Annotated in this window: 53 protein-coding genes, 1 rRNA gene and 1 pseudogene; 42 read left to right on the top strand and 13 right to left on the bottom strand. The window is 60.0% G+C overall.

Features of this window, described 5'->3' with window-relative positions:
• Both rrf and J1G33_RS26975 read left to right on the top strand, forming a co-directional pair.
• Window positions 1-102: ribosomal RNA gene (rrf, locus tag J1G33_RS26980) — 5S ribosomal RNA — on the top strand; the annotation flags it as partial.
• A 317-nt stretch (window positions 103-419) separates the two neighbouring features.
• Window positions 420-1,799 (top strand): MFS transporter, encoded by a 1,380-nt coding sequence (locus J1G33_RS26975; protein WP_148854156.1) that lies wholly within the window; start codon window positions 420-422, stop codon window positions 1,797-1,799.
• Between the two features lie 57 nt (window positions 1,800-1,856).
• On the opposite strand, the gene J1G33_RS26970 is transcribed toward J1G33_RS26975, so the two are convergent.
• The 4 genes from J1G33_RS26970 to flgA form a co-directional block, all read right to left on the bottom strand.
• Complete coding sequence (locus tag J1G33_RS26970; protein WP_005790597.1) at window positions 1,857-2,606, bottom strand: flagellar brake protein; 750 nt, start codon at window positions 2,604-2,606, stop codon at window positions 1,857-1,859.
• 96 nt (window positions 2,607-2,702) lie between these two features.
• Window positions 2,703-3,173: a flagellar protein FlgN gene (locus J1G33_RS26965; protein ID WP_005790595.1), complete on the bottom strand. Its 471-nt coding sequence runs from the start codon at window positions 3,171-3,173 to the stop codon at window positions 2,703-2,705.
• Between the two features lie 48 nt (window positions 3,174-3,221).
• Window positions 3,222-3,545, bottom strand: coding sequence for a flagellar biosynthesis anti-sigma factor FlgM (flgM, locus tag J1G33_RS26960; protein ID WP_032879838.1), 324 nt, complete (start codon window positions 3,543-3,545; stop codon window positions 3,222-3,224).
• Between the two features lie 143 nt (window positions 3,546-3,688).
• Entirely contained in the window at window positions 3,689-4,444 is a 756-nt protein-coding gene (flgA, locus tag J1G33_RS26955; RefSeq protein WP_032879840.1) for a flagellar basal body P-ring formation chaperone FlgA, read from the bottom strand.
• Window positions 4,445-4,518: 74 nt separating this feature from the next.
• Here flgA and J1G33_RS26950 point away from each other — a divergent pair, with 74 nt between their 5' ends.
• The 6 genes from J1G33_RS26950 to flgE all read left to right on the top strand — a co-directional run bounded on the left by J1G33_RS26950 (window position 4,519) and on the right by flgE (window position 9,568).
• Window positions 4,519-5,451 carry a chemotaxis protein CheV gene (locus J1G33_RS26950; protein WP_005790590.1) on the top strand — a complete coding sequence of 311 codons (933 nt, stop codon included), beginning with the start codon at window positions 4,519-4,521 and terminating at the stop codon, window positions 5,449-5,451.
• Window positions 5,452-5,493: 42 nt separating this feature from the next.
• Window positions 5,494-6,321, top strand: coding sequence for a protein-glutamate O-methyltransferase CheR (cheR, locus tag J1G33_RS26945; RefSeq protein WP_005790588.1), 828 nt, complete (start codon window positions 5,494-5,496; stop codon window positions 6,319-6,321).
• Window positions 6,322-6,629: 308 nt separating this feature from the next.
• Complete coding sequence (gene flgB, locus J1G33_RS26940; protein WP_003193573.1) at window positions 6,630-7,037, top strand: flagellar basal body rod protein FlgB; 408 nt, start codon at window positions 6,630-6,632, stop codon at window positions 7,035-7,037.
• Between the two features lie 3 nt (window positions 7,038-7,040).
• Window positions 7,041-7,484 carry a flagellar basal body rod protein FlgC gene (gene flgC / locus J1G33_RS26935; protein WP_005790586.1) on the top strand — a complete coding sequence of 148 codons (444 nt, stop codon included), beginning with the start codon at window positions 7,041-7,043 and terminating at the stop codon, window positions 7,482-7,484.
• A 16-nt stretch (window positions 7,485-7,500) separates the two neighbouring features.
• A complete protein-coding gene (gene flgD, locus J1G33_RS26930; RefSeq protein ID WP_032879841.1) occupies window positions 7,501-8,220 on the top strand; it encodes a flagellar hook assembly protein FlgD in 720 nt (239 codons plus the stop codon).
• 31 nt (window positions 8,221-8,251) lie between these two features.
• Window positions 8,252-9,568, top strand: a complete 1,317-nt coding sequence (gene flgE / locus J1G33_RS26925; RefSeq protein ID WP_032879842.1) for a flagellar hook protein FlgE — start codon at window positions 8,252-8,254, stop codon at window positions 9,566-9,568.
• Between the two features lie 260 nt (window positions 9,569-9,828).
• Here flgE and J1G33_RS26920 read toward each other — a convergent pair whose 3' ends face one another.
• Window positions 9,829-12,723: a ribonucleoside-diphosphate reductase subunit alpha gene (locus tag J1G33_RS26920; RefSeq protein WP_032879843.1), complete on the bottom strand. Its 2,895-nt coding sequence runs from the start codon at window positions 12,721-12,723 to the stop codon at window positions 9,829-9,831.
• Window positions 12,724-13,465: 742 nt separating this feature from the next.
• Here J1G33_RS26920 and J1G33_RS26915 point away from each other — a divergent pair.
• Together J1G33_RS26915 and J1G33_RS26910 are read left to right on the top strand one after the other, a co-directional pair.
• On the top strand, window positions 13,466-14,191 hold the full coding sequence (locus tag J1G33_RS26915) for a response regulator (protein WP_032879844.1): 726 nt from the start codon (window positions 13,466-13,468) through the stop codon (window positions 14,189-14,191).
• A complete protein-coding gene (locus tag J1G33_RS26910; RefSeq protein ID WP_032879845.1) occupies window positions 14,188-15,798 on the top strand; it encodes an ATP-binding protein in 1,611 nt (536 codons plus the stop codon). The genes J1G33_RS26915 and J1G33_RS26910 overlap by 4 nt, the downstream gene beginning before the upstream one ends.
• 20 nt (window positions 15,799-15,818) lie before the next feature.
• On the opposite strand, the gene J1G33_RS26905 is transcribed toward J1G33_RS26910, so the two are convergent.
• The gene (locus J1G33_RS26905) at window positions 15,819-16,538 is read right to left on the bottom strand and encodes a 4'-phosphopantetheinyl transferase superfamily protein (RefSeq protein ID WP_078822101.1); all 720 of its coding nucleotides are present in this window, start codon (window positions 16,536-16,538) and stop codon (window positions 15,819-15,821) included.
• Between the two features lie 138 nt (window positions 16,539-16,676).
• On the opposite strand from J1G33_RS26905, the gene J1G33_RS26900 reads away from it, so the two are divergent.
• From J1G33_RS26900 to J1G33_RS26890, 3 genes are read left to right on the top strand one after another with little or no spacing between them, the layout of a single operon-like run.
• A complete protein-coding gene (locus J1G33_RS26900; protein WP_005790571.1) occupies window positions 16,677-16,985 on the top strand; it encodes a hypothetical protein in 309 nt (102 codons plus the stop codon).
• 18 nt (window positions 16,986-17,003) lie between these two features.
• Complete coding sequence (locus J1G33_RS26895) at window positions 17,004-17,681, top strand: response regulator (protein WP_005790569.1); 678 nt, start codon at window positions 17,004-17,006, stop codon at window positions 17,679-17,681.
• The gene (locus J1G33_RS26890; RefSeq protein WP_005790567.1) at window positions 17,678-19,024 is read left to right on the top strand and encodes an ATP-binding protein; all 1,347 of its coding nucleotides are present in this window, start codon (window positions 17,678-17,680) and stop codon (window positions 19,022-19,024) included. The genes J1G33_RS26895 and J1G33_RS26890 overlap by 4 nt, the downstream gene beginning before the upstream one ends.
• 102 nt (window positions 19,025-19,126) lie before the next feature.
• Here J1G33_RS26890 and J1G33_RS26885 read toward each other — a convergent pair whose 3' ends face one another.
• Window positions 19,127-20,125: an AraC family transcriptional regulator gene (locus J1G33_RS26885; RefSeq protein WP_032879850.1), complete on the bottom strand. Its 999-nt coding sequence runs from the start codon at window positions 20,123-20,125 to the stop codon at window positions 19,127-19,129.
• Window positions 20,126-20,463: 338 nt separating this feature from the next.
• On the opposite strand from J1G33_RS26885, the gene J1G33_RS26880 reads away from it, so the two are divergent.
• The 3 genes from J1G33_RS26880 (at window position 20,464) to J1G33_RS26870 (ending at window position 23,504) form a co-directional block, all read left to right on the top strand.
• Entirely contained in the window at window positions 20,464-21,795 is a 1,332-nt protein-coding gene (locus J1G33_RS26880; protein WP_003189258.1) for a dicarboxylate/amino acid:cation symporter, read from the top strand.
• Between the two features lie 141 nt (window positions 21,796-21,936).
• Window positions 21,937-22,923 (top strand): XdhC family protein, encoded by a 987-nt coding sequence (locus tag J1G33_RS26875; protein WP_223019109.1) that lies wholly within the window; start codon window positions 21,937-21,939, stop codon window positions 22,921-22,923.
• Window positions 22,920-23,504, top strand: coding sequence for a nucleotidyltransferase family protein (locus J1G33_RS26870; protein ID WP_223019108.1), 585 nt, complete (start codon window positions 22,920-22,922; stop codon window positions 23,502-23,504). The genes J1G33_RS26875 and J1G33_RS26870 overlap by 4 nt, the downstream gene beginning before the upstream one ends.
• 80 nt (window positions 23,505-23,584) lie before the next feature.
• On the opposite strand, the gene rne is transcribed toward J1G33_RS26870, so the two are convergent.
• Window positions 23,585-26,731, bottom strand: a complete 3,147-nt coding sequence (rne, locus tag J1G33_RS26865; RefSeq protein WP_223019107.1) for a ribonuclease E — start codon at window positions 26,729-26,731, stop codon at window positions 23,585-23,587.
• Window positions 26,732-27,497: 766 nt separating this feature from the next.
• On the opposite strand from rne, the gene rluC reads away from it, so the two are divergent.
• From rluC to J1G33_RS26850, 3 genes are read left to right on the top strand one after another with little or no spacing between them, the layout of a single operon-like run.
• Window positions 27,498-28,457 (top strand): 23S rRNA pseudouridine(955/2504/2580) synthase RluC, encoded by a 960-nt coding sequence (gene rluC / locus J1G33_RS26860; protein ID WP_005790558.1) that lies wholly within the window; start codon window positions 27,498-27,500, stop codon window positions 28,455-28,457.
• Entirely contained in the window at window positions 28,444-29,106 is a 663-nt protein-coding gene (locus tag J1G33_RS26855) for an HAD-IA family hydrolase (protein ID WP_223019106.1), read from the top strand. Before rluC ends, J1G33_RS26855 begins: the two co-directional genes overlap by 14 nt.
• A 21-nt stretch (window positions 29,107-29,127) precedes the next feature.
• Window positions 29,128-30,111: a S49 family peptidase gene (locus J1G33_RS26850; RefSeq protein ID WP_078822095.1), complete on the top strand. Its 984-nt coding sequence runs from the start codon at window positions 29,128-29,130 to the stop codon at window positions 30,109-30,111.
• Window positions 30,112-30,183: 72 nt separating this feature from the next.
• On the opposite strand, the gene J1G33_RS26845 is transcribed toward J1G33_RS26850, so the two are convergent.
• Window positions 30,184-30,762, bottom strand: coding sequence for a nucleoside triphosphate pyrophosphatase (locus J1G33_RS26845; RefSeq protein ID WP_032879859.1), 579 nt, complete (start codon window positions 30,760-30,762; stop codon window positions 30,184-30,186).
• Between the two features lie 105 nt (window positions 30,763-30,867).
• Here J1G33_RS26845 and J1G33_RS26840 point away from each other — a divergent pair, with 105 nt between their 5' ends.
• The 20 genes from J1G33_RS26840 (at window position 30,868) to J1G33_RS26745 (ending at window position 48,512) form a co-directional block, all read left to right on the top strand.
• The gene (locus J1G33_RS26840) at window positions 30,868-31,398 is read left to right on the top strand and encodes a YceD family protein (protein ID WP_005790551.1); all 531 of its coding nucleotides are present in this window, start codon (window positions 30,868-30,870) and stop codon (window positions 31,396-31,398) included.
• A gap of 13 nt (window positions 31,399-31,411) precedes the next feature.
• Window positions 31,412-31,594 carry a 50S ribosomal protein L32 gene (gene rpmF, locus J1G33_RS26835; protein WP_003179396.1) on the top strand — a complete coding sequence of 61 codons (183 nt, stop codon included), beginning with the start codon at window positions 31,412-31,414 and terminating at the stop codon, window positions 31,592-31,594.
• A gap of 4 nt (window positions 31,595-31,598) precedes the next feature.
• A complete protein-coding gene (gene plsX, locus J1G33_RS26830) occupies window positions 31,599-32,609 on the top strand; it encodes a phosphate acyltransferase PlsX (RefSeq protein ID WP_032879860.1) in 1,011 nt (336 codons plus the stop codon).
• Window positions 32,610-32,735: 126 nt separating this feature from the next.
• On the top strand, window positions 32,736-33,674 hold the full coding sequence (fabD, locus tag J1G33_RS26825; RefSeq protein WP_032879861.1) for an ACP S-malonyltransferase: 939 nt from the start codon (window positions 32,736-32,738) through the stop codon (window positions 33,672-33,674).
• A gap of 24 nt (window positions 33,675-33,698) precedes the next feature.
• The gene (gene fabG / locus J1G33_RS26820) at window positions 33,699-34,442 is read left to right on the top strand and encodes a 3-oxoacyl-ACP reductase FabG (RefSeq protein WP_005790544.1); all 744 of its coding nucleotides are present in this window, start codon (window positions 33,699-33,701) and stop codon (window positions 34,440-34,442) included.
• A gap of 191 nt (window positions 34,443-34,633) precedes the next feature.
• Window positions 34,634-34,870, top strand: coding sequence for an acyl carrier protein (gene acpP, locus J1G33_RS26815; protein ID WP_003175607.1), 237 nt, complete (start codon window positions 34,634-34,636; stop codon window positions 34,868-34,870).
• 128 nt (window positions 34,871-34,998) lie between these two features.
• Window positions 34,999-36,243, top strand: a complete 1,245-nt coding sequence (gene fabF / locus J1G33_RS26810) for a beta-ketoacyl-ACP synthase II (RefSeq protein ID WP_223019105.1) — start codon at window positions 34,999-35,001, stop codon at window positions 36,241-36,243.
• Complete coding sequence (gene pabC / locus J1G33_RS26805; RefSeq protein WP_032879862.1) at window positions 36,243-37,058, top strand: aminodeoxychorismate lyase; 816 nt, start codon at window positions 36,243-36,245, stop codon at window positions 37,056-37,058. Before fabF ends, pabC begins: the two co-directional genes overlap by 1 nt.
• A gap of 1 nt (window position 37,059) precedes the next feature.
• Complete coding sequence (gene mltG / locus J1G33_RS26800; RefSeq protein WP_032879863.1) at window positions 37,060-38,181, top strand: endolytic transglycosylase MltG; 1,122 nt, start codon at window positions 37,060-37,062, stop codon at window positions 38,179-38,181.
• A gap of 19 nt (window positions 38,182-38,200) precedes the next feature.
• A complete protein-coding gene (tmk, locus tag J1G33_RS26795) occupies window positions 38,201-38,833 on the top strand; it encodes a dTMP kinase (RefSeq protein ID WP_032879864.1) in 633 nt (210 codons plus the stop codon).
• The gene (locus tag J1G33_RS26790; protein ID WP_032879865.1) at window positions 38,826-39,815 is read left to right on the top strand and encodes a DNA polymerase III subunit delta'; all 990 of its coding nucleotides are present in this window, start codon (window positions 38,826-38,828) and stop codon (window positions 39,813-39,815) included. Before tmk ends, J1G33_RS26790 begins: the two co-directional genes overlap by 8 nt.
• Before the next feature lie 63 nt (window positions 39,816-39,878).
• Window positions 39,879-40,664 carry a TatD family hydrolase gene (locus J1G33_RS26785; protein WP_148854160.1) on the top strand — a complete coding sequence of 262 codons (786 nt, stop codon included), beginning with the start codon at window positions 39,879-39,881 and terminating at the stop codon, window positions 40,662-40,664.
• Window positions 40,665-41,108: 444 nt separating this feature from the next.
• Complete coding sequence (locus tag J1G33_RS26780; protein WP_032879867.1) at window positions 41,109-41,774, top strand: TetR/AcrR family transcriptional regulator; 666 nt, start codon at window positions 41,109-41,111, stop codon at window positions 41,772-41,774.
• Window positions 41,775-41,913: 139 nt separating this feature from the next.
• Window positions 41,914-42,882 carry a radical SAM protein gene (locus J1G33_RS26775; RefSeq protein ID WP_005790516.1) on the top strand — a complete coding sequence of 323 codons (969 nt, stop codon included), beginning with the start codon at window positions 41,914-41,916 and terminating at the stop codon, window positions 42,880-42,882.
• A 99-nt stretch (window positions 42,883-42,981) separates the two neighbouring features.
• A complete protein-coding gene (locus J1G33_RS26770; protein WP_005790515.1) occupies window positions 42,982-43,587 on the top strand; it encodes a DUF4823 domain-containing protein in 606 nt (201 codons plus the stop codon).
• 17 nt (window positions 43,588-43,604) lie between these two features.
• Window positions 43,605-44,165: a DUF1285 domain-containing protein gene (locus J1G33_RS26765; RefSeq protein ID WP_103735501.1), complete on the top strand. Its 561-nt coding sequence runs from the start codon at window positions 43,605-43,607 to the stop codon at window positions 44,163-44,165.
• A 70-nt stretch (window positions 44,166-44,235) separates the two neighbouring features.
• Window positions 44,236-44,949: a GntR family transcriptional regulator gene (locus J1G33_RS26760; RefSeq protein ID WP_005790512.1), complete on the top strand. Its 714-nt coding sequence runs from the start codon at window positions 44,236-44,238 to the stop codon at window positions 44,947-44,949.
• Window positions 44,946-45,947 carry an ADP-ribosylglycohydrolase family protein gene (locus tag J1G33_RS26755; protein ID WP_005790510.1) on the top strand — a complete coding sequence of 334 codons (1,002 nt, stop codon included), beginning with the start codon at window positions 44,946-44,948 and terminating at the stop codon, window positions 45,945-45,947. Before J1G33_RS26760 ends, J1G33_RS26755 begins: the two co-directional genes overlap by 4 nt.
• 188 nt (window positions 45,948-46,135) lie before the next feature.
• The gene (locus J1G33_RS26750) at window positions 46,136-47,602 is read left to right on the top strand and encodes a cytosine permease (protein ID WP_223019104.1); all 1,467 of its coding nucleotides are present in this window, start codon (window positions 46,136-46,138) and stop codon (window positions 47,600-47,602) included.
• On the top strand, window positions 47,595-48,512 hold the full coding sequence (locus tag J1G33_RS26745; RefSeq protein ID WP_032879871.1) for a PfkB family carbohydrate kinase: 918 nt from the start codon (window positions 47,595-47,597) through the stop codon (window positions 48,510-48,512). Before J1G33_RS26750 ends, J1G33_RS26745 begins: the two co-directional genes overlap by 8 nt.
• Before the next feature lie 116 nt (window positions 48,513-48,628).
• Here the strand turns inward: J1G33_RS26745 and J1G33_RS26740 are convergent, their stop codons facing one another.
• The 4 genes from J1G33_RS26740 to J1G33_RS26725 form a co-directional block, all read right to left on the bottom strand.
• Window positions 48,629-49,009, bottom strand: a complete 381-nt coding sequence (locus J1G33_RS26740; RefSeq protein WP_032879873.1) for a hypothetical protein — start codon at window positions 49,007-49,009, stop codon at window positions 48,629-48,631.
• Between the two features lie 48 nt (window positions 49,010-49,057).
• Window positions 49,058-49,324 (bottom strand): hypothetical protein, encoded by a 267-nt coding sequence (locus J1G33_RS26735; protein WP_005790502.1) that lies wholly within the window; start codon window positions 49,322-49,324, stop codon window positions 49,058-49,060.
• A 51-nt stretch (window positions 49,325-49,375) separates the two neighbouring features.
• Window positions 49,376-49,714, bottom strand: a complete 339-nt coding sequence (locus tag J1G33_RS26730; protein WP_005790501.1) for a hypothetical protein — start codon at window positions 49,712-49,714, stop codon at window positions 49,376-49,378.
• An 85-nt stretch (window positions 49,715-49,799) separates the two neighbouring features.
• Window positions 49,800-50,996 carry an MFS transporter gene (locus J1G33_RS26725; RefSeq protein WP_223019103.1) on the bottom strand — a complete coding sequence of 399 codons (1,197 nt, stop codon included), beginning with the start codon at window positions 50,994-50,996 and terminating at the stop codon, window positions 49,800-49,802.
• 189 nt (window positions 50,997-51,185) lie between these two features.
• Between J1G33_RS26725 and J1G33_RS26720 the strand changes: the two genes are divergently transcribed.
• The 3 genes and pseudogenes from J1G33_RS26720 to J1G33_RS26710 form a co-directional block, all read left to right on the top strand.
• Window positions 51,186-51,665, top strand: coding sequence for a GNAT family N-acetyltransferase (locus tag J1G33_RS26720; RefSeq protein WP_005790497.1), 480 nt, complete (start codon window positions 51,186-51,188; stop codon window positions 51,663-51,665).
• Window positions 51,666-51,813: 148 nt separating this feature from the next.
• Window positions 51,814-52,635: an SDR family oxidoreductase gene (locus J1G33_RS26715; protein ID WP_223019102.1), complete on the top strand. Its 822-nt coding sequence runs from the start codon at window positions 51,814-51,816 to the stop codon at window positions 52,633-52,635.
• Between the two features lie 32 nt (window positions 52,636-52,667).
• A pseudogene (locus tag J1G33_RS26710) lies at window positions 52,668-52,838 on the top strand (arabinose ABC transporter substrate-binding protein); the annotation flags it as partial.

The following is a 52,838-nucleotide window of genomic DNA, read 5'->3' as shown; positions in this document are numbered from 1 at the left end:
AGCATTGGAACCACCTGATCCCATCCCGAACTCAGCAGTGAAACGATGCATCGCCGATGGTAGTGTGGGGTTTCCCCATGTGAGAGTAGGTCATCGTCAAGATTAAATTCCGAAACCCCTGTTTGCTAACGCAAACAGGGGTTTTGTTTTGGGCGGTCGAAAAGTACCGAGCTATTCAATACCCACAGCTTTTTGCAAAGCCTCAAAGATCAGTCGAACCTTGCAGCGCTTCAGGGTTCACAGCAGGGGCGTCATGTATTTATCTCTATCGTTGTGTACCTACAGACACAGGTGCAACGTCTGAGCTCTTATGCAAAATAATCCCCGGAAACAGGCCGCACCGCCTGTCCGGACCCGACCACCCGGACTATCATGCCGATAGCCCAATCCCTTACCGCAAGGAGCCGCTCGGAACGCCGATGCGCCAGATCTGGAAATCTTTTCGAGCCCTTTATTTCGCCTCTTTGATGATGCTGATTGGCTCCGGCCTGCTCAGTACTTACCTGGCCTTGCGCCTGGCGGCAGACAATGTCGACAGTTTGTGGGTCGGTGCGCTGATGGCCGCCAACTATTTTGGCTTGGTACTGGGCGGCAAGATCGGGCATCGCCTGATTGCCCGCGTTGGACATATTCGTGCCTACGCGACTTGCGCCGGAATCGTCGGCGCGGCAGTGCTGGGTCATGGCTTGATTGATTGGCTACCTGCCTGGATCGTGCTGCGGATAATCGTCGGCCTGGGGATGATGTGCCAGTACATGGTTATCGAAAGCTGGCTCAATGAACAGGCGGATGCCAAGCAGCGTGGCGTAGTGTTCAGCGGCTACATGATCGCGTCCTACCTCGGGTTGGTACTGGGGCAGTTGATCCTGGTTATGCATCCTCACCTTGGGCTTGAACTGCTGATGTTGGTCGCGCTGTGTTTTGCGTTGTGCCTGGTGCCTGTGGCCATGACCCGACGCATTCACCCCGCGCCCCTGCACCCGGCCCCGATGGAGCCCCGTTTTTTTATAAAGCGTGTGCCACAGTCTCTTAGTACGGTGCTGGGCGCGGGCTTGATCGTTGGGTCGTTCTACGGTTTGGCGCCGCTCTACGCGTCTCAGCAGGGGCTGACGACTGAGCAAGTCGGCTTGTTCATGGGGAGCTGCATTTTTGCCGGCTTGGTCGTTCAGTGGCCGCTGGGATGGCTATCGGACCGCTATGACCGCGCGCTGTTGATTCGCTGCTTTGCGTTGTGCCTGGCCGTAACAGCGTTGCCGCTGGCGATCATGACTCAAGTACCGCTGGAAGTGCTGTTTGTGGCAGGCTTCTTCTGTTCGCTGGTGCAATTCTGCCTTTACCCATTGGCAGTGGCTTTTTCCAACGATCATGTAGAAGGTGATCGTCGGGTTTCGCTGACGGCCATGTTGTTGGTGACCTACGGCATAGGCGCCAGTATCGGCCCACTGCTGGCGGGCGTAGTGATGAAGTTGTTCGGCAGCCAGATGCTCTACGCGTTTTTCAGTTTGTGTGCGTTGATCCTGGTATGGCGCATCCGCCCCAAAGCAGTGACCAACCTGCACCAGGTCGACGACGCCCCGCTGCATCACGTGGCGATGCCTGACAGCATGTCCAGTTCACCGCTGGTAGCAGCGCTCGACCCACGGGTGGATGAGCAAGTGGTGCAGGAGCAGATGCAGGTCACTGTCCCTGACCCGGAACCCGAGCCAGCCCCGGTAACTGATGAGCCAGCCAATGAAGAGCCGCAGGAGCCGGTGGACCCGGATGAACATCCCCATGACTTGAGCAGGGCACGCCCCTGAATGAAAACGGGCAGTTCCTATCAGGAACTGCCCGTTTTTTATTTCAGCGTCCAAACCTTAAAGATCATCGTCCTTGTCGAAGCGCCGAGCCTCACGCTGCAGCTGGTAGACAAAACGCTCCACCTGGCGCTGCACCAAACCACTCATGTTGTGAAAGCGCACGCCAGCAAAGGTCGTGTTGATCTTGTCTTCGAAGTGCAGGTAGCGCAGTTCGACGGAGGTGGTCATGCTGCCAAAGGGCAGGGCGGCGATAAAGCGGTCATAGACCTGGCCCAACTGCAGGCGCTCGGAGATATCGCCCTCAAAGCGCAATTTGCAGCCGGTGGCGGAAATGTCCAGAAGTTTGCCGCTGATCGGTGCCTTGAGCTTCTCGCCGCCCAGTTCGATATTCACCAATTGCGCAAGTTTCAGCGCGGCGCGAAATGCATTGCGCCGCTGATGGTAAACCACTTCATCAGGCATGCTGCCGCTATAGATACGGTGGCCGTCTTTTTCGCTGATGTTCAGCGTGCCATTGCTTTCCCAGGCAACCCGTACACCTTCATGGAAGCCTTCGATACGAAAGGGTTCGCCGTTCTCGAGGTAGCGCTCACCGTCTCGGGGGATCATTTCATCCAGGGCCAGCGTTTTGCTGTCCCGATCAATATCCACCAAATAGCTTTGAAAGCGCTGGCTGCGTTCGTGGAAAGTGATGATCAGCGGATCATGGCTTTCTTGCAGCATCCGTAATGTGCTGGCGACTTCCAGAGGCGTAGTGAGCACCTTCGGTGGCTGCGGTGCATCTTCCGCATTAGGGGCGTTGAACACGGTTCTTCCATCTCCAGACAAAGTACGACTACACGCAAGAACCGGCATTTTGCCAGTATGTAGCGCTCCTTGGATAGGTCGCGCTGTAAACCGGTGTCAGGCTTGGCTGCGGGTACTTGGCTTGACCAGGCGAGAGGTGGAGCCTTGGGCGTTGTACAGGGCCGGAGGCTCACCACCGTGCAGTATGCGCAACTGATTGGCGGTCGTGGCTTGCTGAAGCTGGATTGATTGGCCGTTGAGCAGGTTGGCTTCCTGGCACTGGGCAAGCAATTGATTGAGTTCTTTGCTTTGCGCCAGTAATTGATCACCGACCGAGGAATGGCTGGCCAGTTGTGCCAGGCCTTCGTGATCGGCAGGCAGGCCCAGGCTGATGAGTATCTGGCTGCGCTTCTTGCCGTGTTGTTCGAGCAACACAATCAGCGACTGCTTGCGCGCCAGGATTTCTTCGAGCAAGGGCATGTCCCGGCCGTACAGGGCCAGGGATTCTTCCTTGAGCAGCTCAAGCAACTGGTGCGTGGGCGCCAGATCATCAATGATCAGTTGAAGCAGATGTTCGTCGTGGTGCATGGCTGGCCTTGGGTTTTAAGCGTCCAAAAGCCCTGCGCAGGCTTTTGCCTAGCGCTCGGCTTCGAAGTTAAGCAGCTTACTGGCTACACGGCTGCTGTCGACTTTATAGCTGCCGTCGGCGATGGCCTGTTTCAACTCAGCCACGCGAGCTTTATTGACAACCGGCTGATCACGCAGCGAGTCAGTGACCTTCTGCAACTGTTGAGCCTCATTGCTCAGGTGTACCGATTCCCCGCTCTGGCTGGCGCTGGCCTGCTCTGCCTTGGCGGGCAGGGGCTGGGACTTGGCTTCTACGCTGTCCTTGGCACCGTTGGTGCGCGTATTGCCCGGCAAAGCCTGGGTGCTATTCAAACGACTGAAATCAATGACCATGGTGAAAAAAACCTCTGGGTATTTGGACGCTTGCCATGTTTTCGGCCATACCCGGGCAAACTTTAGGCTCGATTGACAATAAACCTGTACCGCTCGACATCCAATACACAGTGTAGGAAAAGCCGGGCTGTGATTCCAGTGATCTATAAAGCAACTTCGACCTGACCTGGCGCCGTGACCCGCGCCTTGATCACGCGATTGGAGTTGAGGTTCTTGACGCGAATCTGTTCGCTCATGCCGCCGTTGGACAGTGCCTCCCCTGGCATCCTTACGTTCAGCCCGCCACTGCTGGCAGAAATCACCACCTGGTCACCCTTGCGAATCACTTCGGCCTGTTCCAGATGAACCAGTGTGATGACTTGATCGGTGACCATTGGTCGGGTGAGTCTCTGCCCGATAGCCTGGTCCACTGAGGTCAGGTAGCCCTGGTTGATCAGGCTGATATCGCGCTCGCGCAGGGCCACATCCTCGTAGCCGATGATGCCGGTGCGTTTCAACGGTCGCGCGACCACTACCACATCGCGGAACAGCTTGACCTGAGCCGGCACGAATACCGTCCAGGGCGAGGCGCCTTCACAGCGAACTTTTACCGTTACGCGTCCGATGGGCTGGGCAGGGCTTTCCAGCGTGGCTGTCAATTCCTTGTCGCACATCGGCATGCGCAAGCGCGGGTCCAACTGGCTGACCTGAATTTCATAACGTCCCGGGGTCTGCGTGGTCGCCAGATAATCTTCTACAGTGAATTCAAGAAAACCCTGGGTGACGCCGATAAGGAGATCAGGCAGGGTGACATTGTCGGCGCGTGCGGTAGCGCCAATGCTCAAGGCAAGCAGCGCCATCACGGTGCTGAACAGCCTGCGGTGGCTAGGGCGTCGGGAAACTGTCGTTTTAATATCCATGTTTAATAAATAGCAAAGCTCGTGCCGTTTAGTGTTGGGTGCGCGTCGTACCCCCAGGATTTAGGAGTCAGGGCATGGCAGGTGTAATGGATTCAGTAAACCAGCGCACACAGCTGGTAGGGCAGAATCGCCTGGAGTTGTTGCTTTTTCGCCTGGATGGCAAGCAGTTGTACGGCATCAACGTATTCAAAGTGCGGGAAGTGCTGCAATGCCCCAAGCTGACGATCATGCCCAAGTCCAGCCCAGTGGTGTGTGGCGTAGCCAACATCCGTGGTGCAACTATTCCCATTCTTGACCTGGCGATGGCCACGGGCTCGGCGGGTTTGCAAGACCGCCAGAACCCCTTTGTAATCATCACCGAGTACAACACCAAGACCCAGGGTTTCCTGGTGCGCTCGGTGGAGCGTATCGTCAATATGAACTGGGAAGAGATCCACCCGCCGCCCAAGGGCACGGGGCGCGATCACTACCTGACGGCGGTGACACGGGTCGATAACCAGTTGGTCGAAATCATCGACGTGGAGAAAATCCTCGCCGAAGTGGCGCCCACCTCGGAAACCATCTCTGTGGGTGTGGTGGATGCCGAGACTGCACACAAGGCGGTGTCTCTGCGCGTATTGACCGTGGACGACTCCTCAGTGGCGCGCAAGCAGGTCACACGCTGCCTGCAGACCGTTGGTGTAGACGTGGTGGCCCTCAATGATGGTCGTCAGGCCTTGGATTACCTGCGCAAGCTGGTGGACGAAGGCAAGAAGCCCGAAGAAGAATTCCTGATGATGATCTCCGACATCGAGATGCCGGAAATGGACGGCTACACGCTCACGGCCGAGATACGCAACGATCCACGCATGCAAAAACTGCATATCATCCTGCATACTTCGTTGTCGGGGGTATTCAATCAGGCAATGGTCAAGAAGGTTGGTGCTGATGACTTTCTGGCCAAATTCCGTCCTGATGACCTCGCATCCCGGGTAGTCGACCGGATCAAGGCAGCAGATCACGGCTAGGGGATTTCCCCCGGCGATCACACGATTTAAGAGGCGGTATCATTGTCTACGGGTAATTTGGATTTCGAACAGTTCCGGGTCTTCCTGGAAAAAGCCTGTGGCATATTGCTCGGTGAAAACAAGCAGTACCTGGTATCCAGCCGTCTCAACAAACTGATGGAACAGCAGGGCATCAAGTCCCTGGGTGAGTTGGTCCAGCGGATCCAGGGGCAGCCGCGCAGCGGGCTCAAGGAAATGGTGGTCGATGCCATGACCACCAACGAAACCCTGTGGTTTCGAGATACCTACCCCTTTGAAGTGCTCAAGAACAAAGTGTTGCCGGAAGCCATCAAGGCCAGTCCTGGCCAGCGCCTGCGTATCTGGTCGGCGGCTTGTTCCTCGGGGCAGGAGCCGTACTCGATCTCGATGTCCATCGACGAGTTCGAGCGAACCAACATGGGCCAGTTGAAAGCCGGCGCGCAAATTGTTGCTACCGACTTGTCCGGCACCATGCTCACCAACTGCAAGACCGGTGAGTACGACAGCCTGGCCCTGGGCCGCGGTTTATCCCAGGAGCGCCTGCAGCGTTACTTCGACCCCAAAGGCGCCGGGCGCTGGGCGATCAAGGCACCGATCAAGAATCGCGTGGAGTTCCGCTCGTTCAACCTGCTCGACAGCTACGCCAGCCTGGGCAAGTTCGACATGGTGTTCTGCCGCAACGTGCTGATCTATTTCTCGGCCGAAGTGAAGAAAGACATCCTGTTGCGTATCCACGGCACGCTCAAGCGCGGCGGTTACCTGTTCCTCGGTGCTTCCGAAGCGTTGAATGGCCTGCCGGACCATTACCAGATGGTGCAGTGCAGCCCGGGGATCATCTACCAGGCCAAGTAAGTCGCACGCAGTTAAAGTGTGGGAGGGGGCTTGCTCCCGATAGCGGTGGTTCAGTTGATGTCTTTATCACTGATACACCGCTATCGGGAGCAAGCCCCCTCCCACATTTGTTTCTGCGGCAACGTTGAAGAAAGCGGCAACTCCCCATTGCCGCTTTACTGGCGCCACGCGGAAACCCGTTGCCGCTTTTCTGGCATAGTCGCCGGCACCTACCCTCGAAACCCTTGATATACGGGCCTCCGCAAGACTGGCACGCACCTTGCTATAACCCTGCTAACGAACAGCAGGTCAGCCTAAAGGTTTCCGCCATGAGCATCAGCTTCGATAAAGCGCTCGGTATCCATGAACAAGCCCTGGGCTTTCGCGCCCAGCGTGCCGAAGTCCTGGCCAATAACATTGCCAACGCCGATACCCCGAACTACAAGGCTCGGGACCTGGACTTCTCTGCCGTGCTCGCCGCACAGCAAGACAAGACCAAGAACGGCACCTTCGCCTTGAACATGACCAACAGCCGTCATATCGAAGCGCAAGGCCTGAGCAAGGGTGACGAGTCGTTGCTGTATCGCACGCCGATGCAGCCGTCGATCGACCAGAACACCGTCGACGCGCAGTTGGAGCAATCGAACTACGCCGAGAACTCGGTGAACTTCCAGGCCAGCTTTACCCTGCTCAACAGCAAATTCAAAGGGCTGATGTCAGCCCTGCGTGGAGAATAAGCCATGTCCCTGTCCAGTGTTTTCAATATTGCCGGCAGTGGCATGAGCGCGCAGACCACGCGTTTGAACACCGTCGCCAGTAACATCGCCAACGCCGAGACCGTCTCTTCGAGCATTGACCAGACTTACCGTGCCCGTCACCCGGTGTTTGCCACCATGTTCCAGGGTGGCCAGGCCGGTGGCAGCGATTCGTTGTTCCAGAACCAGGACGCAGCCGGCTCCGGCGTGCAGGTGCTGGGTGTGGTCGAAGACCAGAGCAACCTGGAGGCCCGTTACGAGCCCAACCATCCGGCCGCGAACGAAAAGGGTTACGTCTACTACCCCAACGTCAACGTGGTCGAGGAAATGGCTGACATGATCTCCGCCAGTCGTTCGTTCCAGACCAATGCGGAAATGATGAACACCGCCAAAGCCATGATGCAGAAGGTCCTGACCCTGGGTCAGTAATAAGGGGCGCCAAATAATGGCCATCGTTGATACGTCAAACAACACGGCAGTCCAGGACCTGTTCAATTCCAAGGTCAAGGACGCTTCGAACAATGTCTCGAATGTTTCCAAAGCGGCCACTGGCAACCAGTCGCTGGGCAAGGACGCATTCCTGCAGTTGCTGGTAACCCAGCTGAAAAACCAGAACCCGCTGTCGCCCCAGGACAACGGCGCGTTCGTGGCCCAACTTGCCCAGTTCAGCAGCCTGGAAGGCATCAACACCCTGAACGACTCGGTGAATAACATCTCCAGCAACTTCAGCTCTTCGCAAGCGCTGCAGGCTTCATCGCTGGTGGGGCGGTCGATCATTATCCAGACCGACAAAGCCATGGTTGATACCAGCAAGAGCATGAACGGTTCGGTAGAGGTGCCATCGGCGGCGGGTAACGTTTCCGTCAAAATCACCGACAAGGACGGCAACGTCGTGCGCACCGTGGATATGGGCGCGCAGAGTGCCGGCAGCCAGAGCTTTATTTGGGACGGCAAGAATGACAAGGGCGAGGTCGCCCCAGCCGGCACCTACACCTTCAATGCCTCCACCAAGAACGACAAAGGTGACGCGGTGGCCCTGGCCACCTCGCTACCGGCCACGGTCACCAGCGTGACCTTGAGCAAGACCGGCGGCGAAATGCTGCTCAACCTTGCAGGCGGCATGGGCAGCGTCAAGCTGTCGCAAATTCAGACTATCGGTACATAGAGCCGGCTAAATACGGCAGAGGGAGAGAAACATGTCTTTTAATATCGGCCTTAGCGGCCTCTATGCGGCCAACAAACAACTGGACGTGACCGGCAACAACATCGCCAACGTCGCGACCACTGGCTTCAAGTCATCCCGTGCGGAATTCGCCGATATCTACGCGGCTTCCAAGTTGGGCACCGGCCAGAACAGTATCGGCAACGGTGTGAACCTGGCGGCAGTGTCCCAGCAGTTCACCCAAGGCGATGTCAATGGTAGCGGTGGCATCCTCGACATGGCGATCCAGGGCGGTGGCTTCTTCGTGCAGAAGGGCAGCGACGGCTCGCTGGAATACACCCGTAGCGGTGCCTTCCGCGCGGACAAAGACGGCTATATCACCAACAATACCGGCACCTCGCGCCTGCAAGGCTATGCCGCGGACGAGAATGGCAAGATCACCAAGGGTGGCCTGGTCGACCTGCAGCTGAACCTGGCCAACCTGCCCCCGAAGGCGTCTACCAAGGTGGACTCTTCCAGCAACCTGAACTCCTCGTCGCCGGTGATCGATCAGTCCAAGAACCCGTTTGATCCAACCAAATCCGAAACCTTCACCACGCAATACAGCACCACCTTGTACGACTCCCAGGGCAACGCGCACCCGATGGTGCAGTACCTGGTGAAAACCGATGCCAACCAGTGGCAGGCCTACACCTTGATCGATGGCCGCAATCCTGATGGTTCGGCGCCTACCGGTACCGGTGCTGACGTGAAGGCGCCTGTGCCGTCGACGTTGAGCTTCGATGGTGCTGGTAACCTCAAGAGCATCGTGACCGGCGGTGTTGCCGGTAACACCTTGACCATCAAGGATTGGGTACCTGGCACGGTGACCGATGGCGTATGGAAGGCTAACGATGCGACGGCGAACAAGGACGGCATCGCCATCAACATGGGCACCGTCACCCAGTACAACTCGGCCAGCTACCGTAACCCGCCGGTCACAGATGGTTACGCCACCGGCCAGATCACCGGCTTGAAGATCGATGGCAGCGGTGTGCTCTTCGCCACCTTCAGTAACCAGCAGAGCAAGGCCATCGGCCAGATTTCTCTGGCCAGCTTCAACAATGAGCAGGGCCTGCAGCCCGCCGGCGGTACGACCTGGAAAGAGACCTTCGCGTCGGGTCAGCCGGGCTTCGACGCACCGGAATCTGGCACTCTGGGGTCGATCAAGGCCACCTCCCTGGAGAACTCCAACGTCAACCTGACCAACGAGCTGGTTGACCTGATCAAGGCCCAGAGCAACTACCAGGCGAACGCCAAGACCATCTCCACCCAAAGCACCATCATGCAGACCATCATCCAGATGACCTGATAGGTTAGTGCTTCAAAATGTGGGAGGGGGCTTGCCCCCGATAGCGGTGTATCAGCCAAGTATCCATTGACTGACACCACCCTATCGGGAGCAAGCCCCCTCCCACATTTGCATCTGCTTCACGCTGCCAATCCAGTTATTGACCGAACCGCAGTACCGCAACAAGGGCTTTATGCCCGCCCAAGAAAAAGCCCCCGATACACCCTAGGTGTATCGGGGGCTTTTCTGCCTTAAGTGGTTAAACCCTCGGCAGGTTCAGCTTATTGGCAAGCTTCGCAATCCGGCTCGTCAATCGCGCAGGCCTTTGGCACAGGTGCCGGACCGGCAGGAGCTGCGAGAACCGAATCATCACCATGGTTGCCGCTGGAAACAGCGTTCAACTTACCGGTGTTGATGGTCGACTTCTCGGTGCTGGTCGCGGCCAGGGCACGGAGGTAGTAAGTGGTTTTCAGGCCACGGTACCAGGCCATGCGGTAGGTCACATCCAGCTTCTTGCCCGAAGCGCCGGCGATGTAGAGGTTCAGCGACTGAGCCTGGTCGATCCACTTCTGACGGCGGCTGGCGGCGTCAACGATCCACTTGGTATCCACTTCGAAGGCGGTCGCGTAGAGCTCTTTGAGTTCTTGCGGGATGCGTTCGATCTGCTGCACGGAACCGTCGTAGTACTTCAGGTCGTTGATCATGACCGAGTCCCACAGGCCGCGGGCTTTCAGGTCGCGAACCAGGTATGGGTTGATCACGGTGAATTCGCCCGACAGGTTCGATTTCACATACAGGTTCTGGTAGGTCGGTTCGATCGACTGCGACACGCCAGTGATGTTGGCGATGGTGGCGGTCGGTGCGATGGCCATGATGTTGGAGTTACGAATACCTTTTTGCACGCGGGCACGAACCGGCGCCCAGTCCAGGGTTTCGTTCAGATCAACGTCGATGTACTTCTGGCCACGGGCTTCGATCAGGATCTGTTGCGAGTCCAGCGGCAGGATGCCTTTGGACCACAGCGAACCCTGGAACGTCTCGTAGGCGCCGCGCTCGTCGGCCAGGTCGCAGGACGCCTGGATCGCATAGTAGCTCACCGCTTCCATGGATTTGTCGGCGAACTCGACCGCAGCATCGGAACCGTAAGGAATGTGCTGCAGGTACAGCGCGTCCTGGAAGCCCATGATACCCAGGCCCACTGGACGGTGCTTGAAGTTGGAGTTCTGCGCCTGTGGCACCGAGTAGTAGTTGATGTCGATTACGTTATCGAGCATGCGTACTGCGGTGTTGACGGTGCGCTCCAGCTTGGCGGTGTCCAGCTTGCCGTTGACGATGTGGTTCGGCAGGTTGATCGAGCCCAGGTTGCAAACGGCGATCTCGTCCTTGTTGGTGTTCAAGGTGATCTCGGTGCACAGGTTAGAGCTGTGGACCACGCCCACGTGCTGCTGCGGGCTGCGCAGGTTGCATGGGTCCTTGAAGGTCAACCAAGGGTGGCCGGTTTCGAACAGCATGGACAGCATTTTGCGCCACAGGTCTTTGGCCTGGATGGTCTTGAACAGCTTGACCTTGCCTGGGTACTCGGTGAGGGCTTCGTAGTACTCGTAGCGCTCTTCGAAGGCCTTGCCGGTCAGGTCGTGCAGGTCCGGCACTTCGGATGGCGAGAACAGGGTCCACTTGCCGTCATCGAAGACGCGCTTCATGAACAGGTCAGGGATCCAGTTGGCGGTGTTCATGTCGTGGGTACGACGACGGTCATCACCGGTGTTCTTGCGCAGCTCGATGAACTCTTCAATGTCCATGTGCCAGGTTTCCAGGTAGGCACACACAGCGCCTTTGCGCTTGCCACCCTGGTTAACGGCGACGGCGGTGTCGTTCACCACTTTCAGGAACGGTACAACGCCCTGGGACTTGCCGTTGGTGCCCTTGATGTAAGAACCCAGTGCGCGCACCGGGGTCCAGTCGTTACCCAGGCCGCCGGCGAATTTGGACAGCATGGCGTTGTCGTGGATCGCGTGGTAGATGCCCGACAGGTCATCCGGCACGGTGGTCAGGTAGCAGCTCGACAGCTGAGGACGCAGGGTGCCGGCGTTGAACAGGGTCGGGGTCGACGACATGTAGTCGAAGGACGACAGCAGGTTGTAGAACTCGATCGCACGGTCTTCTTTGTTCTTCTCTTCAATCGCCAGGCCCATGGCCACGCGCATGAAGAACACTTGCGGCAGTTCGAAGCGGATACCGTCCTTGTGGATGAAGTAACGGTCGTACAGGGTTTGCAGGCCCAGGTAGGTGAACTGCTGATCGCGCTCGTGGTTGATCGCCTTGCCGAGTTTTTCCAGGTCGAAGGTGGCCAGGATCGGGTTCAGCAATTCGAACTCGATACCCTTGGCGATATAGGCCGGCAGGGCTTTGGCGTACAGGTCAGCCATCTCGTGGTGAGTGGCGCTGTCGGCGACTTTCAGGAAGCCCAGGCCTTCGGCACGCAGGGTGTCCATCAACAGGCGCGCGGTCACGAACGAGTAGTTCGGCTCGCGTTCAACCAGGGTACGGGCGGTCATCACCAGCGCGGTGTTGACGTCGGTCAGGGCCACGCCGTCGTACAGGTTCTTCAGGGTTTCGCGCTGGATCAGGTCACCGTCGACTTCTTCCAGACCTTCGCAGGCCTCGGTGATGATGGTGTTCAGGCGGCCCAGGTCCAACGGGGCAAAGCTGCCGTCAGCCAGGGTGATGCGGATCGACGGGTGCGCTTGTACGGCAGCTTCTTCGGCCGGGGAGCGTACGGCACGTTCCTTGGCGCGCGAATCACGGTAGATCACGTAGTCGCGTGCGACTTTCTGCTCGCCGGCACGCATCAGGGCCAGTTCAACCTGGTCCTGGATTTCTTCGATGTGGATGGTGCCGCCCGAAGGCATGCGACGCTTGAAGGTCGCGGTGACCTGTTCGGTCAGGCGGGCAACGGTGTCGTGGATGCGCGACGAGGCAGCAGCGGTGCCGCCTTCAACTGCAAGAAACGCTTTGGTGATGGCGACGGTGATTTTGTCATCGGTATAAGGAACGACAGTGCCGTTACGCTTGATCACGCGCAGTTGGCCAGGTGCGGTGGCGGACAGATCCAGATTCGAATCAGCGGCCTGCGGCACGGAGCCTTGCGGGTTCTCGCGAGTTGTGTCGGTTTGCATGGGGGGTTGTCTCCACATTCTATATTTATTTGGGCACCATCAAGGTGCCCACCGTTCCGTCCTGAAGCACTTACAGCAGGCCAGGGCCTGGCATAACAACTTCGGGACAGGAGGAAGGGAGCTCATCGCGCCGCTTCCATGCCGAAGTCTTTGGCTTGGGGCCGGGAGCCCTTCGCCGTATTCCTGCTGGGTGACAGTGGCCTGGTTCAAGCCCTGCAACACCCGTACCGTCTTCAGCCAAGCGGGCTTGAAAACGGCTGCCATCCGCGTGCGCGGTTTGGGCTTTGAAAAAATGCTTTGGTTCAACCAAACGTGAGCAAGAAAGCGCTTGAGTTTCTGGTCTGACTTGTGTTTGGTTTTTTCGCTTAAAACCCTACATGTAGGGTTTTTTTAGCGCCGAGGTACAAGATAATGCGTTTTTGGGGGGTTAGCAACGCACTACCTGTGGATAACGCTGTGAGTAAAATGTGTATGAATCGTGGAACACCCGTGTAGGCCGCATTACTACTGGATCACACCGTTTGTCACCGAATATTCCGAGGTGCAAACCGTTGGTTGGAATTTTGAGGGCGCGAACCCTATCACAAAAAAACGCCATCACCGAATGGAATTCCTGGCTTGTATTTAAGGGTTGGGGCATGGCTACAATCGGGCTTTGTTATGCCCTTAAAACATGACAAACAGGGTATGGGCGGTGGAGGCCGCGTGAGCCAAAGAATTTCTAATAATAATGAGGTGGCGCGTGGAGCAAGATGCCTGGCAGATACTGATCATCGAGGACGACGAGCGACTCGCCGAGTTGACCCGTGAGTACCTGGAAAGCAACGGCCTGCGCGTGTCGGTGGAAAGCGATGGCGCCCAGGCTGCGGCGCGCATCATCGCCGAGCAGCCGGACCTGGTGATCCTCGACCTGATGCTGCCCGGCGAAGATGGCCTGAGCATCTGTCGCAAAGTTCGCGAGCGCTATGAGGGCGTGATCCTGATGCTTACCGCGCGTACCGACGACATGGACCAGGTGCAGGGCCTGGACATGGGCGCTGACGACTATGTGTGCAAGCCCGTGCGCCCGCGCCTGTTGCTGGCGCGTATCCAGGCGCTATTGCGGCGCAGCGAGCCGGCGTTACCGGCGGCGGGGGAAAACCAGCGCCGCCTGCAGTTCGGCCCGCTGGTGGTGGACAACGCGCTGCGCGAAGCCTGGCTGCACGATGGCGGGATCGAACTGACCAGCGCCGAATTCGACCTGCTGTGGCTATTGGTTGCAAATGCCGGGCGCATCCTGTCCCGGGAAGAAATCTTCATTGCCCTGCGCGGCATTGGCTACGACGGCCAGGACCGCTCCATTGATGTGCGCATCTCGCGCATTCGGCCGAAAATCGGCGACGACCCGATCCACCCGCGCCTGATCAAGACCATCCGCAGCAAAGGCTACCTGTTCGTCCCCGAAGCCGCTGCCGACATGCCGCTGTGAATTCGATCTTCCTGCGCATCTACGGCGGCATGTGCGCGGCGCTGATCCTGGTGGCGTTGCTCGGCGCCCTGGCGTTGCATCTGCTCAACGACGTGCGCAGCGGCCAATACCGCGAAAGCCTGGCCCACGGCACCTTTGCCTTGATGGGCGATAACCTGCAAGCCATGAACGCCATCGAACGGCTGCGAGCCTTGGCGGTATGGGAGCGTTTGCTGGGCATTCCGCTGGAGCTGCGCACGTTTACAGAGGCGCAACTGGACCTGGGCCAGCGCAACCGCTTGCAACGCGGCCAGGTGCTGGTGGAACAGACCGGCCCTCATGCGGCGCGGGTACTGCGACTGGTCAGCGAGCAGGAACAGCTGGTGCTCACCGGTGAAGTGCAGCAGATCAGCGAGCAATTGGCCCGTGCAACTATCTACCTGCTGGCCGACGAACTGGTGCGTTTTCCGGTGGCTGAGCAGCCACAACGCCTGGCCGACATCAAGCAGGCCAAGGGCTTTGGTTTTGAGATGCACTTGATGGCCCTCGACCAGGCCGATATGGACGACGACCAGCGCCGTCGCGTGGCGGAGGGCGATACGGTGATGGCCCTGGGCAAGGGTGGCGATTCGATCCGCGTATTTGCCGGCATGGTCGGTACGCCGTGGGTGCTGGAAATCGGCCCGCTCTATCAAATGAACCCCTATCCGGCGCAGTGGCTGATTCTGATCACCTTGATCGGCCTGACCCTGATCGGCTTGATCGTTTATCTGCTGGTGCGCCAGCTGGAGCGCCGGCTCAAAGGCCTGGAGGCGGCAGCAACGCGGATCGCCAAGGGCAACCTGGAGGTGCGCGTGCCGGCCCGGGGCGCCGATTCGGTAGGGCGCCTGGCTGCCGCGTTCAATGGCATGGCCGAGCACTTGCAGCAATTGCTGGCGATTCAGCGCGAACTGGTGCGTGCGGTGTCCCATGAGCTGCGCACGCCGGTAGCGCGCCTGCGTTTTGGCCTGGAGATGATTGGTGACGCCGCCACTCCCGAGGCGCGGCGTAAATACCTGGAAGGCATGGACGGCGATATCCAGGACCTCGATGGCCTGGTGGATGAAATGCTCACCTATGCGCGCCTGGAGCAGGGCGCGCCGGAGTTGAATTTCCAGCGAGTGGACCTCGATGCGCTGCTTGACCAAGTCATTGGCGAATTGTCGCCACTGCGCCCGCAGGTCACCGTGACTCGCGGTGTCTGCCTGTCATCGGCCCACTGGGAGGACGCCTGGGTCGACGCTGAGCCGCGTTACCTGCACCGCGCCCTGCAAAACCTTGTCAGTAACGCCATGCGCCACGCCAAGGGCCAGGTGCTGATCAGTTATCAGGTCGGCCAGCTGCGCTGCCGTATTGATGTGGAAGACGATGGCCCCGGCGTGCCGGAGAGTGCCTGGGAGCGAATTTTCACGCCGTTCCTGCGCTTGGACGACAGCCGTACCCGCGCCTCGGGGGGCCATGGCCTGGGCCTGTCGATTGTGCGGCGGATCATCTATTGGCACGGCGGGCGGGCGTTGATCAGCAAGAGCAACAACCTGGGCGGGGCGTGCTTCAGCCTGAGTTGGCCAAGGGATCAAGACAAACCCTGACACCGCTATCGGGACCAAGTCTATCTAGCGCCGATGGCCACCAGGCTCAACAACTGCTCCCCTTCCACCCCAAACTGCCCCTCCAACTCTTTGCCATCACCCCATTCTTCAGAAAGATCCGTGAGCAACCGCAGCCGCACATGGCCCGCCTGTGACCACTCCAACAGCTCGGCATGTTCAAAGTAAAAGCGCTTTTGCACGATGGGGTAGAGCGCCTTGAACAGACTCTCCTTGATCGAAAACGTCAGCGTCACCAGCAACCCATGCAGCTCACGCGGTATGGTCGCCATACGCTGCAGCTCGTTGGCTGTCAGAATTTCCCCGGCCAGGCGCTCCGCCCGCTCCAGAGTCAGCACATTCTCCAGGTCCATGCCCAGCCCGCGCCATTGCGCCTTATGCCCGACAATCGCTGCGGCGTGCCCGGTGCTGTGGGTGATGGAACCACTGATATGCCCTGGCCAGACCGGCGCGCGGTCTTCACCGATGGCTGGAATGCAGTTGAGGTTATCCAGGCGTTGCAGCGCTTCGCGGGCGCACAGGCGCCCTGCGAGAAACTCCGCCTGACGCTTGGCAACCGAGCGCTGAATGCTCGCCGGCGGCGGCACAGCGCTGCGTTGGAAATCGCCCGCGTCCAATAAGGCCGGATCAAATCGGGTGCTCAAAAACACCGTGCCAGGTAAGGCGACAGGTAGCGGCCAACGGGCATCGAGCGGGGTGCAGCAAGAGGGTAGTGGCGTCATGCGCGGTATTTTGCCGAGTTGGCGCGCCAGTGGATAGTCCGGCGCGGTTCAGGTGTGGTTAAGAGCCTGTTCAGGGGGAGTTCAGGGGCGCCTGCGTAGTCTGGACCTCACAGGCCAAACGCATATGAGGTAATGACCATGACTGCGATCAAGAAGCTGATGTTGGCGTTAACCATGCTCGGTGCCACCGCGGGCGTGCAGGCCAGCGATGGCGCCTTTGCGGCCTTTGGCGGCGAAAAAACCAGGAAATCCGGCAACCTGATCCATCGTGTCAGCTTCGAAGACGTCGGCACCCAGGCCGCGCCGTGGGGGCAGGCCCTGGGCGTTACCGCTGCGCAACCCGACTATCGCAGCGGCTACACGCACCTGACGGGCCAGTACAATGGCATTAAACTGCGCCCGCAAGACGTGCAGGGCCGCTATGATATCCCTCTGTCGGACAGTTGAATTGCCTTGGAGAGCCTTATGAAATTGCTGGTGGTGGAAGATGAGGCGCTGCTGCGTCATCACCTGTTTACCCGCCTGACCGACAGTGGGCATGTGGTCGAAGCTGTGGCCAATGCCGAGGAAGCCCTGTACCAGACCGGCCAGTTCAACCATGACCTGGCGATCATCGACCTTGGCCTGCCCGGCATGGGTGGCCTGGACCTGATCCGCCAATTGCGTACCCAGGCCAAGACTTTCCCGATCCTGATCCTGACCGCTCGCGGCAACTGGCAGGACAAGGTCGAAGGCCTGGCGGCCGGTGCCGACGACTACGTGGTCAAACCCTTCCAGTTCGAAGAGCTGGAGGCGCGCATGAATGCCTTGCTGCGCCGCTCCAGCGGCTTTACCCAGTCCACTATCATCGCCGGGCCGTTGCTGCTGGACCTCAACCGCAAGCAGGCCTCCCTGGATGAACAGCCGCTGGCGTTGACCGCCTACGAATATCGGATCCTTGAGTACTTGATGCGTCATCATCAACAGGTGGTGGCCAAGGATCGCTTGATGGAGCAGCTCTACCCTGATGATGACGAGCGCGATCCGAACGTGATCGAAGTGCTGGTCGGTCGCCTGCGCCGCAAGCTGGAAGGCCCCGCCGGGTTCAAGCCGATCGATACCGTGCGCGGCTTGGGTTACCTGTTCAATGAGCGCTGCCGTTGATTCGCTCGCTACGTGTGCGCCTGATGCTGGCGGCCGCCACCCTGGCCGTGCTGTTTATGCTCGGCCTGTTGCCGGCCATGCAAGGCGCCTTCAGCCTGGCCCTGCAGGATTCCATCGAGCAGCGTCTGGCGTCGGATGTGACCACCCTGATTTCTGCGGCGCGGGTGGAAAATAACCGCCTGCTGATGCCGGCGCAGTTGCCTGACGAACGTTTCAACCTTACCGACAGCCGCCTGCTCGGCTATATCTACGACCGCGAAGGCCATCTGGTGTGGCGTTCGCGGGCGACCCAGGAAGAAAACATCAACTACAAACCGCGTTACGACGGGCGCGGTAATGAGTTTGCGCGCATCCGCGAGGCCAATGGCCAGGAATTCTTCGTGTATGACGTCGAGGTCCGGTTGCTGGGGGGCAAGAGCGCCGCCTTCAGTATCGTCGCCCTGCAACCGGTGCGTGAGTACCAGTTGACCCTCGAAGGCTTGCGCGAGAACCTTTACCTTGGATTCGGCGCGGCCCTGCTGGTGCTGTTGACGCTGCTGTGGCTGGGCCTGACCTGGGGCCTGCAAGCCTTGCGGCGCCTGAGTCAGGAACTTGACCAGATCGAAGGCGGTACCCGCGAAAGCCTCAGTGAAGAACACCCCCGCGAACTGTTGCGCCTGACCGGCTCGCTCAACCGTTTGCTGCACAGCGAGCGGGAACAGCGTACGCGCTACCGTGACTCCCTTGACGACTTGGCCCACAGTTTGAAAACCCCGCTGGCGGTCTTGCAGGGGGTGAGCGAAGACATGGCCCAGCGTCCCGAAGAGCGCAGCCAGGCGTGGGTATTGCAATCGCAGATTGAGCGCATGAGCCAGCAGATCGGCTACCAATTGCAGCGTGCGAGTCTGCGTAAAAGCGGACTGGTGCGTCACCAGGTACGTCTGGAGCCCGTGCTGCAAAGCCTGTGCGATACATTGGAGAAGGTTTACCGCGACAAGCGTGTCACCGTCACCTTTGATCTGCCACCTGAGTGCGACGTGCCCATCGAGAAAGGCGCGCTGCTCGAAATGCTCGGCAACCTGCTGGAAAACGCCTATCGCCTGTGCCTCAAGCAAGTGCGAATCAGCTTGGTGGAAAACCTGGACGGCCTTGAGCTGTGTATCGAAGATGATGGCCCAGGCGTGCCACCGGACCAGCGCGCCCGGATCCTGCAAAGGGGCGAACGTCTGGACCGCCAGCACCCGGGGCAGGGCATCGGGTTGGCGGTGGTCAAGGACATCATCGAAAGCTATCACGCGCGTTTGACGTTGGGGGATTCAGCGTTAGGGGGGGCCGCGTTCAGGATTCATTTTCCGGCCTTGTGATCTGCACTGGCCTCTGAATGTATTCACACATCAGATTTTGTAAACCCGATCAACTGTGGGAGCTGGCTTGCCTGCGAAGAGGCCCTCCCAGGCGCTATACCTTTAACTCTCCTGCGCCCTGTAGGCCCCCGGCGTCAACCCCGTCCATTTCTTGAACGCCCGATGAAACGCCGACGGTTCGGAAAACCCCAACTGTTCAGCGATCTCCTGCAAAGACAAATCCGCCCGTCCCAGGTGGTAAATGGCGATATCCCGGCGTAACTCATCCTTCAACGCCTGAAAGCTCGTGCCTTCTTCGCGCAGGTGCCGGCGCAGGGTTTGCGGGCTGATGTGCAAATGCTGGGCGACGGCTTCCAGGTCCGGCCAGGGCGTGCGGTCGCGGCTGAGCAAGCGGCGCAACTGGCTGCTCAGGCTGTCGCCTTCATCCGGGCGCGACAGCAAGTCGGCAGGGGAGCGCTGCAAAAAATGCTTGAGAGTGCGTTCATCCTGCAACAACGGCAGGCTCAGGTAGCGGCTGGGAAACACCAGGCTGCTGGTCGGCGCACCGAACACCAAGGGGCAGGGGAACAGCAGGTCGTACTCGCCAGCATGGTCCGGCATCGGGTAACTGAAGGTGGCCTGTTGCAGCCGGATTCGCTGGCCGATCAGCCAACTGCCCAGGCGATGCCAGATCACCAGCAGGCATTCACTGAGGAAGTGATCCGGGTCCCATAGCTGCGAGTCATCCAGGCTCAGCCGCGCCATATCGCCTTCTTTCGTCAGCTGCCAGCGCGGGCCCTGTGGGAATAGGCTATAAAACAATAAGCCGCGTTCCAGAGCCTTTTCCAGCGTGCGGCAGTGGATCAGGGCGTGGCACATCATGGCGAAGGTGCCACGCTTGCTCGGGCCTTCGGCGAACCCCAGGTATTCGTCATCCAGCCCCAGCCAGAGCATTTGCAGCAACCGCGTAAATTGCTCCGGAGCGATACGGGCGCGGGGCTCGGTCAGCAGTTCGGGGCTGATGCCCACCTGCTGCAACAGCCCTGAGTAGTCGTAACCCACACGACGCGCACCGCCGAGGGCGGCTCGGGCGTAGTGACTGGCGATGGTACGTTCACGCATGAAAGGGCCTCATCCATGGAGTGGCGGATGGTAGTCAGACCCCGGCGCGACGGCAAGGCGGATATCCGCCAAATTGTAGGACGAGACGGGGTGGGCGGGCGGAAATCCGCCACCTTGTTCCACGGCTCAAGCGCGTCAATAAACGCCAAGCCCCGATGTTGAAGGGCCTTCAGGGTGTTTAAGCAAAGTGGCACGCTGTTTGCGATAGGGATTGCAGCGCAGGCTCTCTCCTACAGGCTTCGCAAACAACAAATCCCTCCAGTGCAGGAGGGTTCGCAATTCAAGTGTCGTGGGCAATGGCGGATATTTGCCACACGGGACGATTGAGGAACTTTGCAATGACGACTCGTCAGCCAATCTACAAATCCCTGTATTTCCAGGTGATCGTTGCAATCGTTATCGGTATTTTGCTCGGCCACTTCTACCCGCAGACCGGCGTGGCCCTCAAGCCACTGGGTGACGGCTTTATCAAGCTGATCAAAATGGTCATCGCCCCCATCATCTTCTGCACCGTTGTCAGCGGTATCGCTGGCATGCAAAGCATGAAATCGGTCGGCAAAACCGGTGGCTACGCACTGCTGTACTTCGAAATCGTGTCCACCATCGCCTTGCTGATCGGCCTGGTCGTGGTCAACGTTGTGCAGCCGGGCGCCGGCATGCACATCGACGTCGCCACCCTGGACGCTTCCAAAGTGGCGGCCTACGTCACCGCCGGTAAAGACCAGAGCATTGTCGGCTTTATCCTCAACGTCATCCCGAACACCATCGTCGGCGCCTTTGCCAACGGCGACATCCTGCAAGTGCTGATGTTCTCGGTGATCTTCGGTTTCGCCCTGCACCGCCTGGGTGCCTACGGCAAGCCGGTGCTGGACTTCATCGATCGCTTCGCCCACGTGATGTTCAACATCATCAACATGATCATGAAGCTCGCGCCAATCGGTGCCCTGGGCGCCATGGCGTTCACCATCGGTGCCTACGGTGTGGGTTCGCTGGTGCAGCTGGGCCAGTTGATGATCTGCTTCTACATCACCTGCATCCTGTTCGTCGTGCTGGTGCTGGGCGCAATCTGCCGCGCTCACGGTTTCAGCGTGTTGAAACTGATTCGCTACATCCGTGAAGAGCTGCTGATCGTACTGGGTACTTCGTCTTCCGAATCCGCACTGCCGCGTATGCTGATCAAGATGGAGCGCCTGGGTGCGAAGAAGTCCGTCGTCGGCCTGGTGATCCCAACCGGTTACTCCTTCAACCTCGACGGTACGTCGATCTACCTGACCATGGCTGCCGTGTTCATCGCTCAGGCGACCGACACCCACATGGACATCACCCACCAGATCACCCTGCTGCTGGTGCTGCTGCTGTCCTCCAAAGGCGCTGCAGGTGTGACTGGCTCGGGCTTTATTGTCCTGGCTGCCACCCTGTCGGCTGTCGGCCACCTGCCGGTTGCCGGCCTGGCGCTGATCCTGGGTATCGACCGCTTCATGTCCGAAGCCCGTGCCCTGACCAACCTGGTGGGTAACGCCGTAGCCACCATCGTTGTGGCCAAGTGGGTCAAGGAGCTGGACACCGACAAGCTGCAAAGCGAGCTGGCATCCGGTGGTACCGGTATCTCCGAAACTCGCGAGCTCGATGACCTGGGTGTGGCCGAAGGCCCTGCTCCTGTGGTCAAGTAAGCCGCTGATGGCGTGATCTGACGCTTAGGCAATTGGCAAACGCCCCGACTGGTTCGGGGCGTTTGCGTTTGTGCGCGGCCACTTTTTGATTATTTTGCTTTACAGTAAACGACGATTTTTCAACGCTGGCAGGAAGGTTTGATGGACAGTGTGGATTTGAATGTCCTGCGTAGCGTCCTGGAATGGCGCCGCGCCGAGCAGCGCGTGGTGCTGTACAGCGTGGTACAGACCTGGGGCAGCGCGCCGCGCCCTCCGGGGGCGATGCTGGCCTTGCGTGGCGACGGTGTGGTCATTGGTTCTGTGTCCGGAGGCTGCATCGAAGATGACTTGATCGCACGCCTGCAGGACGGGCGGCTGGCGGACGACGGACCACCAGTGCAGCTGGTGACCTACGGCGTCACCCGCGACGAAGCGGCACGTTTTGGCTTGCCGTGTGGCGGCACGCTGCGCCTGACCGAAGAGCGGGTGGATGATTGGGCCTGGGTCGAGCAACTGTTGGCGCGCTGTGAAGACCACCAGGTCGTCGCACGTGAATTGAACCTGGCCACGGGCGCGGTAACCCTGAGCGCTGCGAGCAAGACTGATGTGGTGAGCTTCGACGGCGAACGCCTGCGCGCCATTTACGGCCCGCGCTGGCGGCTGCTGCTGATCGGCGCCGGGCAACTGTCGCGCTACGTCGCCGAAATGGCGCGCTTGCTGGATTTCGAAGTGCTGATTTGCGACCCCCGCGAAGAGTTCGTCTACGGCTGGGAAGAGCAACATGGCCGCTTTGTACCTGGTATGCCCGACGAGGCGGTGTTGAACATCCACACCGATGAGCGCACGGCCATCGTTTGCCTGACCCATGATCCGCGTTTGGATGATATGGCGCTGCTGACGGCGCTGAACTCCGCTGCGTTCTACATCGGCGCCCTGGGTTCGCGGGTCAATACCCAGAAGCGCCGGGAGAACCTGGCGGCGCTGGGCTTGTCGGCGGATGCGATTGCGCGCTTGCACGGGCCGATTGGTTTGCATATCGGCAGCCATACACCGGCGGAGATAGCCCTGTCGTTGATGGCGGAAATTGTCGCGATCAAGAACGGCGTGGCACCGATGCAGAAAAAGCCCCTGGCGGTAGCGGCGCAGTGACCGTTACAGCGATTGTGCTGGCAGCGGGGCAGGGCAGTCGCTTTCGCGCCGAAGCCGGGGCGGATCAAGACAAGTTACTGGCTGCTTGCGTGGGGCCGGATGGCGTTATCCGGCCGGTCATCGAGCAGGTGCTGCGCAACTTGCCTGAGCGTGTTGTAACGCGCTGGCTGGTGACGTCGCCGGGGCGCGGGGAGGTCATCCGCCTGGCAGAGGCTTATGGCTGTCAGGTTGTACTGCTGGACTCGAGCGGGATGGGCGACAGCATTGCGGCCGCGGTCAAGGCCAGCGGTGCAGCGGATGGGTGGCTGGTGGTGTTGGGGGATATGCCGTTTATCCAGTCATCGAGTATCGAGCGGGTTATTGCCAGCGTGGAGGGCATCACTGTGCCGGTATCTGCCGGGCAGTATGGGCACCCGGTGGCTTTCGATCACACGTTTGGGCCGGCGCTGATGGCTCTGAGTGGGGATCGTGGGGCCAAGCCGTTGTTTGCACAAACACAGGTGCGAGAGGTGCAGGTAGATGATCCTGGTGTGCTTTGGGATGTCGATGTGCCGCAACGGTTGAGTTTTACTGCAGGTTAAGTGTGGGAGCTGGCATTCCAAGTAGCCATAAAAAAGCCCCGCCTGATTGCTCAGGCGGGGCTTTTTTATGGCGGATGGAATCAGACGAGGGGTTTAGGCTCTTCTTCCACGGCCTTGTGCTCTACCGCCTGGGCAGCCGCTGCGGCAGCTGCTTCGGCTTCCTTGCGACGACGACGCACTTCACGCGGGTCGTTCGGCGCACGGCCATTTTCGGTAAGGGCGCTGGCAGGTGCAGCTTCAACCACTGGGGCAGCCACTTCGGCAACCACTGGGGCTTCAACTTCAACCACGGGTGCGGGCTCCACAACCGGCGTCGGCTCAACCACTGGGGCTGGCTCGGCGACGACTTCAGCAACCGGCGTCGGCGCTTCTTCTGCCGCAGGGGCAGGCGTTGGCGCTTCAACCGGGGCAGCTGGCTCAGCGGTCCACTGGAAGGCGGTCTGTTCTTCGCGAACTTCACGCACAACCGGGGCGGCTTCTTCGGCAACCGGTGTTTCTACAGCCACTTCAACCACTGGCGCAGGCTCGATAACCGGTGCGGGCTCAACAGCAACCACTTCGGTTTCTGGCTGTGCGTCGCGAACCGGAGCAACTTCCACTTGCGCAACCACTGGGGCTTCGATAGGGGTCGTGGCTTCAACAACTGGCGCTTCCACAACCGGCGCTTCAACCACTGGGGTCTGGACAACGGGTGTTTCTACGGCAGCAGTTTCTTCGACAGCGGCGGTAGTACGCTCGGCTTGCTCGTGAGCCTGGGCTTCAGCAGGTGCGCTGATGACCGAGCTGGCGACGGCAGCGGTAACGGCCAAGCCGGCAGCCAGTTCGGCGCCCGTTGGTTCGTTGCTGGCCGCTTCAGCGTTTTCGCCGGCTTCTTCCGAGCCTTCGATCACGTTGCCGTTGGCGTCACGCTGACGCTCACGACGGTTGCTGCGACGACGCTGGCCACGGGAGCGGCGGCGTGGACGATCGCCTTCGGCGTTGTCCTGGCCGTCTTCCTGCAGTTGCTCTTCGCCGGTCAGTACTTCTTCTTCGCTGGCGGCAGCGGCTTGCTCGGCGCGTGGTTGACGCTCTTCACGCGGCGGGCGCGGCTGGCGCTCTTCACGTGGGGCACGCTCTTCACGCGGCTGGCGCGCCGGGCGTTCTTCGGTGGTTGCGGCAGTGGCAGCAGCGACGGCAGGTGCCGCATCCAGCGGCTCGCGCAGTTCACGCACACGCTCTTCACGCTCGCCACGCGGCTTGCGATCTTCGCGCGGGGCACGCGGGGTACGTGGTGCGCGCTCTTCACGCGGTGCACGTTCTTCACGGGCTACGGCCGGGGCTTCTTCACGGGCTTCGCGAGGAGCGCGCTCTTCACGGGGGGCGCGTTCTTCACGCGGTGCACGTTCTTCGCGTGGCTTGCGTTCTTCGTCACGGCGGCCGTTGCGGTTGCGGCTCTGCTGGCGGCCGTTGCGACGCTCTTCGTTGCGCGCCGGGCGCTCGGTGGCAGGCTTTTCAACCACAACCGGGGCGGCAGGCTCTTCCTTGGTGGCGAACAGGCTGACCAGCGACTTCACCAGGCCCTTGAACAGGCTTGGCTCAGGCAGGGCGGCCGGTGCGGCAACCGGTGCGGCGGCTTCGGTCGGGACCGGTGCGTTGGCACGTGCCGGTGCAGTCTTGACGGCGGCTTCCTGGCGAACCAGGGTGCGGGTCGCAGCGGCTGGCTGGACTTCTTCGACTTCGGCAGCAGCCGCGGCGATTTCATAGCTGGACTGGCCGCTGTGGGCTTCCGGGCTGTCATCACGCAGGCGCTGGACTTCGAAGTGCGGCGTTTCGAGGTGATCGTTCGGCAGGATGACGATACGGGCACGGGTGCGCAGTTCGATCTTGGTGATCGAGTTGCGTTTTTCGTTGAGCAGGAAGGCGGCAACCGGAATCGGCACTTGTGCGCGTACTTCGGCGGTGCGGTCTTTCAGGGCTTCTTCTTCGATCAGGCGCAGGATCGCCAGGGACAGCGATTCAACGTCACGGATGATGCCGGTGCCGTTGCAGCGCGGGCAGACGATGCCGCTGCTCTCACCCAGGGACGGGCGCAGGCGCTGACGGGACATTTCCAGCAGGCCGAAGCGCGAGATACGGCCCACTTGTACGCGGGCACGGTCGGCTTCCAGGCATTCGCGGACTTTCTCTTCCACGGCGCGCTGGTTCTTGGCAGGGGTCATGTCGATGAAGTCGATCACGATCAGGCCACCGATGTCACGCAGGCGTAGCTGGCGGGCGATTTCTTCAGCCGCTTCCAGGTTGGTCTGCAGGGCAGTTTCTTCGATGTCGCTGCCTTTGGTCGCACGTGCCGAGTTGATGTCGATGGACACCAGGGCTTCGGTCGGGTCGATGACGATGGAGCCGCCGGAAGGCAGTTCGACTACGCGCTGGAAGGCGGTCTCGATCTGGCTTTCGATCTGGAAACGGTTGAACAGCGGAACGCTGTCTTCGTACAGCTTGATCTTGCTGGCGTACTGCGGCATCACCTGGCGGATGAAGGTCAGGGCTTCGTCCTGGGCTTCAACGCTGTCGATCAGCACTTCGCCGATGTCCTGGCGCAGGTAGTCGCGGATGGCGCGGATGATCACGTTGCTTTCCTGGTAGATCAGGAATGGCGCGGAACGATCCAGGGACGCTTCCTTGATAGCGGTCCACAGTTGCAGCAGGTAGTCGAGGTCCCACTGCATTTCTTCGCTGCTGCGGCCCAGGCCTGCAGTGCGAACGATCAGGCCCATGTCGGCCGGTGCGATCAGGCCGTTCAGCGCTTCGCGCAGTTCGTTGCGCTCTTCGCCTTCGATGCGACGGGAAATACCGCCGGCACGCGGGTTGTTCGGCATCAGGACCAGGTAACGGCCAGCGAGGCTGATGAAGGTGGTCAGGGCGGCGCCCTTGTTGCCACGTTCTTCTTTCTCGACCTGGACGATGACTTCCTGGCCTTCGCTCAGGACGTCCTTGATGTTCACGCGGCCTTCGGGGGCTTTCTTGAAGTATTCGCGGGAGATTTCTTTGAGGGGCAGGAAGCCGTGGCGCTCGGAGCCGAAATCGACAAAGGCAGCCTCAAGGCTTGGTTCGATGCGAGTAATACGGCCTTTATAGATGTTGGCCTTCTTTTGCTCGCGTGCACCGGATTCGATGTCCAGGTCGTAGAGGCGTTGGCCATCTACCAGTGCAACACGCAACTCTTCGGGTTGAGTCGCGTTAATCAGCATTCTTTTCATGTTGTACCGTCGGTTTCCGGGCTGCCGGAAACGGCGTTCGGCACACACGACTTCTCACGGTCGGTGTCAGGTGCGTCAAGAGTGGTTGGCCACTCCAGTGTCCAGCAAAACCTGCCAATTGGGCCGGTATCGCGACGGACGCGTCCTGCTCGTTAGCGGTGGTGACAAAGGCACCACTTCAACAAAAGCTAAGGTCAGGAGGAGGAATCAACCGGCGACTGTGGACGAGATGAAGCGTCTGAAACAAGCCTAGTGCTACACAGTCCGACGGTTGTGCATCTCCACCCTACACGTATCCCTGATAATTCGGGTGCTGCCGCGCGCAGAATCCGCAGCGGGTTGGCATTTACCGTGGGCTCCAATGGGGAGTCCACGCTCATGGCTAAACAAGACTAGGTGTGGGCGACTGCGCTCTCACTCAGCTCTTAACAGGCGTTGTTTCCGAAGCATCTGCCATGGTCTGGCTCAAGACTGACTGCACTTTGTGAACTGGCCGTAAATATCGGCGCAAAACGCGAGTATTCACTCTGCTTTTTGCACTCGCTTCAGGCCTCATGTCACCTGCGCTTGTTACAATCCCGAGCCTTCCAAGGTGGCCGAAGCCCCGTAGGACGGCCTCGCGTCCTGATGAATTGCGATGGTCAGGGCCGGCAATTTGCCGCATGTCCTCTGCCCAGGCCGCTTTTGGCGGCGTTCGCGACTATAGCAGCAATGATTAAGTGCTTCAATTCCATAAAAAATTGTTATCATCGCGGCCATGACGACTACCACCCCCCCGACCCCCAGCGTCCAGCTGCTTGAGGTCTCGCCGGAATATGCCGGCCAACGCATCGACAATTTTCTCCTGGCCCGGCTCAAAGGCGTGCCCAAGACCTTGATTTACCGCATTTTGCGTAAAGGCGAAGTGCGCGTGAACAAGGGGCGGATCAAGCCTGAGTACAAGTTGCAGGCGGGCGATATCGTCCGTGTGCCGCCCGTGCGCGTGCCTGAGCGCGACGAGCCTGTGCCCCTGGCCCAGGGGCTGTTGCAGCGCCTGGAAGCCTCGATTGTCTTCGAAGACAACAAACTGATCGTGATCAACAAGCCGTGCGGCATCGCAGTTCACGGCGGCAGTGGCCTGAACTTCGGCGTGATCGAAGCCTTTCGCCAGTTGCGCCCGGATGCCAAGGAGCTGGAGCTGGTCCATCGCCTGGACCGTGACACCTCCGGCCTGTTGATGATCGCCAAGAAGCGCAGCATGTTGCGCCACCTGCACACCGCCCTGCGTGGCGACGGTGTGGACAAGCGCTACATGGCGCTGGTGCGTGGCAATTGGGCCAGCTCGATCAAGAGCGTTCGTGCACCGCTGCAAAAGAGCAACCTGCGTTCCGGTGAGCGTATGGTCGAGGTGGACGAGGAGGGCAAAGAAGCCCTGACCCTGTTCAAGGTACTGCGCCGCTTCGGCGACTTCGCCACCATGGTCGAAGCCAAACCGGTCACTGGTCGTACTCACCAGATACGCGTGCACACCCTGCACGCAGGGCACTGCATTGCCGGTGACACCAAGTACGGTGATGAAGGTTTCTCCAAGGAGATCCGCGATCTGGGCGGTAAACGTCTGTTCCTGCACGCCTACATGCTCACTGTGCCGCTGCCCGATGGTGGCGAGCTGAAATTGCAGGCGCCGGTCGACGAGATGTGGGCCAAGACCGTGGAGCGTTTGAGTGTCGCACCCTGACTACAAACTGCTGATCTTCGATTGGGATGGGACGCTGTGCGATTCCATTGGTCGGATTGTCGAGTCGATGCATATGGCTTCGACTCGCTCGGGTTTTGAGTTGTGCAGCGACATCGCGGTCAAGGGCATCATTGGCCTGGGCTTGCCTGAAGCAATCCGCACGCTTTACCCGCAAATTGCCGACGACGAGCTGATAGCGTTCCGCGAGCACTATGCCGATCACTACATTGCGCTGGAGGCCGAGCCTTCGCCGCTGTTCGACGGTGTGGTGCAGTCGCTGGAGGCCTTGCGTGCCGAGGGCTATCAGCTGGCGGTCGCCACCGGAAAAGCCCGTCGCGGGCTGGATCGGGTGCTCAAGGCGCATGGCTGGGAAGACTATTTCGACATTACCCGTGCGGCTGATGAAACCGCCAGCAAGCCCCATCCTCTGATGCTGGAGCAGATCCTGGATCATTGCGGTGTATCGCCGCGCCAGGCATTGATGGTGGGTGATGCGTCTTTCGACCTGATGATGGCGCGCAATGCTGGCATGGACAGCGTGGCGGTCAGCTATGGCGCCCAGGCTGCCGAGGCGTTGCAGCAATACGAGCCGAGGCTCACGATTGATCATTTTTCTGAATTGCAGGCCTGGCTCAGCCGGGCCCGATAAGTCTTTGCTGGGGTTGATGGCATGAGTGACGAGTGGAAAGCGCCCGAAAAGGCCGAAAGCAGTGATGATAAAAGCTGGAAGCTGCTGGAGAAGACCCTCCTGGCCAGTGTCCAGGAACAGCGTCGTTCGCGGCGCTGGGGGATTTTTTTCAAGTTGCTGACCTTTGTTTACCTGCTTGGGATGCTGGCGCTGTTCAGTCCGCTGATGGATATGGAAAAAAGCGCTACCCGCGGTAGTCACTACACCGCCCTGATTGAGGTGCGCGGTGTGATTGCCGACAAAGAGCCCGCGAGTGCCGACAATATCGTCACCAGCCTGCGCGCCGCCTTCGAAGACCCCAAGGTCAAGGGCGTGATCCTGCGTATCAACAGTCCTGGCGGCAGCCCTGTGCAGTCGGGCTATGTGTATGACGAGATTCGCCGGCTGCGCGCACTCCATCCGGATACCAAGCTCTACGCGGTAATTTCCGACCTGGGCGCCTCGGGGGCTTATTACATCGCCAGTGCCGCTGACCAGATCTATGCCGATAAGGCCAGCCTGGTGGGCTCCATTGGTGTGACGGCGGCCGGTTACGGTTTTGTCGGCACCATGGAGAAGCTGGGGGTGGAGCGTCGCACCTACACCTCGGGTGAGCACAAGGCGTTCCTGGATCCTTTCCAGCCGCAAAAGGCGGATGAAACCGCGTTTTGGCAGAGCGTGCTCGATACCACTCATCGCCAGTTCATTGCCAGCGTCAAGCAGGGCCGTGGTGACCGGTTGAAGGATAAGGATCATCCGGAGTTGTTCTCCGGGTTGGTGTGGTCGGGCGAGCAGGCATTGCCGCTGGGCTTGATTGACGGATTGGGTAGTGCCAGCTCGGTGGCGCGGGATGTGGTTGGCGAGAAGGAGTTGGTGGATTTTACGGTCGAGGAATCGCCGTTTGATCGCTTCTCCAAAAAGCTCGGCGCCAGCGTGGCTGAGAAGCTTGCGCTGTACATGGGCTTCCAAGGCCCGACGCTACGCTGATACCCCGAGCCTGCTGTAGATCAAAAGGTGGGAGGGGGGCTTTCTCCCTCCCACATTTGGCCGGTGGTGTATTTAAGGGATTTGCACGCCCTCAGCGAGCAGCATATCCACCAGCCGAATCAGCGGCAGCCCGACAAGGCTGGTCGCATCCGGCCCTTCGGTGCTTTGGAACAGGCTCACGCCCAGCCCCTCGGCCTTGAAGCTGCCCGCGCAGTCATAGGGCTGCTCGATCCGCAGGTAGCGCTCAATACGCTCTGCATCCAGCTCGCGCATGGTTACCGTGAAAGGCACGCAGTCGACCTGGCAATGCCCTGTGTTGCTGTTGAGTAGTGCCAGCCCGGTAAGAAAGCTCACACGCTTGCCACTGGCCGCCAACAACTGTTCGCGGGCGTTTTCAAAGGTGTGAGGCTTGCCGATGATCCGGCCTTCCAGTGCAGCGACCTGGTCAGAGCCAATGATTAAATGGCCAGGATGGCTGGCGGCGAGGGCGCGGGCTTTTTCTTCGGCCAGGCGCTTTACCAGTTCGATGGCGGATTCGTCCGGGCGGTGGCTTTCGTCGATATCCGGCGAGCTGCAGGTGAAAGGCAGGTGCAGGCGGCTCAGTAATTCCCGGCGATAAACCGAGCTGGACGCGAGTAATAAAGGCAGCATATACGTCTCCTCAAGGCAGTCATCGATTCTAGCGACGCGACCGGCTGACGCACAGGGCTGAATTTCCTTTGACATGGCTGGGTGCATCCCTATAATGCTGCGCCTATGTTGAATGACCCGATTCCACCTCACGTTGACCCGCGCAAATTGGCTGATCGTGGCACCACCCTTCAAGGTGAAGTGCTGCTGGCCGATTTGGAGAGACTCTGCGACCCGCTTTCCGACACTGTCGGTACGGTGCAGGCTAAATTCGTTTTTGAACGAGATGAACGTAAGTCTGTGGTAATCCACAGCTTTATCGACACCGAAGTCAAAATGGTTTGCCAGCGTTGTCTTGAGCTGGTCACCCTGCCGATCCACAGCGAATGCAGTTATGCTGTGGTGAAAGAGGGTGCGAATACCCAGTCGTTGCCGAAAGGTTATGACGTGCTGGAACTGGGCGAAGATCCATTGGATCTGCATGCACTGATCGAGGAGGAGCTTTTGCTCGCCTTGCCCATTGTGCCTGCTCATCATCCGGAAGAATGCCAGCAGCCGGAGGGTCTCGATGACGAGGCCGAGCCGAGCGAGGACGAGGTAACGCGGTCCAACCCGTTCAGTGTATTGGCGCAGTTAAAGCGTGACCCAAACGTTTAGGAGTTAATCAATTATGGCTGTTCAGCAGAACAAAAAATCCCGCTCTGCCCGTGACATGCGCCGTTCGCACGACGCTCTCGAGGCTAGCACCCTGTCCGTGGAAAAGACCACTGGTGAAGTTCACCTGCGTCACCACGTATCGCCAGAAGGCGTATACCGTGGCCGTAAAGTGATCGACAAGGGCGCTGACGAGTAATCACTTGTCTGCCCAAGTCATCGCGATTGACGCAATGGGCGGGGACTTCGGTCCCCGCAGCATTGTTCAGGCCTGCATTGCCAGCCTGTCTGCTACGCCCTCGCTGCACCTGACCCTCGTCGGTCAACCTACCCTTCTTGAAGAACTGATTGCCAGCCATCCGGCGGTGGATCGTGCGCGCCTGACCATTACGCCCGCCAGCGAAACCATCAGCATGGATGAAAAGCCGGCCGCAGCCTTGCGCGGCAAGCCCGACTCTTCAATGCGTGTGGCTCTTGAGCTGCTGCGTGATGGCAAGGTGCAAGCCTGTGTCAGTGCCGGTAATACAGGGGCGTTGATGGCCTTGTCGCGGCATGTGCTCAAGACCTTGCCGGGTATCGACCGCCCGGCGATGGTGGCGGCGATCCCGACGCAGAAGGGCTATTGCCAGTTGCTGGACCTGGGCGCCAATGTCGATTGCAGTGCCGAGCACCTGTTGCAGTTCGCCGTGATGGGCTCGGTGGCCGCTGAAGCGCTGGGCGTAGCCCGGCCAAGGGTCGCCCTGCTGAATATCGGCACCGAGGACATCAAGGGCAACCAGCAGGTCAAGCTGGCCGCCACGTTGTTGCAAGGCGCGCCGGGCTTGAACTACATAGGTTTTGTCGAAGGTGACGGCTTGTACCGTGGTGAAGCCGACGTGGTGGTGTGTGACGGGTTTGTCGGCAACATCCTGCTCAAGTCGAGCGAGGGCTTGGCAACCATGATTGCCACGCGTATCGAAGCCTTGTTCAAGCAGAGCCTGGTATCGCGCATGGTCGGTGCCCTGGCGCTGCCGTTGATGCGCCGCTTGCAGGCCGACCTGGCACCGGCACGGCACAACGGAGCGAGCTTTCTCGGCTTGCAGGGCATTGTGGTCAAAAGCCACGGCTCGGCCGGCGTGCAGGGGTTTCAAAGTGCGATTGCGCGGGCGTTGATCGAGATACAGGAAAACCTGCCGCAACGCCTGCACGGCCGTCTTGAGGATCTGTTGCCTTAGGCGAATTGGTCCGGGAGTGCTTAAATGTGACCGGCCAGTTCAATTGACCATCCAATCTGTCAGTTTCGCGCGCTCCCACCGTTGGAGTGCGCATTTTTGACGACCAGATCATTAGGGGCTTGTTACATGTCTACATCCCTCGCATTCGTCTTTCCAGGGCAGGGTTCGCAGTCCCTCGGCATGTTGGCCGAGCTGGGCGCGCAATACCCGCTGGTCCTGGATACCTTCAAGGAAGCTTCCGATGCCCTGGGTTACGACCTGTGGGCGCTGACCCAGCAGGGGCCGGAAGAGCAGCTCAATCAAACCGATAAAACCCAGCCGGCCATTCTGACCGCTTCGATCGCCCTGTGGCGCTTGTGGCTGGCAGAAGGTGGGGCGCGTCCGGCATTTGTTGCCGGGCACAGCCTGGGCGAATACAGCGCCCTGGTGGCGGCGGGCAGTCTGACCCTTGGTGAAGCGGTCAAGCTGGTCGAGCGTCGTGGCCAGTTGATGCAAGAAGCCGTTCCGGCCGGGCAGGGCGGCATGGCCGCGATCCTGGGCCTGGATGATGCGGTGGTAATCGAGGCCTGCGCCGAAGCGGCGCAAGGTGAGGTGGTCAGCGCGGTGAACTTCAACTCCCCGGGGCAGGTGGTGATCGCCGGCGCCAAGGCGGCTGTTGAGCGCGCCATCGAAGGCTGCAAGGCCCGGGGTGCCAAGCGTGCACTGCCGTTGCCGGTGAGCGTGCCGTCCCACTGCGAACTGATGCGCCCGGCTGCCGAGCGCTTTGCCGAGTCTATCGCGGCCATCAACTGGCAGGCGCCGCAGATCCCGCTGGTGCAGAACGTCAGCGCGGCCGTGGCTGCCGACCTCGACACCCTCAAGCGCGACCTGCTGGAGCAACTGTACAAGCCGGTGCGCTGGGTTGAATCGGTCCAGACCCTGGCTGCCAACGGCGCCAACGAGTTGGTCGAGTGCGGCCCGGGCAAAGTCCTGGCCGGCCTGAACAAGCGCTGCGCCGACGGTGTGTCGACCGCCAACCTCAATACCCCTGAAGCCTTCGCTGCCGCTCGCGCGGCACTGGCCTGAATCCCGTACTTAGGAGAAGCCTGCATGAGTCTGCAAGGTAAAGTTGCACTGGTTACCGGCGCTAGCCGTGGCATTGGCCAGGCCATCGCCCTGGAGCTGGGCCGTCAGGGCGCCGTTGTGATCGGCACCGCCACTTCCGCCTCGGGCGCCGAGCGTATCGCCGCGACCCTGAAGGAAAACGGCGTGCAGGGTACCGGCCTTGAGCTGAATGTGACCAGCGATGAGTCCGTGGCTGCCGTATTGGCCGAGATCACTGCACAGTTCGGTGCGCCGGCGATTCTGGTGAACAACGCCGGTATCACCCGTGACAACCTGATGATGCGCATGAAAGACGACGAGTGGTACGACGTGGTCGATACCAACCTGAACAGTCTGTTCCGCCTGTCCAAGGGTGTTTTGCGCGGCATGACCAAGGCGCGTTGGGGCCGAATTATCAATATTGGCTCCGTAGTGGGTGCCATGGGCAACGCAGGCCAAGTAAACTACGCTTCCGCCAAGGCCGGTCTGGAAGGTTTCAGCCGTGCACTGGCACGTGAAGTCGGTTCGCGGTCGATTACGGTCAACTCGGTGGCCCCAGGGTTCATCGACACCGATATGACCCGCGAACTGCCGGAAGCACAGCGTGAAGCGTTGCTGACGCAGATTCCGCTGGGCCGTCTGGGCCAGGCTCAAGAGATCGCGAATGTGGTCACTTTCCTGGCATCCGACGGTGCGGCATACGTGACTGGGGCTACAATCCCGGTGAACGGCGGGATGTACATGAGTTAAATTGTGACGGATCGCTTCAAAAAAATGTCATACGAGCTGTCTAAAATCCGTTATAAAGCTGCAACTTAATTTATAGGCAGGTGGCCGACCGGGTACAGGGTGAAGCTTTCAGTTGAAAAGCTGAAATGGCTTTCTATACACTTACCCACTGGCCAGCTGCCTGAATTTGTCCATTAGGAGTTAAACAAGGTATGAGCACCATCGAAGAGCGCGTCAAGAAAATCGTTGCCGAGCAACTGGGCGTTAAGGAAGAAGAAGTGGTCAACACTGCTTCCTTCGTAGAAGACTTGGGTGCCGATTCCCTTGACACCGTTGAGCTGGTGATGGCTCTGGAAGAGGAATTCGAGACCGAAATCCCGGACGAAGAAGCTGAAAAAATCACTACTGTTCAAGCTGCCATCGACTACGTTACCAGCCACCAGGCGTAATAGTTTGTAGTCGTCGCTTGCTGTCAGGGAAAAACCGCACTGCTGTAACGGCGTGCGGTTTTTTCTTTAGGCGGTGATGAAAAGTAAGCTGCGAATCGAAGTGTCGTCATTAGAAAAAGGAGAGTGCTGTGTCGCGTAGACGCGTCGTAGTCACCGGTATGGGTATGTTGTCGCCACTGGGTACGGATGTGCCGAGCAGTTGGCAGGGCATTCTGGCTGGCCGCAGTGGTATTGGTCTGATCCAACACACGGACCTTTCTGCCTATTCCACCCGTTTTGGCGGCTCGGTAAAGGGCTTCAATGTCGAGGAATATCTCTCGATCAAAGAATCCCGCAAGCTCGACCTGTTCATTCAATACGGCTTGGCAGCCGGTTTTCAGGCAGTGCGTAACGCTGGCCTGGAAGTCACCGACGCCAACCGTGACCGCATCGGCGTGGCCATGGGTTCGGGGATTGGCGGTTTGACCAATATCGAAGAAACCAGCCGCACGCTGCACGATTCCGGCCCGCGTCGAATTTCACCGTTCTTCGTGCCCGGCTCGATCATCAATATGATTTCCGGCTTCCTGTCCATCCACCTGGGTGCACAAGGGCCTAACTACGCCATCGCAACGGCGTGCACCACGGGCACCCACTGCATCGGCATGGCGGCGCGCAACATCGCTTATGACGAAGCGGATGTGATGATCGCCGGTGGCGCTGAAATGGCCGCCTGCGGCCTGGGCATGGGTGGCTTCGGTGCATCCCGTGCGTTGTCGACCCGCAATGACGAGCCCACCCGAGCCAGCCGTCCGTGGGACAAGGGCCGTGATGGCTTCGTGCTGTCTGACGGCGCCGGTGCCCTGGTGCTGGAAGAGTTGGAGCACGCCAAGGCGCGTGGCGCCACCATCTACGCCGAGTTGATCGGCTTTGGCATGAGCGGCGATGCCTATCACATGACGTCGCCACCGTCCGACGGTGCCGGTGCTGCGCGCTGCATCACCAATGCACTGCGCGATGCGAAGGTCAACCCTGACCAGGTGCAGTACATCAACGCCCATGGTACTTCGACGCCGACCGGCGACCTGGCGGAAGCCGAAGCCATCAAGTCGGTGTTCGGTGAACATGCCTACAAGCTGGCCGTCAGCTCCACCAAGTCCATGACCGGCCACCTGTTGGGTGCGGCGGGCGCGGTCGAGGCGATCTTCAGTGTAATGGCGATCAAGGATCAGGTCGCTCCGCCGACCATCAACCTTGATGAGCCGGACGAAGGCTGCGACCTGAACTTCGTGCCCCACGAAGCGCAACCGATGCCGATCGACGTGGTGATCTCCAACTCGTTCGGGTTTGGTGGCACCAACGGCTCCCTGGTGTTCCGCCGGTTTGCCGAGTGATGCACAGCTGGGTCGACGGTCAGCCGGCGGGCAGCGTGCCCCTGAAAGATCGTGGCCTGGCGTATGGCGATGGGATATTCGAGACCATCGCCGTCAAGGCCGGGCAGCCGTTGCTGCTCGACCGTCACCTGCAACGCCTGGAAGAGGGTTGCAGGCGCTTGGCACTGGTGGCCGATCACGGGTTGATTCGCAACGAAGTGCTTGGCTTCGCCGCTGCGCTGGGTGACGGTGTCCTCAAGTTGATCCTCACCCGTGGCGACAGCCTGCGCGGTTATGGCATCAACCCTGGCGCCCCGGTGCGTCGTATCTTGCAGGGCAGTGCGCCCGCTATTTACCCGCCCGCCCATGCAATCGAAGGCATCCGCCTGTTCCCCTGTACCACGCGCTTGGCTGAGCAGCCGCTGCTGGCCGGTCTCAAGCACCTCAACCGCCTGGAGCAAGTGATCGCCCGTGCCGAATGGCAAGATACCGAACATGCCGAAGGCCTGATGCTGGATATGTCCGGGCGGGTGATCGAAGGCGTGTTCAGCAACCTGTTCCTGGTGCGCAACGGCTTGTTACTAACCGCTGATCTGACCCGTTGCGGCGTGGCCGGGGTGATGCGCGCCGAACTGCTGGCCCAGGCACATGCGCTGGGCGTCCCGGTGGTCGTGGCCGACATCAATATTGAGCAGTTGCAGCAGGCCGATGAAGTCTTTGTCTGCAACAGCGTATATGGCATTTGGCCGGTGCGTGGATGCGCTGCGATGAGCTGGCCGGTTGGGCCGCTCACCCGTAAACTGCAGGGTATTGTTCGCGCGCTATTGGATATTTGAGTTGATACGAAAACTGGTGTTACTGCTGCAGATCAGCCTGGTCTCGGCAGCGTTGCTCGTGGGCTTTTCGGCCTGGAAACTCGACTCTGCCCTCAAGCAGCCCCTGAAGCTGCCCCAGGAGCAGTTGCTCGACGTGCCGGCTGGCGCTACCCCGACGGGTACTTTCAATCGTCTGGAAGCCGACGGTGTACTCGACGATGCATTCTGGTTACGCCTGTACTGGCGCTTCAACCTTGAAGGCCAGCCACTGCACAGCGGCGAATACCGCATGACACCCGGCCTCACTGCCGAAGGCTTGATCGGCCTGTGGCAGCGCGGCGAGGTGGTGCAATACAGCCTGACCCTGGTGGAGGGCTGGAATTTCCGCCAGGTGCGCACCGCCCTGGCCAAGCATGAAAAAATCGTTCAGACCCTTCCTGGCCTGACTGACAGCGAAGTGATGGACAAGCTCGGCCATGCGGGTGAGTTTCCGGAAGGGCGTTTCTTCCCTGACACCTACCGTTTTGTACGCGGCATGACCGATGTCGAATTCCTGAAAAAAGCCTACAACCGCCTGGACGATGTGCTCGCCCAGGAGTGGAGCAAGCGTGCCGACGATGCGCCGTACACCGACCCTTATCAGGCACTGATCATGGCGTCCCTGGTGGAAAAGGAGACCGGCGTGCCGCAAGAGCGTGGGCAGATTGCCGGTGTGTTCGTGCGCCGCATGAAGATCGGCATGATGCTGCAGACTGATCCCACCGTGATTTACGGCCTGGGTGAGCGCTACAACGGCAAGTTGACCCGCGCCCACCTCAAGGAAGCCAACCCCTACAACACCTATATGATCGCCGGCCTGCCGCCCACGCCTATTGCGATGGTCGGTCGCGAGGCGATCCATGCAGCGCTGAACCCGGTGCCGGGCAGCAGCCTGTATTTTGTCGCCCGTGGCGACGGTAGCCATATTTTCTCGGATAACCTGGATGCCCATAATGCCGCCGTGCGCGAGTTCCAGCTCAAGCGGCGTGGCGATTACCGCTCCAGCCCGGCGCCGGTGGTGAAACCGCTGGAAGATGCAACCGCACCTGCCGAGGCACCGATTGAGCCCGCGCCGGACAGTACCGCGCCGCAAAGCCCGCAATGACTCTGACTAAGGACTGCCTGTGACTGGCTTGTTTATTACCCTGGAAGGCCCGGAAGGTGCCGGTAAAAGCACGAACCGCGACTACCTGGCCGAGCGCCTGCGTGCGCAGGGCGTCGAAGTGGTGCTGACCCGCGAGCCGGGCGGTACGCCGCTGGCCGAGCGTATACGCGAAGTGCTGTTGGCCCCGGGTGATGAGCCAATGAACCCGGACACCGAGCTGCTGCTGGTATTTGCCGCCCGAGCCCAACACCTGGCCGAAGTGATTCGCCCCGCGCTGGCACGCGGCGCCGTGGTGATTTGTGATCGGTTCACGGATTCCACCTACGCCTACCAGGGCGGTGGCCGAGGCTTGTCAGTAGAGCGTATCGCCACCCTTGAAACCTTCGTACAGGGCGATGTGCGTCCGGATTTGACCCTGCTGTTCGATCTGCCCGTGGAAGTGGGCATGGCCCGCGCCAGCGCTCGCGGTCGCCTGGATCGTTTCGAACTGGAAGGCCCGGTATTTTTCGACGCGGTGCGCAGCGCTTTCCTGCAGCGCGCCAAGGCTGAGCCGGCGCGTTATCACCTGCTCGATGCGGCGCAGCCGTTGAACCAGGTGCAACAGGCCATCGATGCGCTGTTGCCGACTCTGCTGGAGCGCACTCGTGGCTGAGTCCTACCCGTGGCAGGACAGCTTGTGGCAGCAACTGGCCGGTCGTGCCCAGCACGCCCATGCCTATTTGCTGCATGGCCCCGTGGGCATCGGTAAACGTCACCTCGCCGAGCGCTTGATGGCTAGCCTGTTGTGCCAGCGCCCGGTCAATCTGCAGGCGTGTGGCGAGTGCAAATCCTGCCTGCTGCTCAAGGCTGGCAGTCACCCGGACAACTATGTGCTGGAGCCCGAGGAAGCCGACAAGGCGATCAAGGTCGACCAGGTACGCGACCTCGTCAGCTTCGTAGTGCAGACCGCGCAGATGGGCGGGCGCAAAGTGGTGCTGATCGAGCCAGTCGAGGCGATGAACATCAACGCCGCCAACGCCTTGCTCAAAAGCCTTGAAGAACCGTCCGGCGACACCGTGCTCTTGCTGGTGAGCCATCAGTCCAGCCGTTTGTTGCCGACGATTCGCAGCCGCTGCGTACAGCAGGCGTGCCCGTTGCCGAGCGAGGCCATGAGCCTGCAATGGCTGGCGCAGGCGTTGCCGGAGTGCACCGAGCAGGAACGGGTCGAGTTGTTGACCCTGGCGGCCGGTTCACCCCTGGCAGCCGTGAAGCTGCAAGCCCAGGGCGTGCGTGAGCAACGAGCACTGGTTGTGGAGGGTGTGAAGAAGCTGCTCAAGCAGGAGCTGTCCGCCACGCAACTGGCCGAAAGCGCCTGGAAGGATATTCCCCTGCTGCTGTTGTTCGACTGGTTCTGCGACTGGTCCAGCCTGATCCTGCGCTACCAACTGACCCAGGATGAAAACGGCCTTGGCCTGGCGGATATGCGCAAGGTGGTGCAATACCTCGCGCAGAAAAGTGCCCAGGACAAAGTGCTGAACATCCAGGACTGGATTCTTGCTCAGCGCCAGAAGGTACTCGGCAAGGCCAACCTCAACCGCGTGCTGTTGCTTGAGGCGCTGCTGGTGCAGTGGGTTGGCCTGCTCGGGCGCCGTTAATTTCCGGGGCCGACAGGTGTATGGTTGGCCAGACCCTTTTCGTGAATTAAGCCCTGACTCCCTATGCTCGTAGATTCCCATTGCCATCTTGATCGCCTTGACCTTGCCCAGCACGGCGGCTCCCTCGACGCCGCCCTTGAAGCTGCACGCCAGCGTGGGGTAGGGCACTTTCTGTGCATCGGCGTCAGCGCTGAAAACGCCGGCGACGTCAAAGCCCTGGCTGATCGCTACGCCGATGTGGATTGCTCGGTGGGCATCCACCCGCTGGACCTCAAACCCGGCGAAGCCCCGGCTCTGGATTGGCTATTGGGCGAACTCAACCATCCACGGGTGGTGGCCATTGGCGAAACCGGCCTGGACTACCACTACGAGCCTGAAGCCGCCGAGTTGCAGCAGGCCTCTTTCCGCCTGCACTTGCAAGCCGCCCGGCAGACCGGCAAGCCGGTGATCGTCCACACCCGGGGTGCCCGCGCCGATACCCTGACCTTGCTGCGCGAAGCTGCGCTGCCGCAGGCCGGTGTGTTGCATTGTTTTACCGAAGATTGGGACATGGCCAAGGCTGCTCTGGACCTGGGGTTCTATATTTCCCTGTCGGGTATCGTCACCTTTCGCAACGCCGACGCGCTGCGCGACGTGGCTCGCCAAGTGCCAACCGACCGCCTGCTGGTGGAAACCGACTCGCCGTACCTGGCACCTATCCCCCATCGCGGCAAGCCAAACCTGCCTGAATATGTGCGTGACGTGGCCGATTACCTGGCGATGCTGCGCGGCGAGTCGTACGAGCGCTTCGCCGAGCAGACCACCGAAAACTTCAAACGCCTGTTTCCGTTGGCTCATGTAGCCGGATAGTACGGCTGAATCGCAGGCAAAAAAAACCCGGGTTCTGGGGGGTGAATCCGGGCTAAGACCATTAGGAGTAAAACAAGGGCACGCAGTCCGTCGGTACCCAGGTCGTCGCGTCACTTGGGGGAGATGTCGCGGCGACAGTTGAAGTATTGATCAGTATCCGATTCAGTCCAGTCAGATCTGATCGTTTTTTAAACAGATTTGGAATACGCCCGCTTAGCTTGAGTTCTCATTGAGCAGGTGGGCAGCTTCAGGCGGCGCGTCTATTTCTGACTGATATCGATAAAAACGTTGGCGTATTGAAAGTTAAGTGCATTGCGGGTTCACATAGACATTGCCCAACGACCGTTCAGTCGGGATAATCCCTCGCATCGGGTAAATCGTATCGCCACGTATCTGTGGCCCTGCGCAACCCTCCCTATTCCGACCTTTGCAGACTTCTTCCTCATGCACAAAGAACCCCGTAAGGTCCGTGAGTTTCGCCGCCGTGAGCAGGAAATTCTCGACACCGCACTCAAGTTATTCCTCGAACAGGGCGAAGACAGCGTCACGGTAGAGATGATTGCGGATGCCGTGGGTATCGGCAAGGGCACCATCTACAAGCACTTCAAATCCAAGGCCGAGATCTACTTGCGCCTGATGCTCGACTACGAGCGCGACTTGAACGAGCTGCTGCACTCGGCCGATGTCGACAAGGACAAGGAAGCGCTGTCTCGCGCTTACTTCGAATTCCGTATGCGTGACCCGCAGCGCTACCGCCTGTTCGACCGCCTGGAAGAGAAGGTGGTCAAGGGGCACCAGGTGCCGGAAATGGTCGAGGAGCTGCACAAGATCCGCGCCTCGAACTTCGAACGCCTGACCCTGCTGATCAAGGGGCGCATCAGTGAAGGCAAGCTTGAAGACGTGCCGCCGTATTTCCACTACTGCGCCGCCTGGGCCCTGGTGCATGGCGCCGTGGCGCTGTATCACTCGCCGTTCTGGAGCAATGTGCTGGAGGACCAGGAAGGTTTCTTCCAGTTCCTGATGGACATCGGCGTGCGCATGGGCAACAAGCGCAAGCACAGCACTGAACTGCCTGGCCCTGAAAAAGGTGATGAGACCCCGGCTACGTAAGTTATTCGCTGCAGTGATGGGGCAATGATTTACTGCCAGGGGTATTAACCCAGGAATATACTCAGGCAAGGACCTTGCTAAAAGCTGATTTATGAGTCAGTTTTTAGTGCGCCCGAATTATCTTCTGCCGGAGTGATCCATGATCGTTGATCGTCAAGGCAGGCGTTTTCGCAATTTGCGGATCAGCCTGACCTCAGCCTGCAATTACGCGTGTACCTACTGCGTGCCTGACGGCAAGCGGCTGGTGGCTGCCCAGGACGAACTCTCGGCCGCGGCCATGGCCCGGGGCGTGGCTTACCTGATTGAAGCGGCGGGCATCGAACGCCTGCGCATCACTGGCGGCGAACCGCTGGTGAGCCCCAAGCTGGAAGCGTTCATGGACGCGGTAGGGCAGATGGGCCTCAGCGACATCAGCCTCACGACCAACGGCCAATTGCTGGCGCGCAAACTGCCGTTGCTGGTGGATGCCGGCATTCGGCGTATCAATGTCTCCCTCGATACCCTGGATGCCGATGCCTTTCGCAGCATCGCTCGTGGCGGCGACCTGGCCACCGTGCTCGATGGTATGGACCAGGCCAGCGCGGCCGGCATCAAGATCAAGGTCAACATGGTGCCATTGCGTGGCCAGAACCTGGATCAGGTGATGCCTCTGCTCGATTACTGCCTGGAGCGTGGCTACGAGCTGCGCTTTATCGAATTGATGCGCATGGGGCACCTGGCGAAAGACTCCAACGCGTTCCTCCAGCAATTTGTCAGCTTGCAGCAATTGCTCAGCCTGATCGGTGAGCGCCACGAATACCTGCAAGCCAACGCGCCCGTTGACGCTACCGCCGTACGCTACGAAGTACCGGGCAAAGGCTTCTTCGGCGTGATCGCCAACGAAAGTGTACCGTTCTGTCGTACGTGTTCGCGGTTGCGGTTGTCCTCCACGGGCTGGCTGCATGGTTGCTTGTCCTCAAGCAATCGCCACTACGTCGGTGACTTGCTTGATCAACCGCGCCACCAGGCATTGCCGGCCTTGCAGGGCTTGTTGATGAAGGCGCTGGGCGACAAGCAGGAAGTGGCGTTTTCGGGCGGCGCGACGATCATGAAGATCATTGGCGGCTAAGGTCGCGCATGCCTCAATGTGTTGTCCTTCAAGCTGGCGCAGAACCTGCATCTCACGCCCATTCGCCGGTTTTCCGTCACCGGCTTCTGGAGGATTAGGATGCGTAGTCTGGTTTTACTGCTGGCGGCGTTGGCCCTGAGTGGTTGTATGACCGTCAGCGATATGGCCGAAGGCACTCGCTATCAGATGAGCGATGCCGGGCTGCTGGACCATAGCGACACCCGGCGTACGGCCTCGGTGCGCATACAGCCGGATTCCTTTGTATTTATCGCCCAGGGCGCCTTCGTGCCGCCGGGCAGCGCGTACCCGCGACCCAACGTGGTCGCCGAGGAAGCGTTCAACGGTTTCGTCGAATATTTCCCCATGGTCCGTCGTGCCCGCCAACCCGAAGGTCTCGAGCAGGCCATGGCCGAAGCCCGCGAGGCGGGGGCTCACTACCTGCTGTATTGCCGTTTTGCGGCAGCCGATGACCGTATCGGCAATGCCGATGAGTGGACCGACCAGCAAGCTCTGGACCGCCTGGGGCTGGACAGCGGTGTGATCCAGGTCATGTTGATCGAGACCAGCACCCAGTATTTGATTGATACTGCACGTATTCGCAGTCGTGGCGGTTTACTGACGTTCCACGACACATCGCCACAAGATCTAATTGCCCGCCCCCTGGCGCAATACGCCCGAGGCTTGCTGGGCATGAGCAATCAGTAGACCTGAGGAGAAGCCCCATGACCGATTCCGCCAAGGCCAATGACCTATTGGCCCAACTGCCCAAGGGCAAGGGGCCGGCACCGGTGCATCTGTGGAATCCGGATTTTTGCGGCAACATCGACATGCGCATTGCCCGCGACGGCACCTGGTTTTACCAGGGCACGCCTATCGGGCGAAAGCCGATGGTCAAACTGTTTTCCAATATCCTGCGCCGAGACGGCGATGATTATTTCCTGGTGACGCCGGTAGAGAAAGTCGGCATCAGCGTCGATGATGCGCCATTTGTGGCGGTAACCCTGGACGTGCAAGGGCTGGGCGAAAGCCAGGTATTGCGCTTTACCACCAACGTCGACGAGCAGGTCGAGGCCGGCCTCGAACACCCCTTGCGGGTGGTGACGGACCCTGTCACCCAGGAACCTGCACCCTACGTGCGAGTTCGTACCAACCTTGAAGCCCTCGTGCATCGCAACGTGTTCTACCAATTGGTGGAGCTGGCGGTGACTCGTCCGATAAACGGTCAGAACTGGCTTGGCGTATGGAGTGCAGGGGAGTTTTTCCCCATCGGCCTGGAACCCTGAGGCTGATTTTGCCTTCACCCTGAAATAATCTCCTTGCTGTAAATGCCTGCTTTCGGTTATCAATTTGTACATGATTAGACATGTTCGATTTGATAAGAAAAAACGCGTCGTCGACGAGCTCATCCGCCGTATCGAAGGTGGGGTCATGGCCGACGGTTTGCTATTGCCAGGTGAGCACCAGTTGGCCGAGGAGTTTGCGGTCAGCCGTGGCACGCTGCGCGAAGCGCTGGCCGAGCTAAAGCGCCGTAACTATATCGCCACCCAGAGTGGCGTCGGCTCCATCGTCACCTTTGATGGCATGGTCCTCGACCAACGCAGCGGTTGGGCCCAGGCCCTGGCAGACACGGGGGCTCAGGTGAGCACCGACGTGCTGCGTTTCGAAGCGGTGACGCGCCCGGACCTGTTCAGCCGTTTCGGCACCGATCAATTTATTGCCCTGGATCGCCGCCGGAACACGGCCGATGGCGTTGCGGTGTCTCTGGAGCGTTCGTTGATGCCAGCAGTGGGCGGCCTGGAAAGCCTGCCCCGCATTGGCCTGATCGATGATTCCCTGACCATCACCCTGGCGGCCTACGGTTATGTGGGCGCCGAAGGCGACCAGTGGATCGGCGCCGAGCCCCTGAGCGATGAAGATGCTCAATTGCTCGGGCGCGCTACCGGCACGGTATTTCTCAAAGCTTCGCGCACCACCTACGACCGTCGCGAACGCTTCATGGAGCATGTCGAAAGTTTGCTCGACCCGCTGCACTTTCGCCTGCATCTGCAGTTTGGAGCCGCCAAATGACCCGGGAAGACCGCGCACTCGGTGCCTTCTACGGCTTGGCCCTGGGCGACGCCCTGGGTATGCCCACACAATCCTTGAGCCGCGAACAGGTGAAAGCGCGCTTCGGAACCATCACCGCCCTGGAAGACGCCGACGCCGACCAGCCCATTGCACCGAACATGCCCGCCGGTTCCATTACCGATGACACCGAGCAGGCCATCCTGGTCGCTGAGTTGCTGGTGCAAGGCCAAGGCCGGATCGAACCTGCCGTGCTTGCCCAGCGCCTGATCGACTGGGAAGCGGGAATGCGCGCCAAGGGTTCCCAGGACCTGCTCGGGCCGTCGACCAAACGGGCGATCGATATGATCCTTGCTGGCCATACGCCGCAAGAGTCCGGACGCTACGGCACCACCAATGGTGCGGCCATGCGCATCACCCCGGTGGGCATCGCCGCCGATGTCAGCGAGACAGCCTCGTTTATCCAGGCGGTGATCCAGGCTTGCCAGGTCACCCATAACACCAGCCTGGGTATCTCCAGTGCCGCGGCCGTGGCGGCGGTGGTCTCCGCCGGTATCAATGGCGTGGACCTCGGCGAAGCTTTGAACATCGGCATTCAGATTGCCCAGCAGGCTGAAAGCCATGGCCACTGGGTGGCCGGTGGACGCATTTCCACCCGCATCAGCTGGGCCCGCACCCTGAGTGTCGGCAGCGATGACAAGGCCCTGTTTGCCGATTTGCTCTACGAATTGATCGGGACGTCTGTTGCCTCGCAGGAGTCGGTGGTGGTGTCGTTCGCCCTGGCGCAGCAAGTCGCGTCCGGCGATATGAATGCCTTCGAAGCACTGTGCCTGGCCGCCAGCCTGGGGGGCGACACCGACACGATCGCCGCGATCCTGGGGGCCATGCTCGGCGCGTGCCTGGGGATGCAGTGCTGGCCAGAGGCGCTGATCGAGCAGGTCAAGCAGGTCAATGGCCTGGACTTGCAGCCGCTGGTCCAAGCGTTATTGGCCTTGCGATAAACACGGAACTAAATGTGGGAGCTGGCTTGCCTGCGACAGCGGTTTTCCAGTGGCTGCTGGGCTGGTTGACACACCCCAATCGCAGGCAAGCCAGCTCCCACATTAAAAAGCGTTGAGTCAGGAAGACTGGATAAAGATTCGACTCGCTGCCACAACCACAACAATACAGGCACCAGGAGCACCCCTTCATGAGCAGCACCTCTAGTGGCCAAAGCGCCGGGCAGTTGGAAACACGCGGCATCGAGCCGGTCCCGGAAGGCGAGTGCAACGGCCATCCGCTGCAACTGTTCTGGGTATGGTTTGCCGCCAATATCAGCATCCTCGGCTTGCCGCTCGGTGCGACGTTGGTCGCGTTTCGGGGCCTGGCCATCTGGCAGGCGATCATCGTCGCAATCCTTGGCGCAGCGGGCTCCTTCGCGGTAGTGGGCATCATCTCCATCGCCGGCCGCCGTGGTCGCGCGCCCAGCCTGACGTTATCCCGCGCTATCTTTGGCGTACGCGGCAATATCGGCCCGACGGTGGTCTCGCTGATGTCGCGCCTGGGTTGGGAAACCGTCAACACCACCACGGCCGCCTTTGTGTTGCTGTCCTTGTGTTCGATCCTGTTCGGTTCGGCGGTAGAGGCGAAAAGCGCCCCCGTACTCACGTTGATCTTCATCGCCATCTTTGTACTGCTGACCCTGGCGGTGTCCGGCCTCGGCCACGCCACGCTGCTGGTGATCCAGAAGTGGGCCACCTATGTATTTGGCGGTTTGAATATCCTGGTGGGCGGCTTTCTGTGTGCCACTATCGAGTGGAGCGCGGTGTTCAATGCCACACCTGCGCCGTTGAGCGCGATGATCATCGGCGTCGGCACCATGGCCGCCGGCACCGGCATTGGGTGGGCCAACGCCGGTGCCGATATGTCGCGCTACCAGCACCGCAGCGTCAAGGCTGTGCGCCTGGTGGCCAGCGCCGCCTTTGGCGCGGGCATCCCGCTGGTGTTGCTGATTACCCTTGGTGGCCTGCTGTCGGTGGGTAACGACGACCTGGCGTCGGCCACCGACCCCATCATCGCGATCCGCGACATGCTGCCCACCTGGATGGCGGTGCCTTACCTGATCACCGCATTCGGCGGGCTGTTGCTGTCGAACAATCTGTCGGTATATTCGGCCGGCCTTACCACCCTGACCCTGGGTCTGAAGGTCAAGCGCGTGCACGCGGTGATTGTCGATATCGTGGCGATCTTCGCCGGTTCCATCTATTTCATGCTGATCGCCGACAGCTTCTATGGCCCGTTCATCACCTTCATTTCGTTGCTGGCGGTGCCGATTACGGCGTGGGTCGGGATCTTCGTGGTCGACCTGATACACCGGCATTACTACAGCCCCAAGGACTTGCTGGATGTCAGTCCGAGCAGCGCTTACTGGTATCGCGGCGGTGTGGAGTGGCGTGCCTTCGGCGCCTGGGCCGTGGCTATCGTGCTGGGGTTCTGCTTCACCACCATCGGCACCACCGCGCAAAATATCTGGTTCGCCGGGCCGCTGTCCGACTCCTGGTTGGGCCACAACGGCCTGGGCTGGGTCGTCACCTTCCTGGTCGCAGGCGGCCTTTATGCGGTACTGGGCGGCGCGGCTGATCGTCGCCCGGCTTTGGTAGAGGGTACCCATGCCTAGATTGCTGCATACCGGCCAGGTCATTGTCGACCTGGTCATGGCCCTCGACACCCTGCCGGCAACTGGCGGTGACGTACTGGCCAAATCTGCCAGTTTCGAAGCGGGCGGTGGCTTCAACGTCATGGCGGCGGCGCGGCGCAATGGGATGTCGGTGGTCTACCTTGGGCGCCACGGCAATGGCCGGTTTGGTGACTTGGCTCGCGCCGCGATGCAGGCTGAAAAGATTGAAATGGCATTGACTGCGAGCAACGAGAAGGACACTGGTTTGTGTGTGTCCCTGACCGAGGCCACCACTGAGCGTACGTTCATTTCCCATATCGGCGCCGAAGGCGAATTGAGTGCCGAAGATTTGGCCAGGATCGTCCCGCTCGCCGATGACTACGTGTACGTCAGTGGCTACAGCCTGCTCCTTGAGGGCAAGGCGCAGCCGTTGATCGACTGGCTGCTGGCGCTGCCGCGAGAGATCGTAGTGGTGTTCGATCCTGGACCGCTGGTCAAGGCGCCGGATTCAGTCTTGATGCGTGCGTTGTTGCCACGTATCGATATCTGGACCAGCAATGGCCCGGAAGCTCTGGCGTTTACCGGTGCCCCTGAGATCGCCGCGGCGTTGCCTGAGTTGAGTCGACATCTGCCTGCGCAAACCTTGCTGGTCGTACGTGATGGGCCCAATGGTTGCTGGGTAGGGCGCACAGCTGAAATTGAACATGTACCCGGTTTCAAGGTGCAAGCGGTCGACAGCAACGGTGCGGGGGATGCGCACGCAGGGGTGTTTATTGCCGGCTTGGCGCAGGGCTTGAAACCTGTGGAGGCGGCGCGTCGAGCGAATGCTGCGGCGGCGTTGGCGGTGACGCGTTGGGGGCCGGCCACATCACCTGCCACTGCCGAGGTCGATGCACTACTCAGGGAATAAACACACGTCAAAATGTGGGAGGGGGCTTGCTCCCGATAGCGGTGTATCAGCCAGCTTATCTATAGCTGGCCCACCGCAATCGGGGGCAAGCCCCCTCCCACATTTTGAATCTATGTTTAGCCTGCTTTTTTCAACGCCTGGATCAATTCATGTTTACGCATGGTCGAGCGGCCCGGAATGTTCTTGGCTCGCGCCTCCTTCATCAGGCCCTCCTTGGTTTGCGTACCCAACGAAGCCCCACTGCTGCGCGGGTGCCCCTCACGGCTAGCTGCCGCACGCTTGGCCGACTCCTGCCGGTCCTGGGATTTCTTCGCCGGCGCTTTATGCTGGCCCGAGCCGCCGGCCTTTTCACCGCCGCCGGACTGCTTGTTGACGGTGGCCCAGGCCCGGGCTTCGGCTTCTTCCTTGGACAATCCCTTGTGCTCATAACTGTCTTCGATATGAGCGGCCTTGCGTTTCTGTTCGGCGGTGTATTTGGCTTTGCTTCCACGAGGCATCGCTAAAACTCCTTCTGGCCCCGGTCGCAGGGCCAGACCAGAAATGACTTACCGAGGGCCTGCACCGTCGAGCTTGCGGGCCTCATCCACACCCGAGGCGGTGAGCTTGATCGGCAGGTTCAACGAGTATTCACCGGCGTCGTCGGTGGTCACATGCCCATCCTTGATCAGCCCGCGGTCTTGCAGAAACGCCAAGACACTGGCGACTTCTTTCTCACCGCGGTAGTTGTCCAGTACCTCCTTGCCCAAGCCCTGGGGATGAGCGTGCAGCAGGCGGGTGAGGACTTCTTTTTCAAGGTTTCTATCGACGTTCATGCGTACCTCTTCACTGGGAAATGATCGGGTGTCGGTGTTGCCAGGGATGTATCAAGGCGCTGGCTGTTTCGGTGCACCTGGCAGATTCGAGTCGTCGCCTTTATTGATCTTCGGCTCATTGACCGAGGGGCCCATTTTGCCGTTACCGACCGCAGCCGGGGCCTGGCGCTGGGTATCATGGCCCTGGGTGTGAGGGTCGGCGCCGTTGGTGTTGTCGATGATCGCGCCGCCGTTGGTATCCAGGCCAGTGCCCATGGATTTCTGCGATTCAGTCGTCGCGTCGGGCGTCGGGTCGGTGGGGCCGGTCGACGAAGTCGCCGCAAAGGCGCTCAAGGACGCAGCGGACAGCAGGCCGGTGAGGGCGAGGGCAGCAAATTTGGAATTTTTCATGAGGGTGTCTCCATATGATTAATGTCCTTACCCTTTATTGGTCAGCCACCCTTTGCTGTTCGTGCCTTGATGGCGACGAACGGTATCAGCTCACCTGTATCACTTTATGTATCGATACTCGCCGCACGATCAGGCGCGCCACGGTGATCGACCAGTTCAGTGCCGCGATGACCAGTACGCTCAACAGCATCGTCGACAGGCCGAATTCGACAATCATTTTGCCCGCGAGCCATGGAAACCCGAAGACGCCGATAAAGTACGCCAGGCTGAACAGCAATAACGCCTGGGACATGGTGCCGCAGGGTGCTTCATTGGCCACCAGCCCATTGATCACCGAGTACGTCAGACCATACCCGACCCCCAGCGTGGCGGCAGCCACCAGATAGCTGAAGTTACCGCGCACCCCGAACGCGAATAGCGCAACCGCGCCAAACATGACGCCGGACAATACGCACGCAGCCTGATAGGCATCACGCTTGACCACAAAGCCGGCGATCAACAGCCGGCTGGTAATCGCAGCAGTCAGGAAACCTGCGAAGAACAGTGAATAATCCAGCTGATGGGCCAGCGCATAGCTGGTCTGGAATGACGACAACCCACCAAACACGCAGCCACCCAGGCCGACCATCAAAATCGCGAACGCTGCCTTGGACGTCAGCACGCGGCGGCTTGCTGTCCAAGTGATCTTCGAAGCCGGCACGTTTGCATGCTGTTTGAACTGCGCGCCCATGCGCCAGAACATCACAACCCCGGCAAGGCTGGCCAACCCGGCAATGTAGAACGCTGTCGTCAGGGGCAAGCCCAGCGCGGTGGCGGCGCGCCCCAGCAACGGGCCGGAACCGATCCCGCTCAACATGCTGCCGGACAGCAGGGCAAAATACTTGGCGCGCTGCTGGGGTTGCACCAGTAGGGTCACGATGATCGGCCCCAGGGTATAGAACACGCCCCAGCCCAAGCCCAGGGACAACCCGAACAGCATCAGGCCCTGGCCAAACCCGGGGGACAGGGCAAACCCGAGGCAGGCCACCACCAGCATTACACCCGTGCCCGCAATCGCTCGCGCTGCGCCCAGCGCATCCGCCAGGTGCCCGGAAACGACCACCGCCACAAAGGTGCTGAGCATTGCCGTGGCAATGACACTGCCGGCGTCGTGCTCGTTGCCGCCGCGTGAATGAATCAGCAGTGACAGCAAAAAGGTCGAGCCATAGGACAGCGACAATAAGAAACTGGCGAGGCAGAACAGCGCGAATGTCTTCGCGCCAACTGCAGACGTGGTGGGCATGAGCAGGACCTGAATGTTGGAATTATGCCGCTTGTTTACCATGGGCGCTCATGGGGATTGTTCTGTGATTACTGGTGCTGGCATTACTCTGGGGCGGAGTAAAAACACTTCGGTCGGCATGAAATTGCGCTGCAATCGGTCATCAAACCGCCTTAGTATGTGGGCTTTGAAATTGCCCAAGGCGCGCCCATGACCATCGAGATTCGCCCCGCCGTACCCAGCGATGCTGCGCAGATCCTGAGTTTCATCACCGAGCTTGCCGAATATGAGAAAGCCCGGCACGAAGTGATCGCCAGCGTGGTGGATATCGAGCGCAGCCTGTTCAGCGAGGGCGCTACCGCCCATGGCCTGATCTGCCTGCGCGACGGTTTGCCGATTGGTTTTGCCGTGTTCTTTTTCAGCTACTCCACCTGGCTGGGCAGCAACTGCCTGTACCTGGAAGACTTGTATATCAACCCGGAGCAACGCGGCGGCGGAGCGGGCAAGAAGCTGTTGCGCCACCTGGCGAAGATCGCCTGCGATAACGGCTGTGGGCGTTTCGAGTGGAGCGTGCTGGACTGGAATGAACCAGCGATTGCCTTCTATAAATCCATCGGTGCCCAGCCTCAGGAGGAGTGGGTGCGCTATCGCATGGAAGGCGAGGCGCTGAGGGATTTTGCCCAAGGCTGACCGACATTCCAAACCGGCTACCAATGGCCGGTTTTTTTTGCTTTCGCTCATAATATGGGATGCAAATTTATATATTGAGATATTTCAAGGTCTGGGTTTATAGTCGCCTGCATCAGCACTCACTACCAAAAATAAAACAGGTGAAGCGATGCAGGCACAACCGTTGTCCCTACCTGCCGTGCCCGAGCCGACTTACGGCGAGCGGCTGAAGAACAAGGTGGTGATCATCACCGGCGCTGCGCAAGGTATTGGCGAGGCGATCGTGGCTTGCTTCCAGGCCCAGCAGGCGCGACTGGTTATTGCGGACATCCAGGCTGAAAAAGTCGAGAAAGTAGCCGCTTGTTGGCGCGAACGTGGCGCCGAGATTTGCGCACAACCTGTAGATATCACCTCCAAAGAGCAATGGCAGGCGCTGGTCAATCTCGCCATCGAGCGCTTTGGCCGGGTGGACGTACTGGTCAACTGCGCCGGGGTCAATGTGTTTCGCGACCCGCTGGAAATGACCGACGAGGATTGGCGCCGCTGTTTCGCCATCGACCTTGATGGCGCCTGGTACGGTTGCCGTGCGGTGCTGCCGCACATGATCGAGCAGGGCATCGGCAACATCATCAATATTGCCTCCACCCATTCCAGCCACATCATCCCCGGCTGCTTTCCTTATCCTGTCGCCAAGCATGGCCTGCTCGGCCTCACTCGCGCCCTGGGCATCGAATACGCGCCCAAGGGTATGCGCGTAAACGCTATCGCCCCGGGCTATATCGAAACCCAGCTTAACGTCGACTACTGGAACGGCTTCCCCGACCCCCACGCCGAACGCCAGCGCGCGTTTGACCTGCACCCGCCCAAGCGCATCGGCCAACCCATTGAGGTGGCGATGACCGCGCTGTTCCTGGCGACCGACGAGGCACCCTTTATCAACGCCACGTGCCTGATGATCGATGGCGGGCGTTCGGTGATGTACCACGACTAAATCGTTTTCCAATAACAAGAAAGAGGTGGTTCATGTTCAAGAAGACTCTTGGCGCTGTGGCGCTGGCGATGGTGTTCAGCGGCTTTGTATCGGCTGAAGAAGTGAAGATCGGCTTCCTGGTCAAGCAGGCCGAAGAGCCGTGGTTCCAGACTGAATGGGCTTTCGCCGAAAAAGCCGGCAAGGAGCATGGCTTCACCGTGATC

The organism is Pseudomonas sp. P867, assembly GCF_019891455.1.
Taxonomy (GTDB): Bacteria; Pseudomonadota; Gammaproteobacteria; order Pseudomonadales; family Pseudomonadaceae; genus Aquipseudomonas; species Aquipseudomonas synxantha_A.
This window is presented reverse-complemented; position numbering and strand designations above follow the sequence as displayed.

Coding starts and splice junctions, on each gene's coding strand:
- J1G33_RS26845 (WP_032879859.1), bottom strand. CDS start 30,762: ATGCTGCCTTTATTACTCGCGTCCAGCTCGGTTTATCGCCGGGAATTA.
- J1G33_RS26905 (WP_078822101.1), bottom strand. CDS start 16,538: ATGACGCCACTACCCTCTTGCTGCACCCCGCTCGATGCCCGTTGGCCG.
- J1G33_RS26875 (WP_223019109.1), top strand. CDS start 21,937: ATGGACAGTGTGGATTTGAATGTCCTGCGTAGCGTCCTGGAATGGCGC.
- J1G33_RS26735 (WP_005790502.1), bottom strand. CDS start 49,324: ATGAACGTCGATAGAAACCTTGAAAAAGAAGTCCTCACCCGCCTGCTG.
- pabC (WP_032879862.1), top strand. CDS start 36,243: ATGCACAGCTGGGTCGACGGTCAGCCGGCGGGCAGCGTGCCCCTGAAA.
- flgM (WP_032879838.1), bottom strand. CDS start 3,545: ATGGTCATTGATTTCAGTCGTTTGAATAGCACCCAGGCTTTGCCGGGC.
- flgE (WP_032879842.1), top strand. CDS start 8,252: ATGTCTTTTAATATCGGCCTTAGCGGCCTCTATGCGGCCAACAAACAA.
- J1G33_RS26725 (WP_223019103.1), bottom strand. CDS start 50,996: ATGCCCACCACGTCTGCAGTTGGCGCGAAGACATTCGCGCTGTTCTGC.
- J1G33_RS26715 (WP_223019102.1), top strand. CDS start 51,814: ATGCAGGCACAACCGTTGTCCCTACCTGCCGTGCCCGAGCCGACTTAC.
- J1G33_RS26720 (WP_005790497.1), top strand. CDS start 51,186: ATGACCATCGAGATTCGCCCCGCCGTACCCAGCGATGCTGCGCAGATC.
- J1G33_RS26785 (WP_148854160.1), top strand. CDS start 39,879: ATGCTCGTAGATTCCCATTGCCATCTTGATCGCCTTGACCTTGCCCAG.
- J1G33_RS26895 (WP_005790569.1), top strand. CDS start 17,004: ATGAAATTGCTGGTGGTGGAAGATGAGGCGCTGCTGCGTCATCACCTG.
- J1G33_RS26770 (WP_005790515.1), top strand. CDS start 42,982: ATGCGTAGTCTGGTTTTACTGCTGGCGGCGTTGGCCCTGAGTGGTTGT.
- fabG (WP_005790544.1), top strand. CDS start 33,699: ATGAGTCTGCAAGGTAAAGTTGCACTGGTTACCGGCGCTAGCCGTGGC.
- rpmF (WP_003179396.1), top strand. CDS start 31,412: ATGGCTGTTCAGCAGAACAAAAAATCCCGCTCTGCCCGTGACATGCGC.
- J1G33_RS26780 (WP_032879867.1), top strand. CDS start 41,109: ATGCACAAAGAACCCCGTAAGGTCCGTGAGTTTCGCCGCCGTGAGCAG.
- J1G33_RS26760 (WP_005790512.1), top strand. CDS start 44,236: ATGATTAGACATGTTCGATTTGATAAGAAAAAACGCGTCGTCGACGAG.
- J1G33_RS26765 (WP_103735501.1), top strand. CDS start 43,605: ATGACCGATTCCGCCAAGGCCAATGACCTATTGGCCCAACTGCCCAAG.
- J1G33_RS26880 (WP_003189258.1), top strand. CDS start 20,464: ATGACGACTCGTCAGCCAATCTACAAATCCCTGTATTTCCAGGTGATC.
- J1G33_RS26745 (WP_032879871.1), top strand. CDS start 47,595: ATGCCTAGATTGCTGCATACCGGCCAGGTCATTGTCGACCTGGTCATG.
- J1G33_RS26740 (WP_032879873.1), bottom strand. CDS start 49,009: ATGCCTCGTGGAAGCAAAGCCAAATACACCGCCGAACAGAAACGCAAG.
- flgC (WP_005790586.1), top strand. CDS start 7,041: ATGTCCCTGTCCAGTGTTTTCAATATTGCCGGCAGTGGCATGAGCGCG.
- J1G33_RS26900 (WP_005790571.1), top strand. CDS start 16,677: ATGACTGCGATCAAGAAGCTGATGTTGGCGTTAACCATGCTCGGTGCC.
- J1G33_RS26730 (WP_005790501.1), bottom strand. CDS start 49,714: ATGAAAAATTCCAAATTTGCTGCCCTCGCCCTCACCGGCCTGCTGTCC.
- J1G33_RS26840 (WP_005790551.1), top strand. CDS start 30,868: ATGTTGAATGACCCGATTCCACCTCACGTTGACCCGCGCAAATTGGCT.
- acpP (WP_003175607.1), top strand. CDS start 34,634: ATGAGCACCATCGAAGAGCGCGTCAAGAAAATCGTTGCCGAGCAACTG.
- rluC (WP_005790558.1), top strand. CDS start 27,498: ATGACGACTACCACCCCCCCGACCCCCAGCGTCCAGCTGCTTGAGGTC.
- J1G33_RS26920 (WP_032879843.1), bottom strand. CDS start 12,723: ATGCAAACCGACACAACTCGCGAGAACCCGCAAGGCTCCGTGCCGCAG.
- J1G33_RS26755 (WP_005790510.1), top strand. CDS start 44,946: ATGACCCGGGAAGACCGCGCACTCGGTGCCTTCTACGGCTTGGCCCTG.
- flgB (WP_003193573.1), top strand. CDS start 6,630: ATGAGCATCAGCTTCGATAAAGCGCTCGGTATCCATGAACAAGCCCTG.
- fabD (WP_032879861.1), top strand. CDS start 32,736: ATGTCTACATCCCTCGCATTCGTCTTTCCAGGGCAGGGTTCGCAGTCC.
- J1G33_RS26850 (WP_078822095.1), top strand. CDS start 29,128: ATGAGTGACGAGTGGAAAGCGCCCGAAAAGGCCGAAAGCAGTGATGAT.
- flgD (WP_032879841.1), top strand. CDS start 7,501: ATGGCCATCGTTGATACGTCAAACAACACGGCAGTCCAGGACCTGTTC.
- J1G33_RS26975 (WP_148854156.1), top strand. CDS start 420: ATGCGCCAGATCTGGAAATCTTTTCGAGCCCTTTATTTCGCCTCTTTG.
- J1G33_RS26750 (WP_223019104.1), top strand. CDS start 46,136: ATGAGCAGCACCTCTAGTGGCCAAAGCGCCGGGCAGTTGGAAACACGC.
- J1G33_RS26950 (WP_005790590.1), top strand. CDS start 4,519: ATGGCAGGTGTAATGGATTCAGTAAACCAGCGCACACAGCTGGTAGGG.
- J1G33_RS26965 (WP_005790595.1), bottom strand. CDS start 3,173: ATGCACCACGACGAACATCTGCTTCAACTGATCATTGATGATCTGGCG.
- J1G33_RS26885 (WP_032879850.1), bottom strand. CDS start 20,125: ATGCGTGAACGTACCATCGCCAGTCACTACGCCCGAGCCGCCCTCGGC.
- J1G33_RS26775 (WP_005790516.1), top strand. CDS start 41,914: ATGATCGTTGATCGTCAAGGCAGGCGTTTTCGCAATTTGCGGATCAGC.
- rne (WP_223019107.1), bottom strand. CDS start 26,731: ATGCTGATTAACGCGACTCAACCCGAAGAGTTGCGTGTTGCACTGGTA.
- flgA (WP_032879840.1), bottom strand. CDS start 4,444: ATGGATATTAAAACGACAGTTTCCCGACGCCCTAGCCACCGCAGGCTG.